The sequence below is a fragment of the Pseudomonas sp. ML96 genome, assembly GCF_000761545.1.
Classification (GTDB): Bacteria; Pseudomonadota; Gammaproteobacteria; order Pseudomonadales; family Pseudomonadaceae; genus Aquipseudomonas.
The window spans coordinates 114,352-169,832 of record NZ_JPMY01000003.1; the positions used below are offsets into that span (position 1 = coordinate 114,352).

Here is a 55,481-nt window from a genome sequence, read left to right on the forward strand (position 1 = left end):
CTGCGGCTCGGCGCCAGCTCTTCCACCAGGCGCTCGAAGGGCATTTCCTGGTTGGACTGGGCCTGTTTCAGGCCGACACGGGCTTGGCTCAGCCAGTCCGCTACCGACTGTTCAGGACGCGGTTCAGCCTTGAGCACCACGGTATTGACGAAGAAACCGACCAGGCGCTCGAAACCCTTGGCACGGCCGGCTACCGGCACGCCGATACGCACTTCGCGCTGGCCAGACAGGCGCGCCAGCTGCAGCTGCAGGGCCGCCAGTAGCACGGTGAATAGGGTTGCGCCATTGGCCTTGGCCAGGTCGCTAAGGCGCGCCACCAAGGTCGGTTCCACCTGTAGCGTGCGATAAGCGGCGCGGCGCGCGGCCTGGGCATTGTGCGGGTAGTCCGGAGTCAGGCTCAGCGGTGGTTGCTCGCCACCCAGGCGTTCACGCCAGAACGCCATCTGCTGGATGCCCGCCTCGCTGTCCAGCCACTCGCGTTGGCCGACGGCATATTCGCTGTACTGCACCGGCTGTGGGGTCATGAACGGCTGACGGTTGTGCAGGCGGGCTCGATAGAACTCGGCCATCTCCTCCACCATCACCCGTACCGACCAGGCGTCGGAGATGATGTGGTGCATACCCACGGCCAAGGCGTGGCTGTTCCCGCCCAGGCGATACAGGGCGCAGCGCACCAGTGGGCCACGGGTAAGGTCGTAGTCGGCTTCGATGAAGTCGCGGGCCTGGGATTCGACCTGCTCGGCGCGACCTTCGAGATCGATGATCTCCAGCGGCATCGAGCCCGTCGGCAGCACGGCTTGCTGGGCCAGACCATCATGCTCACGAAACACGGTACGCAGCGCGGCGTGGCGGGAGTACACCTGATCCAGGCCGTGGCGCAGGCTGTCCATGTCCAGTTGCCCTTCGAAACGCAACACGCCGCCGATGTTGTAGGCGGTGCTGCCGCTTTCCAGGCGACTGAAGAACCACAGCCGTTGCTGGGCAAAGGACAGCGGCGCCCATTCCAGGGCAAGGTTCGACGGGACTTGCGCGTTCATCACAGTACCTCGCAAAGAGTGGCCTAGGCGCCCAGGGGCATGCCGGCCGCCTCGCGCCGCAACAGGCGCGAAGCATGGAATTCGATCAGGGACAGCAGTTCATCTTCTTGGGGGCGCAGGTAGGCGTGATCGCCATCCAGCCATTCCAGGGTGAAGGGGCCGCGGGTCTCGCGGCGCCAGGCGCGCAGGTCGTCCTCGCTCAGGCAGTCGCGTCGTGCGCCGAGCACATGCAGCGCACAGGGCAAGGGCGCGCGGCGCTGGTAGCGGTAGCTCTCGGCCAGGGCGAAGTCACTGCGCAATACCGGCAGCAGCTCGCGGCGGAACAGCGGGTCGGCCAGCAACTCGCGCGGCAGGCGCGCGAAACCATCGAGGCCAGCAAACAACTCACCATCGCTGCGCGAGGTCATGCGCGGCGCCTGCAGGCGGCGAGATGGCGCACGTGAGGCGGAAGCGAACAACGCCAGCGGTGCTTCGTGGCCAGAGGCGATCAACGTTTGAGCCAGCTCGAAGGCCAGCATGGCGCCCAGGCTGTGGCCCCACAGCAGGTACGGGCCATTGCATTCGCGCAACCAGGCCTGCTTGAGGTCGGCCAGCAGTGCCGGCAACTGCTGGCACTGCGGCTCGCCCTCGCGGGCGCCACGGCCTGGCAGCTCCAGCGGGCAGACTTCCAGCCAGCGCGGCAGGCGCTTGCGCCAGCGTGCATAAGGCATGGCGCTGGCACCGGCATGAGCCAGGCAGAACAGCTGCATCAGGCGTCCATGGCTTCGCGCAGGCTGCGCGGGCGCATGTCGGTCCAGACGCTGGCGATATGCGCCAGGCAGGTCGGTTTGTCACCTCGCACGCCCTCCTCGCGCCAGCCCGCCGGCACGGCCTTGTAGGCTGGCCAGATGGCGTACTGTTGCTCGTCGTTGACCACGACCAGGAAGGTGGTTTGCGGGTTGTCCAGGCTCATGGGGTATCCCTCGGGAAAAGTGGCACGCTTTAAAGACGCATAGAGCTGCGAATAATTTTCATTTAATTCGATTGCGCAGACGTGACAGTGCCCAGCCCCCTTTGCAGAGGGCTGGACGGTCGCAATCAGGCTGGAATCGAGCTGCCGATTTCGCGCACCGCATCTTGGGTGGCGCGTTCGCGGGCTTCGCCGGTGAGTTCGAACAGGCGGCCACCATCCATCTTGAGCAAGCGGTCGGCCTGGTCGAAGTAGTGGTCGTCGTGGGTTATGGCCAGTACGGTCTTGCCGGCGGCCTTCAGTTGCGGCAACAGCTCGCGGTAGAACAGGCGACGGAACAGCGGGTCCTGGTCAGCGGCCCATTCGTCGAGGATCAGGATGTCACGCCCCTCGAGCATCGCCAGCATCAGCGCCAGACGCTTGCGCTGGCCCTGGGAGAAACGCGTGCCAGCCAGGCGGCCACCGGCGAACTTGACCTTGTGGCGCAGGCGCAGACGATCCAGCCATTGTCCGACCAGGGACTCCTCCACCTCGACACCAGCCGGGCCGAGCAGGCGGGCGAACAGGTGGAAGTCGGTGTACACGCTGGCGAATAGCTGGCGGTAGGCCTGCCATTCATGGGCTTGCACGGTGCGGCCGTCGAGGCGTATCTCACCGCCGGCCGGGCGATGCAGGCCGGTGAGCAGGCGGGCCAGGGTCGACTTGCCGCTGCCATTGCCGCCGACCAGGAACACCAGCTCGCCACGGCGTAGTTCGAGATCGATGGGGCCGACATCGAAGCCGGCCTCGTCGCCCTCGCCCGGGTAGCGATATTCGACGCTAGACAGCTGCAGACACTGCCAGTCGCCCAGGCCCTGCGGCATGGCGATCTCGGGGGTTTCAGGCGCCAGTTCCAAGGCTTCCAGCTTGTCCAGGGAGATACGCGCGGCCAGCAGGCTGGGCAACGCGGCGACGGTTGCGACCATCGGTGCGCGCAAGAACAGCACGGTCAGGGCGAAGGTGGCGGCTACCTCGCCAGAGGCCCAGCCCAGTCCGCTGGCACAGAAGAACACCAGGCCGATGCTGCCCAGCACCATGGCGTTGGCCCAGTTGCCGGCCAGGCCGTTGAAGATGTCGGCGCGGGTGACGTTGTCGCGGTAGGCACGGGCGTCGCGGTCGAACTCCTCGTCGTAGAGCAGGCGGGCGCGATCACGGTTGAGCGCCAGCTCCTTGCGGCCGTCGATGATCGCCTGGTAGTCCTCATAGAGGCGATCCTCGGCCTCGCGCAGCAGGCGGATATGCAGGTTGACCTTGCCGACGAAGAACCAGCCCACCAGCAGGGTCAGGCCGAGCCAGGCCGCGGTGATGCCGAACAGCGCCGGCGACAGCCAGGCCAGGTAGCTGAAGGCGGCGATGCTGAGGATCAGGCCGTAGGTCAGCTCCGGCATATAGACGAAGGCGATGGTGATGTTGCGGATGTCGCTGGACAGGCTGGCGAGGATGCGCGCACCGCCGATCTGCTCCAGACGCTCGATATCGGTGTCCAGCACGCGCCGCACCAGACTGCGACGCAGCTTATAGACGAAGCGGTGGCCGAGCGTATGCAGCGCCACCTGCCCTGCCCCGGCGCAGACCATCAGCAGCGCCAGCAGGCCGAGGAAGCTGAGCAGCGTGGTTGCCAGCTCACCTTCCAGACGGATCAGTCGCAGATTGATGAAGGCGATCACGCCAACGCTGAGCACCGCGCTGCACAAACTGAGCAGGACGATGCCGGAGAGCGGCAGGCGGTTATCACGGAACAGCAGTTTGAGCAGTTTCATGGCGAGTCCAGAACGGCAGAAGTCAGGCCGCCTCGGGTTCGAGGCGGCTGCGGCAGTGGCTGAGGGCGTCACGCAGAAGGAAATGCACCAGGGTCGGCGAGGCGCTGAGATGGGTCGCCACCTCGCGCTGGCTGTAGCCTTCCAGCTGACTCATGGTGAAGACGGTGCGGGTGCGCTCCGGCAACTCACCGAGAGCGAGTTGCAGGCGTTGCCACTCGAGCTGGCCGATGGCGCGCTGCTCGGGGCCGGATTGCGGCGCGGGCAGTTCGTCGAGCAATTCATCGTCGGCGCTATAGCGGCCTTCTAGCGCGTGGCGGCGCAGGCGGTCGATGGACAGGTTGCGCACCATGCGGAACAGGTAGCGCAGCGGGTCTTCGATGGCGTGGCGGTCGCCGCTCTCCCACAGCTTGAGGAAGGCGTCGTGCACCACATCTTCGGCACGCGCGCGGCAACCGAGCACACCCTGGGCGGCATCGATCAGCACACGGCGGTGGCCGGTGTAGAGGCTCTCCAGCCCATTGTCCTTAACGTCTTGGGACGCGACTAGCGGCGCACCGCCGAAGTCCTCCCAACTGCCCAGCATTCCCATCGCCCGATCCTCGGCTGCAGTCTGCTGCGCATCTTAATGATAATTCTTATCATTTCAATGCTGGCCAATCATCTTTTCTCGATTAAATAAAAACGCCGCCCGAAGGCGGCGTTTAGCCACTATAGCTGCGGTTTACGCATCCAGCGTCATCACCACGCGGCCACCGGACGGACAGGTCTCCATGAACTCGTTGGCGGCGACGAAATCCGTGAAGTTGAAACTCCTGGAAATGCTCGGCTTGAGCAGGCGGTCAGCGGTCATCTGGTTGATCCGCGTCAGCGCTCGCTGCACGGCCGCTTCGTCACGCTGCAGGCCCAGCTCCGGCTGCCCAGTGAAGTCCAGCACGCAGTGGCGGAAGAACTGCAGGTGCTTCTTGAACGCCGCGCAGGCCGGGAAAGCTGCATCGTTGCCGCCGTTGACGCCGTAGATGATCAGCTTGCCGCGAGTTGCTGCGACGTCGCCGAGCAGTTTCATCTGCGGGCCGGCGCATTGGTCCAGCACTACTTCCACGCCCTTGCCGTCGGTGAAGCGCTCGACTTCCAGGACCAGGTCCTGCTCCTCGGTATCGATCACCTTGTCAGCGCCCAGCTCACGCAGATAGGCACGAGTGCTGCCTTCGCTGGTGGCGGCGATGACTTCTGCGCCGAGGGCCTTGGCCATCTGCACGGCCTGAGGTGCCAGACAGTGGGCCGCCTCGGTGATCAGCACGCGCTGCCCGGGCTGCACCTCGGCCAGCTCGACCAGGGCAAAGTAGGCCAGCATGTAAGGCGTGTAGTGCACGGCCGCCTCGCTCGGGCTGAGCACGTCGGGATAACGGGTCAGCGCATTGCGTGGCATCAGCACCAGATCGCCCCAAGCCGGGTACTGGTTGGGGCTGAACGCCGGGAAACTGGCCACGGCCATGCCGGGAGCGAAGTCCGTGACATCGGCGCCAACGGCCTCGACTACACCGGCCAGCTCGAAGCCGACACCGGCCGGCAGCTGGACTGCTTCGTCCGGAGACAGGCTCTGCCGCCACAGCACATCGCGCCAGCCGACGCCGAGTGCCTGGGTACGTACCAGCACCTCATCGGGGCCTGGTTTGGGCGTCGGCATATCCTCCAGGCGCAGCACGCTGGCATCGCCGAACTGGTGGAAACGGATCATGCGGGACATCAAACACCTCGCCTTCATATTGCTATGGCCACGGACTCTATACGGGCTTTTCCAGCAAAACTACCCGCACAGATTGATAGTCACCATAAATATGGATGATCCATAAGCGACGCAGGTTCAGCTTCGGCATGCTCGCGGACTTGACGGCGGCTCTGCGCCGCCGCACCTTTCACAGGTTCCCGAATGGAAGCTGAGCATGAATCGCAACGACCTGCGCCGTGTCGACCTGAACCTGCTGATCGTGTTCGAGACGCTGATGCACGAGCGCAGCGTGACCCGTGCCGCGGAAAAACTCTTCCTCGGCCAACCGGCGATCAGCGCCGCTCTCGCCCGCCTGCGCAGCCTGTTCGATGATCCGCTGTTCGTGCGTACCGGCCGCAGCATGGAGCCGACCGCGCGAGCCAACGAGATTTTCGGCCTGCTCTCGCCGGCGCTGGACTCCATCTCCACCGCCGTCAGCCGCGCCACCGACTTCGACCCGGCCACCAGCAAGGCGGTGTTCCGTATCGGTCTGTCCGACGACGTCGAGTTCGCCCTGCTGCCACCCCTGCTCCGCCGCCTGCGTGCCGAGGCTCCGGGTGTGGTGCTGGTGATTCGCCGCGCCAACTATCTGTTGATGCCCAACCTGCTGGCCTCCGGCGAGATCTCGGTGGGCGTGAGCTACACCGACGAGCTGCCGGCCAACGCCAAACGCAAGGTATTGCGCCGCAGCAAGCCACGCCTGCTGCGCGCCGACAGTGCGCCGGGAAATATCGCCCTCGACGACTTCTGCGCTCGGCCCCATGCGCTGGTGTCGTTCGCCGGCGACCTCAGCGGTTTCATCGATGAGGAACTGGAGAAGCTCGACCGCAAACGCCGTGTAGTGCTCGCCGTGCCACAGTTCAACGGCCTGGGCACGCTGCTGTCCGGCACCGACATCCTGGCCACCGTACCGGACTACACCGCCGCCGCGCTTACCGCCGCCGGCGGCTTGCGCGCCGAGAACCTGCCGCTGGAAACCCGCACCTTCGAGCTGCACATGTGCTGGCGCGGCGCGCAGGACAACGACCCCGCCGAACGCTGGCTGCGTTCGCGCATCCAGATGTTCTGCGGCGACCCGGACAGCCTTGCCTGATCCTGCGCGAGCCCTCTGCCACGGGGGCTGCAGAAACTATTAACGCAAGAGGCTGAATCATCATTACGGATGATGTTCAACTTCGCAGCGTTCGATTCGTCTCATCAAAGCCGCCAAATCAGACTCCGCCCCATTCACAAATCCGACTGGCGGAGTCAAACATGGAACAGTCACGCAACATCCTCTGGGGCCTGCCCCTGGCCATCACCGCAGCCCTCGCGCTGAGTGCCTGCGGTAAGGGCGACGAAGCCAGCCAACAGCAAGCAGCCGCCAAGGTCAGCGTTGCCGAGGTTATCGAACAGCCGATCAACGAGTGGGACGAGTTCACCGGTCGCCTGGAAGCCCCCGAGTCGGTCGATATCCGCCCGCGTGTCTCCGGCTACATCGACCGAGTTGCCTTCGACGAAGGCAGCCTGGTGAAGAAAGGCGACCTGCTGTTCCAGATCGACCCGCGCCCCTTCGAGGCCGAGGTCAAGCGCCTGCAGGCCCAACTGCAACAGGCCCGCGCCGACTACACCCGTACCGCCAACGAAGCTCGCCGCGGTGATCGCCTGCGTCAGAGCAACGCCATCTCCGCGGAACTGGCCGATGCCCGCAGCAGCGCCGCCACGGCCGCCCAGGCGCAGGTCGCGGCAGTGCAGGCACAACTGGACAACGCCCAGCTCAACCTCGGCTTCACCCGCATCACCGCACCGATCGATGGTCGCGTCAGTCGTGCCGAGATCACTTCCGGCAACCTGGTCAACGCCGGCGAGTCGCTGCTGACCTCGGTGGTCTCCACCGACAAGGTCTACGCCTACTTCGACGCCGACGAGCGCGTGTTCCTCAAATACGTCGAGCTGGCGCGCAAGGCCGGTAGCGATGCCCGTGGCGCCAGCCCGGTCTACCTCGGCCTCTCCAGCGAAGCCGGTCACCCGCATCAGGGGCAGCTGGACTTCCTCGACAACCAGGTCAACCCGCGCACCGGCACCATCCGTGGCCGCGCCGTGTTCGACAACAGCAAGGGCGAGTTCACCCCCGGCCTCTACGCCCGCCTCAAACTGGTCGGCAGCAGCACCTACCCGGCTGCGCTGATCAAGGACGACGCGGTCGGCACCGACCTGGGCAAGAAATTCGTCCTGGTCCTCGGCGAGAACAACACCGTGAACTACCGCGCCATCGAGCTCGGCCCGAAGCTGGAAGGCCTGCGCATCGTCCGCACCGGCCTGGCCAAGGGCGAGAAGATCGTGGTCAACGGCCTGCAGCGCGCCATGCCCGGCGCCACTGTCGAGCCGCAAGCGGTACCGATGGCCGACGAGGCCACCCTCGCCCAGCTCGCCAACCTGCGTCAGGCCGTCGATAGCCGCGATGCTCCGCGCGTAGCCGACAAACAAGTCAAATCCAGCAACGCACCGCGCGGCTGAGGTAGAACTTCATGAACTTCTCCCAGTTCTTCATCAAGCGGCCGATCTTTGCGGCCGTGCTGTCCCTGCTGGTGCTGATCGCCGGTGCGATCTCGCTGTTCCAGCTGCCGATCAGCGAATACCCGGAAGTGGTACCGCCCACCGTGGTGGTGCGCGCCAACTTCCCTGGCGCCAACCCCAAGGTGATCGGCGAAACCGTCGCCTCGCCGCTGGAACAGGCCATCGTCGGCGTGGAAGGCATGCTCTACATGTCCTCGCAGTCGACCAACGACGGCAAGCTGACCCTGACCATCACCTTCGCTCTGGGTACCGACCTGGACAACGCCCAGGTGCAGGTACAGAACCGCGTGACCCGCACCATGCCGACCCTGCCCACTGAAGTGCAGCGGCTCGGCGTGACCGTGGACAAGGCCTCTCCGGACCTGACCATGGTGGTGCACCTGACTTCGCCGGATAACCGTTACGACATGCTCTACCTGTCCAACTACGCCGCGCTGAACGTCAAGGACGAGCTGGCGCGCCTGGACGGCGTGGGCGACGTGCAGCTGTTTGGCATGGGCAACTACTCGCTGCGCGTGTGGCTCGACCCGAACAAGGTGGCCTCGCGCAACCTGACCGCCACCGACGTGGTCAACGCCATTCGCGAACAGAACCGCCAGGTCGCCGCCGGTGCCCTCGGCGCGCCGCCCACCGATGCTGGCAACAGCTTCCAGCTGTCGATCAACACCCAGGGCCGTCTGGTCAGCGAGGAAGAGTTCGAGAACATCATCATCCGCGCCGGTGACGATGGCGAAATCACTCGCCTGAAGGACATCGCCCGTGTCGAGCTGGGTTCCAACCAGTACGCCCTGCGCTCGCTGCTGAACAACCAGCCGGCCGTGGCCATTCCGGTGTTCCAGCGTCCCGGCTCCAACGCCATCGAGATCTCCGACTCGGTGCGCGAGCGCATGGCCGAACTGAAGAAGAGTTTCCCCCAGGGCGTGGACTACGAGATCGTCTATGACCCGACCATCTTCGTACGCGGCTCCATCGAGGCAGTGGTACACACCCTGCTCGAAGCCATCGTGCTGGTGGTGCTAGTGGTGATCCTGTTCCTGCAGACCTGGCGCGCTTCGATCATCCCGCTGGCCGCCGTGCCGGTGTCGCTGATCGGTACCTTCGCCGTGATGCACCTGTTCGGCTTCTCGCTCAACGCCCTGTCGCTGTTCGGCCTGGTACTGGCCATCGGCATCGTGGTGGACGACGCCATCGTCGTGGTGGAGAACGTCGAACGGAACATCGGCCTAGGCAAATCACCCATCGAGGCCACCCGCCAAGCCATGAAGGAAGTGACCGGTCCCATCGTAGCCACCGCTCTGGTGCTGTGCGCCGTGTTCGTGCCGACCGCGTTCATCTCCGGCCTCACCGGGCAGTTCTACCAGCAGTTCGCGTTGACCATCGCCATCTCGACCGTGATCTCGGCGTTCAACTCGCTGACCCTGTCGCCGGCCCTGGCCGCCGTGCTGCTGAAGGACCACCACGCGCCGAAGGACCGCTTCTCCCGCGTGCTCGACAAACTGTTCGGCGGCTGGCTGTTCAACCCGTTCAACCGCTTCTTCGACCGCGCCAGCCATGGCTACGTTGGTACCGTGAAGCGCGTGCTGCGCGGCAGCTCCATCGCCCTGTTCGTCTACGCAGGCCTGCTGGCGCTCGGCTACCTGGGCTTCTCCAGCACCCCGACCGGCTTCGTGCCGCAGCAGGATAAGCAGTACCTGGTCGCTTTCGCCCAGCTGCCAGACGCCGCCACCCTCGATCGTACCGAGGACGTGATCAAGCGCATGTCGGAAATCGCCGGCAAGCACCCGGGCGTGGAGAACACCGTGGCCTTCCCGGGCCTGTCGATCAACGGCTTCACCAACAGCCCGAACAGCGGCATCGTGTTCACCCCGCTCAAGCCGTTCGATGAGCGCAAGGATCCCTCGCTCAGCGCCAACGCCATCGCCGCGGAGCTGAATGCCCAGTTCGCCGACATCCAGGATGCCTACATCGCCATCTTCCCGCCGCCTCCCGTGCAGGGTCTCGGCACCATCGGTGGCTTCCGTCTGCAGATCCAGGACCGCGGCAGCCTCGGCTACGAGGAACTGTACAAGCAAACCCAGAACATCCTGGCCAAGGCGCGCGCGCTGCCGGAGCTGAACCCGATGTCGGTGTTCACCAGCTATCAGGTCAACGTGCCGCAGGTGGATGCCGCCATCGACCGCGAGAAGGCCAAGACCCACGGCGTGGCCATCAGCGACATCTTCGACACCATGCAGGTGTACCTGGGTTCGCTGTACGCCAACGACTTCAACCGCTTCGGCCGGACCTACCAGGTCAACGTCCAGGCCGACCAGCAGTTCCGTCTGGAGCCCGAGCAGATCGGCCAGCTCAAGGTGCGCAACAACCGTGGCGAGATGATCCCGCTGTCGACCTTCGTCAAGGTGGAAAACAGCGCCGGTCCGGATCGGGTGATGCACTACAACGGCTTCCTCACCGCCGAGATCAACGGTGCGGCAGCCCCCGGCTACAGCTCCGGCCAGGCCGAGGCGGCGATCGCCAAGCTGCTCAAGGAAGAACTGCCCAACGGCATGACCTACGAGTGGACCGAGCTGACCTATCAGCAGATCCTCGCCGGCAATACCGCGATCTTCATCTTCCCGCTCTGCGTGCTGCTGGCCTTCCTGGTGCTGGCCGCCCAGTACGAAAGCTGGAGCCTGCCGCTGGCGGTGATCCTGATCGTGCCGACCGTGCTGTTTTCCGCCATCACCGGGGTGATCCTGGCCGGCGGTGACAACAACGTGTTCACCCAGATCGGCTTGATCGTGTTGGTGGGCCTGGCGTGCAAGAACGCCATCCTCATCGTCGAGTTCGCCAAGGAGAAACAGGAAGAAGGCCTGGACCGCGTCGCCGCGGTGCTGGAAGCCTGCCGCCTGCGTCTGCGCCCGATCCTGATGACCTCCATCGCCTTCATCATGGGCGTGGTGCCCCTGGTGCTGTCGTCCGGCGCCGGTGCCGAAATGCGCCATGCCATGGGCGTGGCGGTGTTCAGCGGGATGATCGGCGTGACCTTCTTCGGCCTGTTGCTGACCCCGGTGTTCTACGTGCTGATCCGCGCCTTCGTGGAAAAACGTGAAGCACGCAAGGCCAACCAGATCGCTCACGAGGTGCATGCATGAAGCCGTTGATTCCCGCCCTGCTCGCCCTGGCGGTCAGTGCCTGTGCCGTCGGCCCGGACTACAAGGCGCCAGAAACCCAGCCAGCGCAGATCACCGCGCTGGAGGCCGGCGACTATGACCGCACCGATTTCGAATCGGCCTGGTGGAATCAGTTCGACGACCCGACCCTGAGCCAGCTGGTCCAGCAGTCGCTCAAGGAAAACCGCGAGCTGCGCGTGGCCTTCGCCCGCCTGCGCGCCGCCCGCGCCATCCGCGACGACGTCGGCAACGACCAGATGCCGGTGATCACCAGCCGCGCCAGTGGTGAGTTCGGCAAGGCCCAGCAGCCACCGACCAGCGAGGAGCGCATCCGCCAGGAGCGCTACGACCTGGGCCTGGACATGGCCTGGGAGCTCGACCTGTTCGGCCGCATCCAGCGCACCATCGAGGCCAGCGACGCGCAGAGCGAGGCCGCCGAGGCCGAGCTGTATCAGCTGCAGGTCAGCCTGATCGCCGAGCTGGTGGACGCCTATGGCAACCTGCGTGGCGCCCAGCTGCGTGAGCGGATTGCCCGTGACAACCTGAAGAACCAGCAGGAGTCGCGCGGCCTTACCGAGCAGCTGCGTGACGCCGGTGTCGGCAGCGAGCTGGACGTGCTGCGCAGCGACGCACGCCTGGCCGCCACCGAAGCCAGCCTGCCGCAACTGCAGGCCGAGGAAGCGCGGGCCCGTCACCGCATCGCCACCTTGCTAGGCCAGCGCCCGGAGCAGTTGACCGTCGACCTGTCGGCCAAGCCGCTGCCGGTGATCGCCAAGGCCCTGCCGATTGGTGATCCGGCCGAGTTGTTGCGCCGCCGTCCGGATGTGCGCGTGGCCGAACGCCAGCTGGCCGCCGCTACCGCCAACGTCGGCGTGGCCACCGCCGACCTGTTCCCGCGGGTGAGTCTGTCCGGCTTCCTCGGCTTCACCGCCGGGCGTGGCTCGCAACTCGGCGCCGCCGATGCGCGGGCCTGGGGTGTGGCGCCGACCATCAGCTGGGCGGCGTTCGACCTAGGCAGCGTGCGGGCTCGCCTGCGCGGCGCCGAAGCCGACGCCGATGCTGCCCTGGCCAGCTACGAGCAGCAGGTGCTGCTGGCCCTGGAGGAGTCGGAAAACGCCTTCAGCGACTACGCCAAGCGCCAGCAGCGCCTGGTCTCGCTGGTACGCCAGTCCGAGGCCAGCCGCGCGGCGGCGGCCCAGGCCGCGGTGCGCTACCGCGAAGGCACCGAAGACTTCCTCGTGCTGCTCGACGCCGAACGCGAGCGCCTGGCCGCCGAAGACGCCCAGGCCCTGGCCGAGATCGAGCTGTATCGCGGCATCGTCGCCATCTACAAGGCCCTCGGCGGAGGTTGGCAGCCCAACGCCTGATCGAATCCGGCCCGAGTCTGCTCGGGCCACACAGTCCCTCCTGGGTCGACCCTGCCCTTTGTCGACCATTGCGCTCCCCACGGCTGCTCCTGGCCGTGGGGATTTTTTTGCTCTCAGGAAAAGTCGGCGCCAACGAAAACGGCCGGCTAATGCCGGCCGCCTCTATAGGGATTGCCCGATCAGCTGGCGCGGGCGATGTTGCGCAGTGCCTTGATCTGGTCGTGGTTGCGCAGCACGCCGTCGTACTGACGCTGCACCACCTCGCGGACCTTGATCGGCAGGCTGGTTTCCTTCAGTGCCTCGGAGTAGTGCTTCTTGGCCACGTCCTCGCCACGCTCGCACTCGTTGAGAATGGCCTCATCGCTCTTGCCGGTGACCAGCGCCTTGAGATCGACCCAGCGGCGGTGCATATCGCCACCCACGCTGGTGCTGTCTTCCGGTTTGCCACCCAGCTCCAGCACCAGGCCCTGCAGCTCACCGGCCGCAGCGGCGCATTCGCGCGAGCGATTGTTGAACAGCGACTGCAGCTGGGCGTCCTTGACGTCCTTGGCGCAGGTACGGAATCCAGCCTCGCCGTCCTTGCTGGTTTCGATCAGATTATTGAGAACCTTGATGGTGTCTTTGAGGGTATCGCTCATCGTTTTCTTCCTATACCGGCATTGCCGGAGATTGATTGGATGATGACGACAAAGGCACAGAGGTTGTCCGCGTCGCCTGTGGGGTCGACCCGACCGCTTCGATGGGTGTTCCACTTCCCCGATGGGCGGTCAGCCGGTCAACTTCCGAGGCGCAATGGCCTCGGAGCGGCGTGCTAACGGACATCACAGGTTAGAAATGCAGGCGCTCGGCATCGCTGGGCAAGCGTTGCAGCTCCAGAGTGAGCGGGTCGCCTGGCCCCGCGCTCGGCAAGCTCTGCGCCGCGGTGGGGAGTAGATCGCCGCCCTGGAACGGCGACATATAGCGGGCCTGCTGGGGCGCGGCCTCGGGAAGCTCACGCAGGCCGAGAAAGGCCAGCAACGAGCAAGCGATGAGCGGGACTATGAGTCTGGCTCGCATAGCGGCTGTTCTCCTTGATAAAACGTAGCGCCGACAGCCGATAAAAGCAGCGCTCGTCTATTGACCATCTCCTTGTTGTGTTGGGGACGTTAACACCGCTTCGGCGGCTTTAAATAGGGCCATCCAGCCGTTTTCGACATGCGGTGTGAATTCCGCGAGCGACACCGCATAAACAGCCTGCTGTTTGGGGGATTTCCGCCCGAAATTGCAGACCTGACGCGATAGATATTCCTCGAAGTAATAAAAAAAAACTGAACACCTGTTTCAGCATTCTCTCCGAGTAAGGGAGCCCCTGATGGGGCGCTCATTCTGAAGATACTGAAGAGGAATCGGACAATGGCTACACATCGAGGTGGTAAAGGCAACTTCGCGGAAGACCCCCAGCGCGCCTCCGAAGCCGGCAAAAAAGGCGGCCATGTGAGTGGTGGGAACTTCAGAAACGACCCTCAACGCGCCTCCGAAGCCGGGCGCAAAGGCGGTCAGAACAGCCACGGCTCGCGCAGCAACTGAGCCAGACGGTTCGAGGGCGAAGCGCCCGCTTCGCTCTCGTTGCCGGGCTCAGCCGCGAGCCTCGGCCTCTTCACTCCCCTCCGACTCTTCCTCGTCATCGAAGGTGTTGTCCCAGATCAGTCTGGGATCGAAGGTCACTGCGGCCAGCATGGTGAGAATCACCACCGTACAGAACGCCGTAGCGCCCATGCCTGCCTCGATACTCGCCAGATTGCCGAAGTTGACTAGCGCAACCAGGATGGCGATGACGAAGATATCCAGCATCGACCAGCGCCCGATCCACTCAATGAAGCGGTACATGAGAATGCGCTGCCTGGCCGACATCGGCTGGCGGCGCTGCACCGAGTACAGCAGCAGGGCGATCCCGACCAGCTTGAAGGTCGGCACCAGAATACTGGCGACGAACACCACCAGCGCGATGGGCAGCATATCGGCGTGGATCAGCTCGACGACCCCTTCCATGATGGTCGCGGGCGTACCCTTGCCGAGCATGCTGACCGTCATGATCGGCAGCATGTTGGCCGGCAGGTAGAGAATCGCCGCAGTGATCAGCAGCGCCCAGGTCCGCGCAATGCTGTTGGGGCGGCGCTCATGCAGGTGTGCGCCGCACCTTGTGCAGTGCTGCTCCTCGCCTTCACGCAGGTATTCCAGCTTGTGGCATTCGCCGCAGAGCAGGATGCCGGCATCAATTGCGCGCATCTTCACCCTCCTCGCTCAGTGCTTCCCACACCTGGTGCGGCGACATGGTCACCTCCAGCCAGACCTGCGTCATCATCAGCGCAATGAAGCAGGCCATGCCCACGCCCAGGTGCAGCTCGGCCAGGTCGATCAGCTTGACGATGGAAACCAGGATGCCGAACAGGTAGACCTCGAGCATCCCCCACTCACGCAAGTGGTGATAGATGCGATAGAGCCGGCAGGCCAACGGCCGCAGGCTGGCGTAGGGCATGGCGAGCAGCACGAACAGCTGGCAGAGCAGTTTGAGCAGCGGTACCAGCATGCTGCAGAGGAACACCACTGCAGCGACGCCCCGCATGCCCGAATGGTAGAGGCCAATCACCCCGCTCCACACCGTATCCACCGCGTTCTGGCCGAGCAGATCCATGCTCATGATCGGCAGGAAGTTGGCCGGCACGTACAGCAGCAGTGCCGTCAGCACCAAGGCCAGCGCGCGGCGGCGCATGTGCGAGCGGTGCACCACCAGCTCGTAGCCGCAGCGCGGGCAACAGGCCTTCTGCTCCTCGCCCACATGCGGGTGATGCATGAGCAGATCGCACTCATGGCAGGCGATAAGATCCTTGAGCGGGGGCAGATTCCCGGCTGTCAGTTTCTCGGCTTGCTCCATCTACTCCATTCTCCGCAACTGGCCGCGCTCAGGCCCATAGGTTGATATTACCCACTCTGTGCAGCTTTGCCGCAGGGCCGTGCGTGCGACTTCGTGCTAGGGTGCATGCAGCATCCCACAAGAGACTCTCGCATGCGTCTGAAACTGGCTTCGCTTGCCTTGCTCACCCTGCTCAGCAACTCGGCCTTCGCCCATGAATATAGCGTTGGCGACCTGCATATCGACCATCCGTGGTCCCGCGCTCTGCCTCCCACCTCGCCAAACGGCGCCGCCTACTTCGTGGTGCACAACAAGGGCAGCGCAGGTGACCGCCTGCTCGGTGCCAGCACCCCGCGCGCGGCCAAGGCTGAGCTGCACACCCATGTGCATATGGGCGAGATGATGAAAATGCAGAAGGTCGACTCGGTCGGCGTTCCTGCAGGTGGCGAAGCTCGCTTCGAGCCCAGCGGCAACCACGTCATGCTGTTCGGTCTGACCCAGCCCCTGATGGCCGGCGAACGCTTCCCGCTGACGCTGGAGTTCGAGAAGGCCGGCAAGGTCGAGGTGGAAGTCGCCATCGAGGCCGAAGCCCCGCAAGGCGAACACAAGCACTGAGTGCCGATGGCCTGTCAGCTGCGGTCCAGCAAGTGGAACCGCGGCAATGACAGGCTCCAGCGGATCGCCGCCAGCCGGGTCAGCAGCACGGCGAGCATGGCGATCCCGGTGTCCAGCCAGTGCGGCGTCTGCAGCTCGCGCAGGACGATGAATACCAGCGCGCCGAAGATGCAGGCTGTGGCATAGATTTCCTTCTGGAAGATCAACGGGATCTCGTTGCAGATCACGTCACGCATCACCCCGCCGGCCACGCCGGTCATCACGCCCATGATCACCGCCGTGCTGTAAGGCACGTTGTGCTGCAGCGCGACCTCGGTACCGATCACCGTGAATACCGCCAGACCGAAGGCGTCGGCGATCAGCAGGCCGCGTTCGTGGATCGGCTGGGTCAGGCGCACCCAGGCCACGGTGCCGACCGCGGCAATGGACGCGACCAGGATGTAGGTGTCGTTGCGAATCCAGCTGACCGGATGGTTGTCGAGGATCAGGTCGCGCAGCGTCCCGCCGCCCAGGGCGGTGATCACGGCGATCACCAGCACGCCGAACAGGTCCATGGACTTGCGCCCGGCCATCAGTGCACCGGTGATGGCGAAAACGGCGACGCCGAACAGGTCGGCGAGGTAGAAGAGCTGCTGCATGATGTGTCAGCTGTTCACAGGCGTGCGCATGGTGACGAACTCTTCGGCCGCCGTCGGGTGGATGCCCAGCGTCTCGTCGAAGATGCGCTTGGTAGCGCCCGCCTTGAGCGCCACGGCCAGGCCCTGGACGATCTCCCCGGACTCCGGCCCGACCATGTGGCAACCCAGCACCTTGTCGGTCTTGGTGTCCACCACCAGCTTCATGAGGGTTCGTTCCTGGCTCTCGGTGAGGGTCAGTTTCATCGGCCGGAAACGGCTCTCGAACACCTGTACGTCATGCCCCTGCTCGCGCGCCTGTTCCTCGCTCAGCCCTACCGTAGCGATATTCGGCAAACTGAACACGGCGGTGGGGATCAGGTTGTAGTCCAGCGGGCGATACTCCTCCGGTTTGAACAGGCGACGCGCCACCGCCATGCCTTCGGCCAGCGCCACCGGCGTGAGCTGGACGCGGCCGATTACATCACCCAGCGCCAGGATCGATGGCTCGCTGGTTTCGAACTGCTCATTGACCGCGATGAAGCCCTTGTCGTTGAGCTTCACTCCGGTGGTTTCCAGGCCCAGGTTATCCAGCATCGGCCGGCGGCCGGTGGCGTAGAACACGCAGTCGGTTTCCAACTGGCGCCCATCCCTGAGCGTTGCCAGCAAGCTGCCATCGGCCTGGCGCTCAATGCTGGCGATATCGGTGTTGAACTGCAGGTCCAGCCCCTTCTTCTCCAGCTCCTCCTTTAGGTGTTTACGCACCGCACCATCGAAGCCGCGCAGGAACAGGTCCTTTCGGTAGAGCAGCGAGGTCTGCGCTCCCAGGCCATGGAAGATCGAGGCGAATTCGACGGCGATGTAGCCGCCGCCCACCACCAACACGCGCTTGGGCAATTGTTCGAGGAAGAACGCCTCGTTGGAAGTGATCGCCAGCTCCTTGCCGGGAATGTCCGGCACCTGCGGCCAGCCACCGGTGGCGATCAGGATGTGTTTGGCGCTGTGGCGTTGGCCGTTGATCTCAACCTCGTGCGGGCCCAGCAGCTTGGCGTGGCCCTCCAGCAAGGTCACGCCGCTATTCACCAGCAGATTGCGGTAGATGCCGTTGAGGCGCTGAATCTCGCGATTCTTGTTGGCGATCAAGGTCGGCCAGTCGAATGTCGGCTCGCCCGAGCTCCAGCCGAAACCGGAGGCCTGCTCGAAGTCCTCAGCGAAGTGGGCGCCATACACCAGAAACTTCTTCGGCACGCAGCCCACGTTAACGCAGGTGCCGCCCAGGTAACGGCTCTCGGCCACAGCCACCTTGGCACCAAAGCCGGCGGCGAAGCGGGCGGCGCGCACGCCACCGGAGCCGGCGCCAATTACGAACAGGTCGAATTCATAGGACATGGATGCTCTCCTCGCAGGCCCTACAGCATACCGGAGAGCCCAGCAGCCTGCGTGTATGCTGAAGGTAGACAGGCTCGACTGACGTCAGGAGGCAGCGCATGCGCCCTACCCTTACTCATATCGCCTTACATGTACCGGAACTGCAGCCCTGTGTGGATTTCTATCGGGAGTTCTGCGGCATGCAGGTGATTCACGAACGCGCCGGCAAGGGCTCGAAGATCGTCTGGATGGCCGAACCGGGCAAGGAGCACCAGTTCATCTTCGTGATCATGCCCGGCGGCACCGATCGCGACCTGGCCGCTGACGACTACAGCCATTTCGGCTTTGCCGTGGACAGCCGCGAAGCCGTCGATGCGATCGCCCAACGTGCGGCAACAGCCGGTTGTCTGGTGTGGGCATCACGCGACGAGCCTTATCCGGTCGGTTATTACTGCGGCCTGCGCGATCCGGCCGGCAACTACGTCGAGTTCAGCTATGGCCAACCACTGGGGCCAGGCTCTGAAGCAATGCCCATCCCCTGAGTCGAACCGCCTGAAACGACAAAGCCACCCGAAGGTGGCTTTGTTTAACGGAGTACCTGTCAGTAGGCTTTGCCGGTCTTGTACAAATTCTCGAAGCAGAAGTTGGTGGCGTCGATGTAGCCTTCGGCACCGCCGCAGTCGAAACGCTTGCCCTTGAACTTGTAGGCAATCACGCAGCCATCCTGGGCCTGCTTCATCAGCGCGTCGGTGATCTGGATCTCGCCACCTTTGCCCGGCTCGGTCTTCTCGATCAGATCGAAGATGTCCGGAGTCAGGATGTAGCGGCCGATGATCGCCAGGTTGGACGGTGCGTCTTCCGGCTTCGGCTTCTCGACCATGGTGTTCACGCGGTAGATGTCGTCGCGAATCATCTCGCCGGCGATCACACCGTACTTGGAAGTCTCGTCTTTCGGCACTTCCTGGATGGCCACGATGGAGCAGCGGAACTGGTTGTACAGCTTGACCATCTGCTGCAGGACGCCGTCGCCTTCGAGGTTGAAGCACAGGTCGTCAGCAAGAACCACAGCGAACGGCTCGTCACCGATCAGCGGGCGACCACTGAGGATGGCGTGGCCGAGGCCCTTCATCTCGACCTGGCGGGTGTAGGAGAAGCTGCACTCATCGATCAGGCGACGGATGCCGACCAGGTATTTTTCCTTGTCGGTGCCCTGGATCTGGTGCTCCAGCTCGTAGCTGATGTCGAAATGGTCTTCCAGGGCGCGCTTGCCGCGACCGGTAACCATGGCGATCTCGCTCAGGCCGGCCTCGAGAGCTTCCTCGACGCCATACTGGATCAGCGGCTTGTTGACGACCGGCAGCATCTCCTTGGGCATCGCCTTGGTGGCCGGAAGGAAGCGGGTGCCGTAGCCAGCAGCCGGGAACAGACATTTCTTGATCATGACAATCCTTGGTAGTGCAAGGGGCGGAATTGCCGCGCAGTCTAATCAGGCGGCATCGGCCTTACAATGGCTATTCGACGGATCTCGACTAGCAAAATGACAGGCACAAAAAACCCGGCCTAAGCCGGGTTTTCTGCAGAGCACAGGACCAATTACTTGGCCTGGGCTTCCACTTCAGCTTCAACGCGACGGTTAACCGCGCGGCCGGCTTCGGTGGCGTTGTCGGCAACCGGGCGGGATTCGCCGTAGCCAACGGAACCAACGCGGTCAGCGCCTACGCCGTACTGGTTGACCAGTACTTCACGAACGGCATTGGCACGACGCTCGGACAGCTTCTGGTTGTAGGCGTCGGTGCCGACGGAGTCGGTGTGGCCTTCAACGGTGGTGCTGGTCTGCGGGTACTGGTTCATGAAGTCAGCCAGGTTCTTGATGTCACCGTAGCTTTCTTCTTTGACCTTGGACTTGTCGAAGTCGAACTTCACGTCCAGCTCAACGCGTACGGTTTCAGCCGGCTCAGGAGTCGGGGCAACTTCGGCAACCGGCTCAGCTACTGGCTCGGCAACAACCGGGGCCGGCTTGGAGCCGCCACCGAAGTTCAGGCCGATACCGATGCTCGGCGCCCACTCGGTGTCGCCTTGGTCGATGTTGTACTGAGCTTCAACGCCAGCGCGGGCGTAGAAGTTCTCGGTGAAGTACAGCTTGGCACCGCCGCCCAGGTTGGCGAAGGTGGAACCGTTACGACCGCTACGGCCGTTCTGGCCGATGCTCTGGTCAGAGAAGCCAGCGGAAACGTACGGGCGAATGGTGTCGCCAGGAGCGTTGAAGTGGTACAGAGCATCCAGAGCGGTGTTGGAACCGCGGATGTTGCGACCGTCTTCGGCGCGAGCGTTGTGTACTTCGTCGTAACCCAGGCGCAGTTCAACGTCGTCGGTCAGGAAGTAACCGATGGAGCCGCCGAACAGGTTGCCATCGTTCTTGAAGTCGCGAGCTTCGTCGAAGTACTGCTTCTTAACGAAGCCTTCAACTTCTACGGCGCCTTGGCCTTGAGCCAGTACGTTCAGAGAAGTGGCAGCGACCAGCGAGCCGATGACCGCACCCAGAGTGTTTTTCAGTTTCATCCGTAAATCCCCATCTAAAGACGATTTTAGTTGCCTGGCAGAACTGCCCAGGAACAACTTGGCAGCGATTGTAACAAATCTACACACGGCAGTGTGTGCGAGATTTCTCGCGCACTGCGCGTAAGAGGCCGCTTGGCTTATTAAGTTTCAACAGAATTGCCAAATTTTTCGCGGAGTCGATCCAATGCGCGCTTGTAACGCATCTTGGTAGCACTCAGGCCCATGTGCATGATGTCGGCGATTTCCTGGAACTCCAGCTCGGCAACAAAACGCAATACCAGGATTTCCCGGTCTATCGGATTGACGTGTACCAACCAGCGATCGAGCCCGCCTTTCTCTTCAACCTTCGGAGCCTTCTCTTCGGAGGCCTCTTCCAGAGGATCAAGACTCAGAGCATCGAGCAGGCGGCGTTTTCGCCGCTCCTTGCGATACTGGGTAATGCACTCGTTATAAGTGATGCTATATAGCCAGGTCTTGAACTTGGACTTTCCCTCGAAGTTCTTCAGACCATAGAGAACTTTGAGCATCACTTCTTGGCAAACATCGTCGGCGTCGCGTTCATTTCCGAGATAACGGGCGCATACATTGAACAGAGTCCTTTGGTAGCGACGCATCAGTTCTTCGTACGCCCGGGTGACGTGAAACAGCTCGACGTGGGAGCGCTGCACCAGCTCTTCATCCGAGAGCTCGCGTGGGTCATAGCGCGCAGAAAGCGATTGGGCGTTGTTCAAAACGACTCGTGCCGACAGTCAGGTCAGATGGCAGCGCCAGCGCACAAAGGGGTGGCGCTGGACGCATACATTAGCAGGGATTGGCGGATCAGCGGCTGCTGACTCGCTGCTCGAGCAGGGTTCGATTGGCCACCGACACCAGCTCGCCATCCTCGGTGAGGAGAACGGTTTTCACGGTGCCAATTTCCTCGATCTGCCCTTCGACCTCACCGATCCTGACTTGTTGCCCGACCTGATAAAGCTCACGCACATAAATGCCGGCGAGGATCTGGCCGGCAATTTCCCGACTCCCCAGGCCCAGCGCCAGGGCTACAGCCAGACCAACCGAAATCAGCACGATGGCGATGACGTTGTTCAGCAGATCGGTCTTGACCTCAAGCTGGCCGATGGCAACCGAGATGCTGATGATGATCACCAGGCCCTGAGCGATACGGCCAAGGCCTGCCGAGTAGTCCAGGCCGACGCCTTCGGCAGCGCCACGTACCAGGCTGCTCACCAGTTGCGCCAGCAGCACGCCGACCAGCAGCACGAGTGCAGCGCCGAAAACCTTAGGCAGATATAGCGCCAGCACGTCGAGCGTGGCCGACAGACGCGGCAGCCCCAACGATTCGGCGGCGGACACCAGGAAAATCAGCAGCACGAACCAGTAGACGATTTTGCCGATCAGTGTCGAGACCGGGACCTGAATCCCTACCCGGCCGAGCAGCTTGGTCAGGCCCGTGCCGGTCATCAGACGGTCCAGGCCAAGTTTGGCCAGCAGCTTGGACAGCAGAGTGTCGAGCAGCTTGGCCACCACGAAACCGAGCAGCCCGAGAATCAGCGCCACGAACAGGTTCGGGATAAAGCCGGCGATCTTGCTCCAGAGAGTGGTCATGGCCGCAACCAGAGCTTGGGTCCAGGGATCGAGTTCCATATATCAATCAGCCTTGTCTGCATTTCGGGCGTTGGTCCGAGAAACCGGCATTACATGCGCGGATCCATTATTCAGCGCGATCATCAGCGCCTCGAGGCCACGGCCCATGAGGCTGAACAGATCGCCGACGCCGACCTGACGGTTCGCGGTCTTGAGTACGCGGCCGAGGGTCGCGTCATCGTCATGCTCTGCAGGCGACGACTTCAGCAGGTCGCGCAGAGACTCTTCAAAAGGATCGTACATGCGTACCTCGCACGGATTTGTTGCCTAGACGTGGCGATATTGCTGCAGGTCACATCTACAGCCAGCGCCAACGGCGGAACAACCACCACTGCAGCGCGCCGACACTGGCCAGAATCAGGCAGATCAGTAGAAAGCCATACTGACTGTCCGCACCAGGAATGCCGCCGACGTTGATACCGAGCAGGCCGGTGAGAAAACTCATGGGCAGGAAGAACACGGTGGTGACACCCAGCAGGTACATGGCCCGATTCATCTTCTCGTTCATCCGCCGGTGCTCGGACTCCAGCACCAGCCCTACCCGCTCGCGAACCATTTCCAGCTCTTCCAGGTAACGAGTCAGGCGGTTGTTCAGCTCGTTCCACTGGTTGGCGTCGCCGAAACCATTGCGCGTGAGCTGGCCGAATATGTCGCGCTGCGGCGCAAGAAAGCGGCGCAGACCGGCAGAGCGGCGGCGCACATGCAGCACCAGATCATGATCGGGCATGAAACGGTTGTCGCCATCGAGGCGCTCTTCCTGGCCTTCCAGCTGCACCGAAAGGTCCTCGATCAGCCCGTCGACCCGGTCCGTCATGTAAAGCGCCAGTTGCTGCACCAACTCGCCGCTGTCACGCGGGCCCTGGCCTTTTTCCAGCAGGGCGATGAGCTCCTCGGTGGCGCGCAGCGGGCGCAGGCGCAGGGAGATGACCCGACGGGCATCGGCAAAGATGCGTACCGAGACCATATCCTCGGGCTCGGCACCGGGGTTGAGATTGACTCCGCGCAGGAACAGCAGCAGCTCGTGCTCCGGCAGCGTCAGCAGACGTGGCCGGGTGTTCTCCTCCAGCAGCAGATCACAGCTGAATTCACTGAGGCCGCTCTGCTCGCGCAGCCAGGCATGGGTCTGCGGATGACCGCGATCCCAGTGCAACCAGAGGCTTTCCTGCTCGGCCAGGCTCAATCCTTCGAGCTGATCCCACTCCAGGCTGCGTGCGCCGCCAAGGCCATCGAGGACGAAGGCGTGCACCAGTCCCCAGTGCAGATTGTCTTTCTCGTACATCCCTGCTCCCACTGTTGCCGACAGGCCCACCTGCGTGAGCCTTGCGGGCCTTACTCAGGCATCTTCAGCGGCTCGGGGGAAACGATGATGCCGTTGTTGTCGGCATATACATAGTGGCCCGGCTTGAAGGTCACGCCGCCGAAGGTTACGACCACGTTGAGGTCGCCGATGTTGCGCTTGTCGGTCTTCATTGGGTGGCTGGCCAGCGCCTGCACGCCCAGGTCGGTCTGCGCCAGCACGTCAACGTCGCGCACGCAGCCATAGATCACCATGCCTTCCCAGCCGTTCTTCGCCGCTTTCTCGGCGATCATGTCGCCCAGCAGCGCACGGCGCAGGGAGCCGCCGCCATCCACTACCAGCACCTTGCCCTGGCCCGGCCGGTCGGCCTGGGATTTCACCAGCGAGTTGTCCTCATGGCACTTGACGGTAACGATCTCGCCGCCGAAGGAGTCGCGACCACCGAAGTTGGCGAACATCGGCTCGACCACTTGCACCAGTTCCGGGTAGGCGTCGCACAGGTCAGGGGTGACGTATTGCATGGGAAGACTCCTTTGAAGTTGAAACGCTCAGATATCGATACCAACACGATCGCCGTCGTAAGCCAGGCTGAACCGACTCAATGCCGCACACTGGGCATTCAGTGGCCGACCGCTATGCAGGTCGAACGCTATGCCGTGGCGTGCACAGCGCAGCACATGACCATCCAGCGTGGCGTTGTGCAGCGGTGCACCTTGGTGCGGGCAACGATTTTCCAGTAGCAGCGGCTGTTGCTCGACCACCAGCAGCAAAAGATCACGGCCTGCGACCTGAAAGGTGCGGCGGTAACCATCCTGCAGATTGATCAAACGCTCCAGCGCTACGAACATGACGAACCGTGACCGGACCGGCGAAATTCGTCACATCTTAGCCGCATGCCAGAGCGCTTGTAACCTCAATCCTGCTGCTTTTCCGCGGGCAGACTCAGTTCCTGCAGCCAGTGCTGGACCAGCGGCCAGACCTCGGTCTGCGCCTCCTTGCTGACCAGCATCTCGACATGGCCGAAGTCACTGGAATAGCCCTTCTCCTTGCCCAGCAGCAGGAAGCTGCGCGGCGCGGCAATGAACTGATCGAACAGCTTGCGGCAGGCCCAGGCCGGGTCCTGCAGGTCGCCAGCTGCGCTGACCACCAGCAGTGGCACCTGCACATCGGCCATGCCGGCCCACCAGTCGCGTTCGGAATCGCCGAAACGGCCGAACAGCCGATGCCAGCGCAGGCTTTCCAGGGCCAGGCCGATCGGCTCGTCCTCGGGGCCACGCTTGAAGCGGGCGCCGGAGATATGGTGGAAGCCCTTGAGCAACAGACGGCTGCCCCACTCCACCGGCGGCACTTTGAGTGGCCAGTAGACACGGCTGATCTGGGTGCCGAACAAGGCTACCGATGCCGCATCGTCAGCCTCCAGGTAGCCGCCACCTACTGCTGCAGCCAGGGTGGTGCCGCCGAGCGAGTGCCCCACCCAGTGCGGGGTCTGGCCGCTCTGCTCACGGACAAAGGCGGCAATGGCCGGCAGGTCGTAGCGGGCGTAGTCGGCGACGCTGTTGTACTTGTACGCCTGGTTGCGCGGCGAAAGACCGTGGCCGCGCATCTCGGCGATCCACACGTCGAAGCCGGCGCGAGCAAGATAAGGGCCCAGGCCGATACCGCGCGGCGAATACCAGAAACGCCGGTTGGAGAAGCTGCCGTGCAGCAGGATCACCGGCACGCCACGGTTTTCCTGATCGGCCAGGCCCAAGCGGGTCAGCGCCAGCTCGACGGAAAAGTCCGGAGAGTTGCCCGGTTTCAGGCGATAAACATCCTCGCTCAGATCGCCGCGTAACTCGGCGCTGGCCAGGGCAACGGGAAATAGCTCACTACTGCTTTGCATACTGCTTCTTGCACACAAGTTTGTCGGAAGCCCGAAGACTTCCAGCATGGATCACCGCTCACAAAAAAGGCGGGATCGCTCCCGCCCTCTCTGGGATTTCCAACCAATCAGCCCTGCGGCTGGCCCTCGGCGAGGAAGAACCAGGTATCCAGTACCGAGTCTGGGTTGAGCGACACGCTCTCGATACCCTGCTCCATCAGCCACTTGGCCAGGTCCGGATGGTCCGACGGGCCTTGGCCACAGATGCCGATGTACTTGCCGGCCTTGTTGCAGGCGGCAATGGCGTTGGCCAGCAGCTTCTTCACCGCCGGATTACGCTCGTCGAACAGATGCGCCACGATCCCGGAGTCACGGTCCAGGCCCAGGGTCAGCTGGGTCAGGTCGTTGGAGCCGATGGAGAAACCGTCGAAGAACTCGAGGAACTCATCGGCCAGCAGCGCGTTGGACGGCAGCTCGCACATCATGATGACCTTCAGGCCATCCTTGCCGCGCTCCAGACCATTGCTGGCGAGCAGCTCGACCACCTGCGACGCCTCGCCCAGGGTGCGTACGAACGGCACCATGATCTCGACGTTGGTCAGGCCCATCTCGTTGCGCACTTTCTTCAGCGCGCGGCATTCCAGCTCGAAGCAGTCGCGGAAGCTCTCGCTGATGTAGCGCGAGGCGCCACGGAAGCCGAGCATCGGGTTCTCTTCTTCCGGCTCGTACAGCTTGCCGCCGATCAGGTTGGCGTATTCGTTGGACTTGAAGTCCGACAGGCGCACGATGACCTTCTTCGGCCAGAAGGCAGCGGCCAGGGTACTGATGCCCTCGACCAGCTTCTCGACATAGAAGCCGACCGGATCGTCATAGCCGGCGATACGCTTCTCGACGCTGTCCTTGATCTCCGCCGGCAGGCTGGCGAAGTTCAGCAGGGCTTTCGGGTGCACGCCGATCATGCGGTTGATGATGAATTCCAGGCGGGCCAGGCCCACACCCTCGTTGGGCAGCTGGGCGAAGTCGAAGGCGCGGTCCGGGTTGCCGACGTTCATCATGATCTTGAACGGCAGGTCGGGCATGGCATCGACCGAGTTCTTGCGGATGTCGAAGCCCAGTTCACCCTCGAAGATGAAGCCGGTATCGCCCTCGGCGCAGGAAACGGTCACGCCCTGGCCGTCCTGCAGCACCTGGGTGGCGTTGCCGCAACCGACCACAGCTGGAATGCCCAGCTCACGAGCGATGATCGCCGCGTGGCAGGTACGACCGCCGCGGTTGGTGACGATGGCGCTGGCGCGCTTCATCACCGGCTCCCAGTCCGGATCGGTCATGTCGGAAACCAGTACGTCGCCCGGCTGTACCTTGTCCATCTCGGATACGTCGTGGATCACCCGCACCTTGCCGGCGCCAATGCGCTGGCCGATGGCACGGCCTTCCACCAGTACCTTGCCCTTCTCTTTCAGCAGGTAGCGCTCCATCACGGTAGCGCTGGCGCGACTTTTCACGGTTTCCGGACGGGCCTGCACGATGTACAGCTTGCCGTCGTCACCGTCCTTGGCCCACTCGATGTCCATCGGGCGGCCGTAGTGTTTCTCGATGATCAGCGCCTGCTTGGCCAGTTCGCTGACTTCGGCGTCAGTGATGCAGAAACGGGCACGTTCGGCGCGGTCGACGTCGACGGTCTTGACCGAGCGACCGGCCTTGGCTTCTTCGCCGTAGACCATCTTGATCGCCTTGCTGCCCAGGTTGCGACGCAGGATCGCCGGGCGACCGGCTTCCAGGGTCTGCTTGTGCACGTAGAACTCGTCAGGGTTCACCGCGCCCTGCACCACGGTCTCACCGAGGCCGTAGGCGCCGGTGATGAACACCACATCGCGGAAGCCGGACTCGGTATCCAGGGTGAACATCACGCCGGCGGTGCCGGTTTCCGAACGCACCATGCGCTGTACGCCGGCGGACAGGGCGACCAGCTTGTGGTCGAAGCCCTGGTGCACGCGGTAGGCGATGGCGCGGTCGTTGAAGAGGGAGGCGAAGACTTCCTTGGCCGCGCGGATCACGTTGTCCACGCCGCGGATATTGAGGAAGGTCTCCTGCTGGCCGGCGAAGGAGGCGTCCGGCAGGTCTTCGGCGGTGGCGGAAGAACGCACGGCCACGGCCATGTTGTCGTTGCCGGCGGACATCTCGGCGAAGGCCTTGCGGATCTCGGCATCGAGGCGGGTCGGGAACTCGGCGTCCATCACCCACTGGCGGATCTGCGCGCCGGTCTTGGCCAGGGCATTGACGTCGTCCACGTCCAGGGCATCGAGGGCGGCGTGGATGCGATCGTTCAGACCGCTCTGGTCGAGGAAGTCACGGTAGGCCTGGGCGGTAGTGGCGAAACCGCCGGGAACCGAGACGCCAGCACCGGCAAGGTTGCTGATCATCTCGCCGAGGGATGCGTTCTTGCCCCCTACATGCTCCACATCGTGGACGCCGAGCTTATCGAGGGAAACGACGTACTCTACCAAGGTGAACTCTCCACTGTACGTGGCAGAGCCGGTGCAGCGCCGCCGCAGCCTGGCTTTGCCTCAAGGAAATAAGTCACAATGCCGACCAATACGGGCCCGGCAAAGGGGGCCTATGATAGCCAAGAATCGTTCCTGACTTAAGGCCTCCGCCATCAATGAAACGAACCGCATTCTTCATTTCCGACGGCACTGGCATCACCGCGGAAACACTGGGGCAAAGCCTGTTGGCGCAATTCGAAGCCATCAGCTTCACCAAGCTCACCCGCCCCTACATAGACAGCGTCGAGAAAGCGCGGGCCATGGTACAGCAAATCAACCATGCTGCCGAGAAAGACGGGGCTCGCCCGATCATCTTCGACACCGTAGTCAACCATGAGATCCGTGACGTTCTGGCTCAGTCCGACGGTTTCATGATCGACATTTTTTCCACCTTTCTGGCCCCGCTCGAAGCAGAACTCAGCGAACACTCGTCCTACTCGGTCGGCAAATCCCACTCCATCGCCAGTAGCACCAACTACATGGAGCGGATCGAGGCGGTCAATTTCGCCCTGGACAACGACGACGGTGCCCGCACCCACTATTACGACAAGGCCGATTTGATTCTGATCGGTGTTTCTCGCTGCGGTAAGACGCCCACCTGTCTGTACATGGCCATGCAGTTCGGCATTCGTGCCGCCAACTACCCGCTGACCGAAGAAGACATGGAGCGCCTGCAGCTGCCGGCCGCCCTCAAGCCCTACAAGCACAAGCTATTCGGACTGACCATCGACCCCGACCGCCTCACCGCGATCCGCCACGAGCGCAAGCCCAACAGCCGCTATGCCAGCTACGCCCAGTGCGAATTCGAGGTGCGCGAAGTGGAAAACCTGCTGCGTCGCGAAAACATCAACTTCATCAACTCCACGCATTTCTCCGTCGAAGAGATCTCGGCCAAGATCCTGGTGGAGAAAGGCGTCGAGCGCCGGCTCAAGTAGCTTCAACCGCGCTACAACAAGGCCCGCTTGAATGCGGGCCTTGTGTTTTTGGCGTCAGAAGCTGTCACCAGGCACCCGCACCCAGCCTTCCATCAGAATCCGCGCGCTGCGACTCATGATCGCCTTGGTCACGGTCCATTGACCGTCGACCAACTTGGCCTGAGCGCCAACGCGCAAGGTGCCAGACGGATGACCGAAACGCACCGCTTCGCGCTCGCCGCCACCGGCCGCCAGGTTGACCAGGGTGCCGGGAATGGCCGCCGCCGTGCCGATGGCCACCGCGCAGGTGCCCATCATGGCGTGGTGCAGCTTGCCCATGGACAGCGCACGGACCAGCAGATCGACCTCGCTAGCAGACACCTCCTTGCCACTGGACGCCTTGTAGCTCTTGGGCTTGGACACGAAGGCGATCTTCGGCGTGTGCTGGCGGGTGGCCGCCTCCTCTGCCGTCTTGATCAGCCCCATGCGCAGGGCGCCGGCCACGCGAATCTGCTCGAAGCGCGCCAGTTGCTGCGGGTCGCCATTGATCGCCTCGCGCAGCTCGGTGCCCTGGTAACCGATGTCCTCGGCATTGACGAACACCGTGGGAATGCCAGCGGTGATCATGGTCGCCTTGAAGGTACCGACACCCGGCACTTCCAGCTCATCGACCAGGTTGCCGGTGGGGAACATCGAGCCGCCCTCCTCGCCGTCGTCGGACGGATCGAGGAACTCCAGCACGATCTCTGCCGCCGGGAAGGTCACGCCGTCTAGCTCGAAGTCGCCGGTTTCCTGGACCTGGCCATTGCTGACCGGCACGTGGGCGATGATGGTTTTCTGGATGTTGGCCTGCCAGATACGCACCACGCAGGTGCCGTTGTCCGCGATGCGCGCCGGATCGACCAGACCGGCATGCAGGGCGAAGGCGCCGGCGGCGGTCGACAGGTTGCCGCAGTTGCCACTCCAGTCGACGAAGGCCTTGTCGATCGAGACCTGGCCGTAGAGGTAGTCGACGTCGTGATCGGGCTGACTGCTCTTGGACAGGATCACGCACTTGGAGGTCGACGAGGTCGCGCCGCCCATGCCATCGATATGCGCGCCGTACGGATCGGGGCTGCCGATCACGCGCATGAACAGCTTGTCGCGGGCCGCGCCGGGTACCTGGCAACGCTCGGGCAGGTCCTGCAGGCGGAAGAACACGCCCTTGCTGGTACCGCCGCGAATGTAGGTGGCGGGGATCTTCACTTGAGGTACATGGGACATGAGTCAGGTCCTGGCCATTCGATGCAGGGTCGAGCTGACCCGGCCCTGCGAGAAGAGGTCCGCCCCGCCATTGGCGGAGCGGAGTCGTTACATCAGGCTACCGCGCCTTCCAGGAAGTCTTTGGCGAAGCGCTGCAGCACGCCACCAGCCTTGTACACACTGACGTCGGCAGCGGTGTCGAGGCGGCAGGTCACCGGCACTTCGACCACCTCGCCATTGCGGCGATTGACCACCAGGGTCAGGTCGCAGCGCGGCGAGACTTCGCCCTTGATGTCGTAGGTCTCGGTGCCGTCCAGACCCAGGGTCAGGCGGGTGGTGCCCGGCTTGAACTCCACCGGCAGCACGCCCATGCCCACCAGGTTAGTGCGATGGATGCGCTCGAAGCCTTCGGCAACGATCACTTCCACGCCTGCCAAGCGTACGCCCTTGGCCGCCCAGTCGCGGGACGAGCCCTGGCCGTAGTCGGCACCGGCGACGATGATCAGGTTCTGTTTGCGGTTCATGTAGGTTTCGATGGCCTCCCACATGCGCATGACCTGGCCTTGCGGCTCGACGCGGGCCAGCGAACCCTTCTTCACCGCACCATCGACCACGACCATCTCGTTGACCAGCTGCGGGTTGGCGAAGGTTGCGCGCTGGGCAGTCAGGTGGTCGCCGCGGTGGGTGGCGTAGGAGTTAAAGTCCTCCTCCGGCAGGCCCATCTTGTGCAGGTACTCGCCGGCCGCCGAGTCCATCAGGATGGCGTTGGATGGCGACAGATGATCTGTGGTGATGTTGTCCGGCAGGATTGCCAGCGGCAACATGCCCTTGAGCGTGCGCTCGCCAGCCAACGCGCCTTCCCAGTACGGCGGGCGGCGGATATAGGTGGACATCGGGCGCCAGTCGTACAGCGGGCTTTCCGCTTCCTGAACGCTGCCTAGATCGAACATCGGGATGTAGATCTGGCGGAACTGCTCCGGCTTGACGCTGGAGGCGACGATGGCGTCGATTTCCTCGTCGGACGGCCATAGGTCCTTGAGCGTAACCGGGTTGCCGTTCTTGTCGGTGCCCAGCACATCCTGTTCGATATCGAAGCGCACGGTACCGGCGATGGCGTAGGCGACTACCAGCGGCGGCGAAGCCAGGAAGGCCTGTTTGGCGTAGGGGTGGATGCGGCCGTCGAAGTTGCGGTTACCCGAAAGTACGGCGGTGGCGTACAGGTCGCGGTCGATGATCTCTTTCTGGATCACCGGGTCCAGCGCGCCGGACATGCCGTTACAGGTGGTGCAGGCGTAAGCGACGATGCCGAAGCCGAGCTTCTCCAGTTCCGGCAGCAGGCCGGCCTCCTCCAGGTACAGCTTGGCGACTTTCGAACCCGGAGCGAAGGAAGTCTTCACCCACGGCTTTCGCAGCAGGCCCAGGGCGTTAGCCTTCTTCGCCACCAGGCCGGCGGCGACCACGTTACGCGGGTTGGAGGTGTTGGTGCAGCTGGTGATGGCGGCAATGATCACTGCGCCATCGGGCATCAGGCCTTCGGCTTCCTCGGCCTTGCCGGACTGCAGCTTGGCTTCGTCGGCAATGCCACGCTCGGCCAGCGCCGAGGTCGGCAGGCGACGGTGCGGGTTGGACGGGCCGGCCATGTTGCGCACCACGCTGCCCAGATCGAAGCTCAGCACGCGCTCGTATTCGGCGGTCTTCAGCGCATCGCTCCACAGACCGAGGGTCTTCGCGTAGTTTTCCACCAGCGCCACTTGCTCAGGCTCGCGACCGGTGAGCTTGAGGTAGTCGATGGTCTGGCCGTCAATGTAGAACATCGAGGCGGTGGCGCCGTATTCCGGGCACATGTTGGAGATGGTCGCGCGGTCGCCGATGGACAGGCTGTCCGCCCCTTCGCCGAAGAACTCGACGTAGGCGCCGACCACACGCTCCTTGCGCAGGAACTCGGTGATCGCCAGCACGATGTCGGTGGCGGTGATACCGGGTTTGCGCTTGCCGGTCAGCTCCACGCCGACGATGTCGGGCAGGCGCATCATCGACGGGTGGCCGAGCATCACGGTCTCGGCTTCCAGGCCGCCGACGCCGATGGCGATCACACCCAAGGCGTCCACGTGCGGGGTGTGCGAATCGGTGCCGACGCAGGTGTCGGGGAACGCGATGCCGCCGCGCGCCTGGATCACCGGGCTCATTTTCTCCAGGTTGATCTGGTGCATGATGCCGTTGCCGGCCGGGATCACATCGACGTTCTTGAACGCGGTCTTGGTCCACTCGATGAAGTGGAAGCGATCCTCGTTGCGGCGATCCTCGATGGCGCGGTTCTTCTCGAACGCATCCGGATCGAAGCCAGGAGCTTCCACGGCCAGCGAGTGGTCGACGATCAGCTGGGTCGGCACCACCGGATTGACCTTGGACGGGTCGCCGCCTTGCTCGGCGATGGCGTCGCGCAAGCCGGCCAGGTCAACCAGTGCGGTCTGGCCGAGGATGTCGTGGCAAACCACGCGCGCCGGGTACCAGGGGAAGTCCAGGTCGCGCTTGCGGTAGATCAGCTGTTCCAGCGCGGGCGTCAGCAGCTCTGGCTCGCAGCGGCGCACCAGCTGCTCGGCCAGCACGCGCGAGGTGTAGGGCAATTTGGCCCAGGCGCCGGCCTGGATCGCCTCAACCGCCGCAGGGGCGTTGAAGTAGTCCAGATCGGTGCCGGCCAGGCGTTCACGGTAGTTGGTGTTCATTTTATTTACGGTCCTTGAGCGGCACAAACTTCAGGTCCTCGGGACCGGTGTAGTTGGCGCTCGGGCGAATGATCTTGCCGTCGATGCGCTGCTCGATGACGTGGGCGGACCAGCCAGCGGTGCGCGCGATGACGAACAGCGGGGTGAACATCGCGGTGGGCACGCCCATCATGTGGTAGCTCACGGCGCTGAACCAATCGAGGTTGGGGAACATCTTCTTGATATCCCACATGATGGCTTCCAGGCGCTCGGCGATGTCGTACATCTTGGTGTTGGACTGCTCATTGGACAGTTGCAGAGCGACTTCCTTGATCACCTTGTTGCGCGGGTCGGCCACGGTGTAGACCGGATGACCGAAGCCGATCACCACTTCCTTCTTCTCGACACGAGCACGGATATCGGCCTCAGCCTCGTCCGGGTTGTCGTAGCGTTTCTGGATCTCGAAGGCCACCTCGTTGGCGCCGCCATGTTTCGGCCCGCGCAGCGCGCCAATGGCGCCGGCGATGCAGCTGAAGATGTCCGAACCGGTACCGGCGATCACCCGGGAGGTGAAGGTCGAGGCGTTGAATTCGTGCTCGGCGTACAGGTTGAGCGAGGTGTGCATGGCACGCACCCAGGACTCACGCGGCTTCTCGCCATGCAGCAGGTGCAGGAAGTGGCCACCGATGGAGTCGTCGTCGGTCTCGACATCGATGCGCTTGCCGTTGTGGCTGAAGTGGTACCAGTACAGCAGCGCGGAGCCCAGCGAAGCCATCAGCTTGTCGGCGATATCGCGGGCGCCCGGGTGGTTGTGGTCGTCCTTCTCCGGCGACAGGCAGCCGAGCACGGACACGGCGGTGCGCATCACGTCCATCGGGTGGGCCGACGGCGGCAGGGTTTCCAGGGCGGCCTTCACGCCAGCCGGCAGGCCGCGCAGGGCTTTCAGTTTGGCCTTGTAGCCGCCCAGTTCGGCGACGTTGGGCAGCTTGCCGTGGACCAGCAGGTGGGCGATCTCTTCGAATTCGCAGCGATTGGCGAAATCCAGAACGTCATAGCCACGATAGTGCAGGTCGTTGCCGGTGCGGCCGACAGTGCACAGGGCGGTGTTGCCGGCGGCGGTGCCACTCAGGGCCACGGACTTCTTCGGTTTGAAGCCGGTGGTGGTTTCTGCGGTAGCGCTCATCGCGTGTCTCCTCATCAAATCCGGTTGCTTGTTCTTGTTACGCAGGCCTTGAGGCCTGTCGTTCGGTTCGAATGCGGTCGGCAGATACAGCATCTGCCGAGGGCGCCAACGGCGTATGACAGCGATACGTCACTCGCCGGGCAGGGCTGACGGTTACTTCTTGCCGGCAGCGAACAGCGCGTCGAGCTTCTGCTCGAAGGCGTGGTAGCCGATGCGGTCGTACAGCTCGGCACGGGTCTGCATCAGCTCGATCACATCCTTCTGGTGGCCGTTCTGGCGGATCGAGGTGTAGACACTTTCCGCAGCCTTGTTGGCGGCGCGGAAGGCCGACAGCGGGTAGAGCTGAATGGCCACACCGACCGAGGCCAGCTCGTCACGGGTGAACAGCGGGGTCGCGCCGAACTCGGTGATGTTGGCCAGCACCGGCACATTCAGCGCATCGACGAAGCGCTTGTAGGTCGGCAGGTCATAGGCGGCCTCGGCGAAGATGCCATCGGCACCCGCCTCCACGTAGCGCTGGCAGCGCTCGATGGCGGCGTCCACGCCCTCGGCCTGGATGGCGTCGGTGCGGGCAATCAGGAAGAAGTTCGGGTCGGTCTTGGCATCAGCGGCGGCGCGCACGCGGTCGACCATCTCCTCGCAGGAGACGATTTCCTTGCCCGGGCGATGACCGCAACGCTTGGCGCCAACCTGATCCTCGATGTGGGCGGCAGCGGCGCCGGCCTTGATCAGGTTCTTGATGGTGCGTTCGATGTTGAAGGCGCTGGGACCGAAGCCGGTGTCGATATCCACCAGCAGCGGCAGATCGCAGACGTCGGTGATGCGGCGCACGTCGGTGAGCACGTCATCCAGGGTGTTGATGCCCAGGTCCGGCAGACCCAGAGAGCCCGCAGCGACACCGCCACCCGACAGGTAGATGGCCTGGAAGCCGGCACGCTTGGCCAGCAGCGCGTGGTTGGCGTTGATCGCGCCGATCACCTGCAGCGGTTGCTCGGCGGCGATGGCATCGCGAAAGCGCTGGCCGGGGGTTCTTACACTCATGACTCACCTCGTGTTTTGGACGGGTTGGCGAGCGCTTCCTGGTAGTGGCGCTCGATATTGCGCTTGGAGGCACCGATGTGACGGCGCATCAGCAGTTCGGCCAGTTCGCCGTCACGGTCGGCGATGGCATCGAGAATGCGGTGGTGTTCGGCAAAGGCCTGGTGCGGGCGATTCGGCGTCGTGGAGAACTGCAGGCGATACATGCGCACCAGCTGGTACAACTCGCCGCAGAGCATCTGTGTCAGCGTGCGGTTGCCGCTGCCCTGGATGATTCGGTAGTGGAAGTCGAAGTCGCCTTCCTGCTGGTAGTAGCCGACGCCGGCCTTGAACGCGGCGTCCTGCTCGTGCAGTTCCAGCACGCGGCGCAGCTCATCGATTTCAGCCTGGCTCATGCGTTCGGCGGCCAGCCGGCAGGCCATGCCCTCCAGCGACTCCCGAATCTCGTACAGCTCGATCAGCTCGGCATGGCTGAGCGACACCACGCGAGCGCCGACATGCGGTACGCGCACCAGCAGCCGCTGCCCCTCCAGGCGGTGAATCGCCTCGCGCAGCGGGCCACGACTGATGCCGTAGGTGCGCGCCAGCTCGGGCTCGGAAATCTTGCTACCAGGCGGAATCTCGCCCTGCACGATGGCCGCCTGGATACGGCGGAACACGTTCTCGGCAAGGGTCCCCGAGTCGGCCTGATCGCTATCTGATATATCGAGAGCATCTAGCATTATTGTCGACACAATGTGCTTTTGTTGCGGCAAAACTATGCCTGAAGCGCATCGCTGTCAACGCCATAAATCATGATTGTCGACAATCCGTCAGGCGAGAGAAAAGCTACGCAATCGTGCAATCAACCTGCAGAAACGCTCATAAGCGGCTGTCGCAGCAGAAAAACCCCATGTTAGAATGCCGCCCGCATGCACCGGCCCGGAGCCGCCGTCATGCCTGCTAGACTTCACCCGCCGGCAGCCGCGCCCCGCCGCCGCCCCGACGACGCGAATATCAAAGGATTTATGCGACTCAAGCCTTTCGCCCTCCTCCTCAGCTGCGGCCTGCTTCCCGGCATGAGTCTCGCCTCCGAAAAGACCGTGTACGGCCTGAATGAATACGTCAGCCTCGCGGACCTCAAGCTGGAAGTCGCCGCCAAACTCGACACCGGCGCCAAGACGGCCTCGCTCAGCGCCCGCGACATCGAACGCTTCAAACGTGACGGCGAAACCTGGGTGCGCTTCTACCTGGCCATCGACGATGCTCATGAGCACGCAATCGAGCGCCCGCTGGCCCGCATCAGCAAGATCAAGCGCCGCTCCGGCGACTTCGATCCCGAGGAAGGCAAGACCTACACCGCTCGCCCGGTGATCGAACTTGAAGTGTGCATGGGCAAGTCTTTGCACACCATCGAAGTGAACCTGACCGACCGCAGCGCATTCCAATACCCGCTGCTGATTGGCTCCGAGGCGCTCAAGCGCCTGGATGCCGTAGTCGATCCCAGTCTTAAATATGCTGCCGGCAAACCCGGCTGCACCCCTGACGCAAACTCTGCCGAGTAACTCACATGCGCTCTCTTACCCTGCATCTGAAAGTCCTTATCACCCTCCTGGTGACAGTGGGCGTTCTGGTAACGGCCTATCAGATATTCATCCTCGGCATCCCGGTGACCGAAGACGAGACCGATGACCTGTGGAATATCGACGCCAAGGTCGAGTTCCAGGCCAGCCCTCGCGAGCCGGTCAAGGTGCAGATGTTCGTACCGCCACTGAACCAGGACTATGTGAGCCTCAACGAGAGCTTCATCTCCAACAACTACGGCGTGAGCGTCAACCGCATCGACGGCAACCGCAAGCTGACCTGGTCGGCTCGTCGCGCCAACGGCAACCAGACCCTCTACTACCGCCTGGTGCTGACCAAGCGCTACAGCGGCGAGCCGGCCAAGGCCAAGGGCCCGATCTTCCGCGACAGCATCGCGGTAGAAGGCGCCGAGAAGATCGCAGCCGAAGCCCTGCTCGCCCCCATCCGCCAGCACTCGGCCGATGTGCAGACCTTCATCAGCGAGACCATCAAGCGTGTCAACAATGTTGGCGACGACAACGTCAAGCTACTGCTCGGCGGCGACGCGTCCACCGCCAACAAGGCCAAGGTCATCGACCTGCTGCTGTCCATCGCCCACGTGCCGATGGAGCGCGTGCACACCATCCGCCTGATCGCGGACGCGCAGCAGGCCCCGGAACTGTGGCTGCGCAGCTTCAACGGCGAGAACTGGCTGTACTTCAACCCGGAAAGCGGCGAACAAGGCCTACCGACCGACCGCGTGGTCTGGTGGACCGGTGACGAGCCGCTGGTGAGCATCGAAGGCGGCAAGAAGCCGCAAGTCAGCTTCACCCTGAACAACAGCGAGATGAACGCCATCCGCCTGGCCAAGCTGACCGACGAGAACACCGACGTCGACTTCCTCGAATACTCGCTGTACGGCCTGCCGCTGCAGACCCAGCAGACCTATCAGATCATGATCATGATCCCGATCGGCGTGCTGGTGATCCTGATCCTGCGCAACCTGGGCGGCCTGCAGACCCTCGGCACCTTCACCCCGGTACTGATCGCCCTCGCCTTCCGCGAGACCCAGCTGGGCTTCGGCATCGTGCTGTTCACCATCATCACCGCCCTCGGCCTGTCGCTGCGCTCGTATCTGGAGCACCTGAAGCTACAGATGCTGCCGCGACTATCGGTGGTGCTGACCTTCGTGGTGGTGCTGATCGCCGTCATCAGCCTGTTCAGCCACAAGCTCGGCCTGGAACGCGGCCTGTCGGTTGCTCTGTTCCCGATGGTGATCCTGACCATGACCATCGAACGCCTGTCCATCACTTGGGAAGAGCGTGGCGGCGCCCACGCCTTCAAGGTGGCCGTCGGCACCCTGTTCGCCGCAACCCTGGCGCACCTGCTGATGACCATCCCGGAGCTGACCTACTTCATCTTCACCTTCCCTGCGGTGCTGCTGATCATGGTGGGCTTCATGCTGGCGATGGGGCGCTACCGCGGCTACCGCCTGACCGAGCTGTTCCGCTTCAAAGCCTTTCTGAAGGATTGAGCCCATGTTCGGCCTGATCAAGACGTGGAAAGCCCTTGAAGCCAAAGGCATCATGGGCATCAATCGACGCAACGCGGACTACGTGCTGAAGTACAACAAACGGCACCTGTACCCGATCGTCGACGACAAGATCATCACCAAGGAGCGAGCCATCGCCGCCGGCATTCATGTGCCGGAGATGTACGGCATCATTTCCACGGAAAAGGAGATCGAAAAGTTCTCCGAGATCATCGGTGAGCGTACCGACTTCGTCATCAAGCCGGCGCAAGGCGCCGGCGGTGACGGCATCCTGGTGATCGCCGACAAGTTCGAGGGCCGTTACAAGACCGTCTCCGGCAAGATCGTCAGCCAGGAAGACATCGAGCACCAGCTCTCCAGCATCCTCACCGGCCTGTACTCCCTCGGCGGCCACCGCGACCGTGCGCTGATCGAGTACCGCGTGACCCCGGACCCGATCTTCAAGAGCATCAGCTACGAAGGCGTGCCGGACATCCGCATCATCGTGCTGATGGGCTACCCGGTGATGGCCATGCTGCGCCTGCCGACCCGCCAATCCAACGGCAAGGCCAACCTGCACCAGGGCGCCATCGGCGTCGGTGTAGACCTGGCTACCGGCATCACCCTCAAGGGTACCTGGCTGAACAACAAGATCACCAAACACCCCGACACCACCAATGCCGTGGATGGCGTGCAGCTGCCCAACTGGGATGGCTTCATGAAGCTCGCGGCCGGCTGCTACGAACTGTGCGGCCTCGGCTACATCGGCGTGGACATGGTACTGGACGTGGACAAGGGCCCGCTGATCCTCGAACTCAATGCCCGCCCCGGCCTGAACATCCAGATCGCCAACGACTGTGGCCTGACCCATCGCGCCCATGCGGTAGAGGCTCGCCTCGCCGAGCTGGCGAAAAACGATGAGAAGGAAAGCGTGGAAGACCGCGTACGCTTCTCCCAGCAGCTGTTCGGCCACATCAAGCCCAAAGAGGCCTGAGCCAAGCGGTACTGACAAGGCCCGGTAATACCGGGCTTTTTCATTACCCGGTCCGGCTCTTACAATCGCAAGCCAAGCCTTCCCGAATCTGCCGCATGAGCACCTGCCTCGTTCATCCTTTGCCCTACCGGGCCGACCCCGCCGCCTACTTCGGCCTGGTGCGCCAGGCGCCCGGAGCCGTGCTGCTGGATGCCGGACGCCCACAGGCAGAGCGCGGGCGTTTTGATCTGCTCAGCGCCTGGCCGCTGCAGACCGCATCTCCCACCCCAGATGAAGATGGCAATGCCTTCCTTCAGCGCCTACGCCAAAGCCTGGCCGACCTGGGCCACGCCGAAGCCCCCGAAGGCCTGACGCTACCCTTTACTGGCGGGCTGATCGGCTATCTGGCCTACGACTTTAGCCGCCGCCTGGAACAGCTGCCCGCGCAGTGCATCGACGACCTGCAACTGCCTGACGCCCGCTTCGGCCTGTATGATTGGGCGCTGGTCAGCGACCACCAGCTGCAGGCCAGCCAACTGGTCTTTCACCCCAAACTTGCGACCACCGAGCGCGAGCGCCTGATCCAGCTGTTCGAGATCGGCAGCGCGGCGCCCTACGCGCCCTTCTCCCTGCTGCAGCCATTTCGCGCCGATCTCAAGCAGGATGAATATCGCCAGGCCATCGAGCGCATTCAGGCCTATATCCAAGCCGGCGACTGCTACCAGGTCAACTTCGCCCAGCGCTTCCAGGCACCCTGCCAGGGCGATGCCTGGAACGCCTACCTGGCCCTGCGCGCGGCGTGCCCGACGCCGTTTGCCGGCTTCCAGGCACTGGACAACGGCGACGCGATCCTCAGCCTGTCTCCGGAGCGCTTCCTTCAGGTCAGCCAGGGCCACGTCGAGACCCGACCGATCAAGGGCACCCGCCCACGCGGTAGCGACACGACAGAAGACCAGGCCAATGCCGCCGAGCTGCTGGCCAGCGCCAAGGACCGCGCCGAGAACCTGATGATCGTCGACCTGCTGCGCAACGATCTCGGCCGCAGCTGCCGCACAGGCTCGGTGAAGGTGCCGGAGCTGTTCGCCCTGGAGAGCTACCCCAACGTGCACCACCTGGTCAGCGCCGTCACCGGCGAGCTGGACGACGACAGCGACGCGCTGGACCTGATCGCCGGAAGCTTCCCCGGCGGCTCGATCACTGGCGCCCCGAAGATCCGCGCCATGCAGATCATCGACGAGCTCGAGCCAACCCGCCGCGCGCTCTATTGCGGCTCCCTGCTCTACCTGGACGTACGCGGCGAGCTGGACAGCTCCATCGCCATTCGCAGCCTGCTGATCAAGGGCGGCACCGCCAGCTGCTGGGGCGGTGGCGGCATAGTGGCGGACTCGGACTGGCAGGCCGAATACGCAGAATCCATCACCAAGGTGAAAGTGCTGCTACAGACGCTGGAAACGCTCTGAACGCCCATAAAAAAGGCCCGCATCTGCGGGCCTTTTTCATTGCGGCAAGCCTTACAGGCTCAGCTCGCGATTGGACGCCTTGAGGAACTCGCGCTTGAGGTCTTCGTAGGTGTGTACTGCCGGGAACTGCGGGAACTCGCGGATCACGTTGTCCGGCGCATGGAACAGGATGCCGGCATGGGCTTCGCTGAGCATGGTGGTGTCGTTGTACGAGTCGCCGGCGGCGATCACACGATAGTAGAGGCTCTTGAAGGCGATAACGGACTGACGCTTGGGGTCCTTCTGACGCAGCTGGTAACCCACCACGCGATCGGTCTCGTCGGTGATCAGCTTGTGGCACAGCAGGGCCGGGAAGCCCAGTTGGCGCATCAGCGGCTGGGAGAACTCGTAGAAGGTGTCGGAGAGGATCACCACCTGGAAGCGCTCGCGCAGCCAATCGACGAACTCCACCGCACCCTCCAGAGGCTTGAGGGTGGCGATCACTTCCTGGATGTCCTTCAGCTTCAGGCCGTGCTCATCGAGGATGCGCAGACGCTGTTTCATCAGCACGTCGTAGTCTGGGATATCGCGAGTGGTGGCCTTGAGCGCTTCGATACCGGTTTTTTCGGCGAAGGCGATCCAGATTTCCGGAACCAGTACACCTTCGAGGTCGAGGCAGGCGATTTCCACGGGCGACTCCTAACAGACGATGAGAGGGCCGGCACTCTAGCAGCATGGCGAGGCGCTGGTAAACCGGGCGCGCTGGTGGTTGAGCCCGGTTCAGGCTGGTAACATCTTGCCCCTCGAATTGACTGCCCACAGGAATGCTCAGATGACCCTCGATCTGGCCCAAATCAACGCCGAACTCGGGAAAGACGCCGAAAAACTCGTGGAATGGGCCCTGAGCCTGGGCAAGACGGCGATCTGCACCACCAACTTCCGCCCCTTCGAGGCGGTGATCCTGCACATGGTGACCAGCGTCAAGCCGGACACCCAGGTGATCTGGATGGACAACGGTTACAACACCGAGGCGACCTACAAGTTCGCCGATGAGGTTACCAAGCAGCTCAACCTCAACCTGAAGACCTACCTGCCGCTGCGCTCGCGCGCCCATCGCGAAGCCATCGACGGCCCGGTGCCGGCGCTGGACGATCCGCGCCACGCTGCCTTCACCGAGGAGGTGAAGCTGGAGCCCTTTGCCCGCGCTCTGCGCGAGGCCGCTCCGCAGGTATGGTTCACCGCCTTGCGCGCCAGCGACACCGCCGTGCGCGCCCAGATGGACCCGGTGAGCATCAACCCGGACGGCCTGATCAAGGTCGCGCCGCTGCTGCACTGGAGTTCCAAGGAGCTGTACGAGTATCTGGTCAAGCACAGCCTGCCGAACAACTTCGACTACGTGGACCCGACCAAGGGCGAGGAAAACCGCGAGTGCGGTCTGCACCTCAGCCACTAATGCAGTAGAACGAAAAAGGGCGCCGGATGGCGCCCTTTTTCATGCCCGGAAGGCTCAATGCACGGGCAGCTCGACGCCGTCGAACAGCTCGTCCAACTCGGCCTTGGTGTGGCACTGCACGGCCTTGGCCAGCACGTCGCGAGTCAGGTGCGGGGCGAACTTCTCGATGAAATCGCACATGAAGCCACGCAGGAAGGTACCGCGACGGAAACCGATCTTGGTGATACTGGCTTCGAACAGCTCGCTGGCATCGAGGATCACCAGGTCATTGTCGAGTTTGGTATCCACTGCCATGCGCGCCACGATGCCAACACCCAGGCCCAGACGAACATAGGTCTTGATCACGTCGGCGTCGGCCGCGGTAAACACCACCTTGGGCGACAACCCCTTATGGCTGAAAGCTTCATCCAGCTTGGAGCGACCGGTGAAGCCGAACACGTAGGTGACGATGGGGTGCTCGACCAGAGCCTCCAGAGTCAGCTTCGGCAGCTTGGTCAGCGGGTGCCCCTGGGGCACGATCACGCAGCGGTTCCAGCGATAGCACGGCATCATCACCAGATCGTTGAACAACTCCAGACCCTCGGTGGCGATGGCGAAGTCAACAGTGCCGTCGGCCGCCATCTCGGCGATCTGGGTCGGCGAGCCCTGGTGCATGTGCAGGGCCACTTCCGGATACTGCTTGATGAAGCCACTGATCACCGGCGGCAGTGCATAGCGCGCCTGGGTATGAGTGGTAGCGATGGACAGCGTGCCCTTCTTCTCGTTAGAGAACTCCTGGGCGATCTGCTTGATGCTCTCGACCTTGCGCAATATCTCGCCGGCGGTGGTGATGATGCGCTCGCCGGCCGGAGTCACCCGAGTCAGGTGCTTGCCGCTACGGGCGAAGACCTCGACGCCCAGTTCGTCTTCCAGCAGGCGGATCTGCTTGCTGATACCAGGTTGCGAGGTGTAGAGGCTCTGCGCGGTGGCAGAGACGTTGAGGTCATGGTGCGCCACTTCCCAGATGTAGCGCAGTTGCTGCAGCTTCATAGATGTCCCTCAAAGCAGATAGACGCTGCCCGAATTTGCCGACACAGCGATATAACCATATTAACGGTTTAAAGATAAAACTAGACGATTTTTTGAGTTGTGCATGCCGTTCGTCTAACGACTGGCGATAAGAGCCGCTAGCGATGCTGAAGCATTGGCACCAGGTAGACCGGCGTATCCGACAGCTGCAGGAGCCTCGCAGCGGTGCGGCCCAGAGGAATATCCTGCGTCGCCCCATGGCTGTGACTGCCTACGACCAGCAGATCAACCCCGAGTTTCCGCGCCTCCTCAAGGATCACCTGGGCGGGGTCCCCCTGAGCCACCCGCACGCTGCGTACGATACGCATGTCCTGAGCCTCGCCCATCTCGTCACGGAAGCCCTCCATGACACGCTGTTCGATGCTTGCCATCACAGTGGTCAGCCCCTTGCTGCGAAGCTCCTGCAGCGTTTTTTCGTCCAGATAAGTCTGCAGCACCGATTCTGCAAACAGGCCAAGCGGCTCTACCGCGTGAACTACATGCAGCTCAGCGCGAAAGGCCTTGGCAAGGGACAACGCGTGCTGCAGCACGTAGGGGGCATAGAGACCCAGATCGGTGGCGTAGAGAATCGAGCGCAGCATTGGGCCTCCTGAATTACCGCTAGGGCCTATGACAGAGCTTAGCAGCGCTGTATCCGCAGCTCAGATACTCCAGAGAACATCAAGGCAGCTCTTCGGACTCTCGCGCCAACGCCTGCTGCAGCATTGCAGAAAGCCCGCTTTCCTGAAGTGCAGATTGCAAACTGCCAAAAAACTGGCCATCGCGAACCAGAAACAGGCTTGGCAGGTGAAAAACCTCATAGCGCTCGACCAAACCGCCGTTATTCCCGGCATCCACCCAGCACAAGCGATCAACTGGAAGCCTCATACCAGGCAGCTCACGACGCGCCCAGCGGCAGCTGGCACAACCTATGCTGGTAAATATGAGCAGAGAGGTACCGGATAGCTCCAGCAGCTGGCGATCAGCATCGAAGTCCGTCAACTCCAGGCTGGGCACTATACTGTTCACGTGTGATGTCAAATGGATGGCATCCGGAGTAGTCACAATGCGTCGTTTTTTGCGTCACCCAAGCGACATGCCAGTGGAACTGGTCCAGCGCAAGCATGCTTTCCTGCCACGGCAGCGGCTGAACAATATCAGCCTGGGCGGCGTAGCTTGCAATTCCAGCAAGGGATTTCGCAAAGGCACCGCCGTAGAGCTGCGCATTCCTTTGTTGGGGGAGCAGGCTTGTTATCCGGGGGTGGTCGCCTGGTGCCGCAAACAGCAGGCAGACAGCTATCTGGTCGGCATTGCCTTCATCGACGAAGACACCCTGTTCCGCGCCCGGATGGTCGAGCAAGTCTGTCAGATTGAGCACTACCGCCACCAGCGCGAACAGGAGCTGGGCACGTCACTGGAGGTCGAGACGATCGCTCGCGAGTGGATAGCGCTGCACGCCGCCGAGTTCCCCAGCACGCAAATCCACTGATCCCGCCATTGTCTAGGCAGCCTTGAACGCGTTAAGGTTCCTCTCCCCCGCTGCGCCCCATGATTCCGCCTGAAGAGGCGCTCGGCTCCCGTGACCTGACGAGTACCACGATGGCTGATTTACCGATTGACGATCTTAACGTTTCATCCAATGAAACCCTGATCACCCCGGCGCAGCTCAAGCGCGAGATCCCCCTCACCGAAGCCGCCCAGCGCACCGTTGCGCATGGCCGCCAGGTGGTTCGCAATATCCTCGATGGCAAGGATCACCGCCTGTTCGTGGTGGTCGGCCCCTGCTCCATCCACGACATCAAGGCCGCCCATGAATATGCCGAGCGCCTCAAGGTGCTGGCTGCAGAGGTGTCCGACAGCCTATTCCTGGTCATGCGCGTGTACTTCGAGAAGCCGCGCACCACGGTCGGCTGGAAAGGCCTGATCAACGACCCGTACCTGGATGACTCGTTCAAGATCCAGGACGGCCTGCACATCGGCCGCCAGCTCCTGCGCGACCTGGCCGAAATGGGCTTGCCGACTGCCACCGAGGCGCTCGACCCGATTTCCCCGCAGTACCTGCAGGACCTGATCAGCTGGTCGGCCATCGGCGCTCGTACCACAGAATCCCAGACCCACCGCGAGATGGCTTCCGGCCTGTCCTCGGCCGTCGGCTTCAAGAACGGCACCGACGGCGGCCTGACCGTGGCAATCAACGCGCTGCAGTCGGTCTCCAGCCCGCACCGTTTCCTCGGCATCAACCAGGAAGGCGGCGTGTCCATCGTCACCACCAAGGGCAACGCCTATGGTCACGTGGTGCTGCGCGGTGGCAATGGCAAGCCCAACTACGACTCCGTCAGCGTCGCCATCTGCGAGCAGGAACTGGCCAAGGCCAAGATCAGCCCGAACATCATGGTCGACTGCAGCCACGCCAACTCCAACAAGGACCCGGCCCTGCAGCCGCTGGTCATGGAGAACGTGGCCAACCAGATCCTCGAGGGCAACAACTCGATCGTCGGCCTGATGGTGGAGAGCCATCTGGGCTGGGGCAGCCAGTCGATCCCGAAGAACCTGTGCGACCTCAAATACGGCGTATCCATCACAGACGCCTGCATCGACTGGGATACCACCGAGAAGACCTTGCGCAGCATGCACGCGAAACTGAAGGACGTTCTGCCCAAGCGCCAGCGCGGCTGATTCTTGTGCAGAAACGAAAACGCCGGGCATTGCCCGGCGTTTTTCTTTGCGTCTCGACTCAGTGTTTGAGCTGCTGGCGCTGACGGCGCTCCAGATAACGCTCCACATAGGAACAGGATGGAATCACCGTGTACCCCATGGACTCGGCATACTCCAGCGCCTGCTCGGTCAGCGCCGCGGCGATACCACGCCCACGCAGTGGATTCGGCACGAAGGTGCGATAGATGTCGAGCGTCTGCTTGCCCAGATCCATATAGGCCAGATAGGCGCGGTGGCCGTCGATTACGGCCTCGAACTGATGACCCGCCTGGTCATGGTGGATGGACAACCCTTCGCTCATTTCATCTCCTCATTGGGCGCTGCAAAACGCCTCTACCATAGCGATCTTTTCCCGCCAGAGAAACAATTCAGTCGCCTTGCGAGTGGTTAAAGGATGCAAATAGCCATCCACTCCAGCATTCAACTGTAGCTGTATGTCAGCAACGGCGAGCACTTCTCAGCCCGTAGCCAACATCGCCTTATGACGGGCCAATCATCGACCCGGATAAGCTCATCGGGTTCAATTGACGCTCCAAGTAATCCGCAAGACTGAATACCCTGCAGAAACTGAATCTCCTGCCGCATAGTTCTTATCGAACGCCGATAAGTAACACTCACCAGAAAAATGCACTGCCGTACCAACAAAAAGATCAGCAGAGTTTTCCTTGGCAACCCCAAAAACCCAGGGAACTGTATGTTTTTTAAACAAAAAACATTAAAACATAAGCGGATCGTGATTTTTTTTGCATCCCTTGCTTCCGCTCGGTTTACTTACTAAAAGTAATGGGTAGTATGTAGCCCGGCTAATTTCCCACGATCGGGAAATTGCTTTTCATGGAAAGTCCACCTTAAGGGGAACACGATGAACAACGTTCTGAAATTCTCTGCTCTGGCTCTGGCCGCCGTTCTGGCCACCGGTTGCAGCAGCGTATCCAAAGAAACCGAAGCCCGTCTGACCGCTACCGAAGACGCCGCTGCCCGCGCTCAAGCTCGTGCCGACGAAGCCTACCGCAAGGCCGACGAGGCTCTGGCTGCTGCTCAGAAGGCTCAGCAGACCGCTGACGAAGCCAACGAGCGCGCTCTGCGTATGCTGGAAAAAGCCAGCCGCAAGTAATTCTTGCCAAGGCTTTGAAGAAGCCGACCCGGTTCGCCGAGTCGGCTTTTTTAATGCCCGCAATTTATTGCAGGCAACAAAAAGCCCGCCGACATCACTGAAGGCGGGCTTTGCTGAAACGCTGAATCACATCTCCAGCGGCGCAGCCTCATGGTTGGCCACGGCATCCTGAGGAATAGCGATCTCGATCGGCATGCCATCCTCGGACGCCACCACCTCACGCACCATTTCCCAGTCCAAGCGCATGCTGCCGCCCAGCTGTTCGTTCTTCAGCAGGGCGTTGATGACCGCAGTGTGCTTGTCCACCACGGAAGGCTCGCCACTGTCGCTCAACGGCTCATGAGCCTCCAAGTAGACCTTGCCGCCACTCACGCCAAACTTGTACGGCTCATTGATGATGCGCACGGAAGTGCCCACCGGAGCCATCTTCGCCAGCTCCAGCACGTTGTTGTTGAGCATGCGGAAGCAGCCGTGGCTGACGCGCATGCCGATGCCGAACTTCTTGTTGGAACCGTGGATCAGGTAGCCCGGTGTGCCCAGGGTGAACTTGAACGGGCCCAGAGGGTTATCCGGACCTGGCGGTACGTAAGCCGGCAGCGGGTCGCCATCAGCAGCGTGCTCGGCGCGGATGGACGCGGGCGGGGACCAGCCCGGGTTCGGCGTCTTGGCGGTCACGGTGGTGTGCGCAATCGGCGAGCCCCAGCCTTCACGACCGATACCCAGCGGGAAGGTGTGCACGACGTTCTGCCCTTTCGGGAAGTAGTACATGCGGTACTCGGCCAGGTTGATCACGATGCCTTCGCGCGGGCCCGGCGGCAGGATATAGCGGGTCGGCAGGATGATCTCGGCACCCTCGCCAGGCAACCAAGCATCTACGCCCGGGTTGGCGGCCACCATCTCCAGATAGCCCAGGTCATTGGCCGTGGCGAGGTCGGCAAAGGTATCTTCGTACTTGGCCTTGATCACCTGGATCTGACCGACGATATCTTCGCCCGGTGGCGGCAGAGGCAGTTCGAGGGCGGCAACTGGGCCGGCCACGATCAGGCTGGCGAGGCTCAGGGAGCGGGCGAGCGACAACATCCGTAAATCCTTGGCATGAATGGCTGATAGAAAGTTTCGAGATTGTACACCGGCGGCAAGCGTGCCGGGAGGGCTCAGGCGTCGGGCCACAGGGGCCTTTCTCCGCGGCGCGCGGCCTCCAGCGCCTGGCGGCAATGCGAGCATAGCCGCCTATCGCGCAGGTCCAGCCGCTCCACATCACGCATGGCCGGCAAGGCCGGAACCAGACCGCCGCATAGCGTTCGATCGGCAAAACCACCCAGCTCCAGCTGACGCGCGACCAGATGCACCCTCGCCTCACGACACGCGAACAGATCCAACTGCTCGTCGGGGACGATCAGCTGATAAGCGTACAGGGACCAGGCAGGGCGCGGCATTCAGGGCTCCGAGGCGGGGTCGCCACGATAGCCGAAAGCCAGCAGGCGGGGAAGGCTCAGAGCAACGGCTCCAGGCGCGGCCAGACGTTATCCAGCATCTTTGACTGAGCCGCAGCGGCTGGATGGATGCCATCGGGCTGCATCATCCCAGGCACGCCACCAACGCCATCCAGCAGAAAAGGCACCAAAGGCACCTGCCTGTCGGCAGCGAGATCGGCATAGACCTGGGCGAAGGCCTGGGTGTAGCGCTGGCCATAATTGGGCGGCAGACGCATGCCCAGCAACAGCACACTGGCACCCGACGCCTTGGATGCGTCGACCATGCGAGCAAGATTCTGTTGCAATTGCGCAGGAGGCTGTCCACGTAGCCCATCGTTGCCACCCAACTCGATGATCACCAATTGCGGCTTATGCTGCGCAAGCAGCGCCGGCAGCCGCGCCAAGCCACCTGAGCTGGTATCGCCACTGATCGATGCATTGACAACCTGATGCTCAAAACCGCCCTCCTGCAGGCGTTTCTGCAGCAGTGCGACCCAGCCCTGCCGGGTATCCAGTCCCAAAGCGGCGCTGATACTATCCCCGACCACCAGGACGGTGCCGGCCAGTGCGCCCTGGGCCCACAGCAACAGTGTCAGGGCACCGCCAATCCACAACGCACGCATCGGACTCTCCATGAGCGCAAGCATTCTTTCTGCGCGGCACCTTAGCAAAGTGGTTCCCAGCACGGAAGGCGAGCTCGCCATCCTCCACGACCTCTCCCTGGACCTGGCGAAGGGTGACAGCCTGGCCATCGTCGGCAGCTCGGGTTCCGGCAAATCCACCCTCCTCGGCTTGTTGGCCGGGCTGGACCTGCCCAGCGGCGGCGAAGTGGAACTGGCAGGCAACGCCCTGCAAGCGCTGGATGAAGACCGCCGCGCACGAGTGCGCGCCGAACACGTTGGCTTCGTCTTCCAGTCCTTCCAGTTGCTGGACAACCTGAACGCCCTGGAAAACGTCATGCTGCCGCTGGAGCTGGAGGGCCGTAGCGACGCGCGCCAACGTGCTGCCGCACTGCTGGAACGAGTCGGCCTGGGGCAACGCTTCAGCCACTACCCACGGCAACTCTCCGGCGGCGAGCAACAACGCGTGGCTATTGCCCGCGCCTTCGCTGCCGAGCCGGCGATCCTGTTCGCCGACGAACCCACCGGTAACCTCGACAGCCATACCGGCGAGCGCATCAGCGACCTGCTCTTCGAGCTGAACCAGGAGCGCGGCACCACCCTGGTACTGGTTACCCACGACGAGCGCCTGGCACATCGCTGCCGTCGCCTGATCCGCCTGGAAGCCGGGCATCTGGTCGACAGCGTGGAGCCCTGATGGTCACCCGTCTGTTCGTCCTCGCCTGGCGCCAGTTGCTGCGCGATGCCCGCGCCGGTGAGCTGCGCGTGTTGTTCTTCGCCTTGCTGGTGGCCGTCGCCGCCAGCACCGCCATCGGCTATTTCGGTGCCCGCCTCAACGGCGCCATGTTGCTGCGCGCCACCGAATTCCTCGGCGCCGATCTGGTACTGAATGGCAGCGCACCCGCCACACCCGAGCAGATCACGGCAGGCCGCAATAGTGGGCTTGAGCATGCGCAGGTGGTCGAGTTTGCCAGCGTGATCAGCGGCGAGCAGGGCATCCAACTGGCCAGCATCAAGGCCGCTAGCGACAACTATCCCCTGCGCGGCGAGTTGAAGAGCGCGGCGCAGCCCTATGCCGCCGAACAACCCGGCGGCGGCCCGCAGCCAGGTGAAGCCTGGGCCGAGTCCCGCCTGTTCGCCGCTCTGGACCTGAAGATCGGCCAGGACATCGAGGTCGGCAATCGTCAGCTGCGCCTGACTCGCGTGCTGACTTATGAACCTGATCGTGCCGGCGACTTCTACAGCCTCACCCCGCGCGTACTGATCAACCTGGAAGACCTGGCCTCCACCGGCGTGGTGCAACCCGGCAGCCGCGTGCGCTATCGCGAACTGTGGCGCGGCGATGGCGAGGCGCTCGCACGCTATCGCCAGGAAATGGAAAAAGGCCTCGCCGCTCACCAGCAACTGGAGGATGCCCGCGACGGCAACCGCCAGATCGGCGGAGCCTTGGGGCGAGCCGAGCGCTATCTGAATCTCGCTAGCCTGGCCGCAGTGCTGCTGGCCGGCGTTGCCGTAGCCCTGTCCGCCGCCCGCTTCGCCGCACGGCGCTTCGACACCAGCGCCCTGCTCCGCTGCCTTGGCCTGTCGCGCAGCGAAGCCCTGGTCCTGTTCGCGTTGCAGCTGGCCATGCTCGGTCTGATCGCCAGCCTGGCCGGCGCCCTGCTCGGCTGGCTCGGCCAACTGGTACTGTTCAAGCTGCTTCAGGGGCTACTGCCCGCCGGTGTGCCACCGGGCGGCCTGCTACCGGCGCTGGCCGGTATGGCCACGGGTCTGGTCGCACTGGCCGGCTTCGCCCTGCCCCCGCTGGCTGCCCTCGGTCGTGTGCCTCCATTGCGGGTGCTACGCCGCGACCTGTTGCCGGTGCCACCCAGCTCCTGGCTGGTCTATGGCGCCGCACTACTGGCCCTCGGCCTGATCATGTGGCGCCTGAGCCTGGACCTGAAGCTGACCCTGGGCCTGCTCGGTGGCGGACTGCTCGCTACCCTGCTGCTCGGCGGCGTGCTGCTGTTCGGCCTGAATGCCCTGCGTCGAATGCTGGCCCGTGCCTCACTGCCCTGGCGCCTAGGCCTTGGCCAACTGCTGCGTAACCCCCTGGCTGCAGCTGGCCAGTCGCTGGCGTTCGGCCTGATCCTGCTGGCCATGGCACTGATCGCCCTGCTGCGTGGCGAGCTGCTGGACACCTGGCAGAACCAGTTGCCGGAGAATGCACCCAACCATTTTGCCCTCAACGTATTGCCCGACGAACGCGAAGCCTTCGCCGCCAGTCTCGCCCAGCTGTCGGCACATCCGGCGCCGCTCTATCCGATCGTCGCGGGCCGCCTGACGATGATCAACGGCGAGCCGGTCAGGGACATCGTCAGCAAAGACAGCCGTGGCGAACGAGCCATACAGCGCGACCTCAGTCTGACCTGGGCAGCAGACCTGCCGGAAGGCAATCAGCTGCTATCCGGTCAATGGTGGCAGCAGCCGGTGCAGGGCGAACTGCCAGGTGTCTCCGTGGAATCGGAGCTGGCCGAGAGCCTGGAGCTGAAGCTCGGCGACGAGCTGACCTTCAGTGTCGGCGGCATGGAGCGAAAGGCGCGAGTCAGCAGCTTGCGCCAGGTGAAGTGGGACAGCTTCCAGCCGAACTTCTACATGATCTTCGAGCCAGGCACCCTGCAGGACCTGCCCGCCACCTACCTGACCAGCTTCTACCTGCCGCCACACAGCGAGAAGCGCCTGGTGGAGCTATCGCGGCAGTTCCCGGCCGTCACCCTGCTGCAGGTGGACGCACTGCTCGAGCAACTGCGCAGCATCATGGCCCAGGTCAGCGTGGCGATTGAGTACGTGCTGCTATTCGTCCTCGCTGCAGGGCTCACCGTCCTCTTCGCCGGCCTGCAGGCGACCCTCGACGAGCGTCTGCGCCAAGGCGCACTGTTGCGTGCACTTGGCGCCGAACGCCGCCTGCTGCTGCGCGCGCGACGTGCCGAGTTCGGCCTGCTGGGCGCCGGCAGCGGCCTGCTGGCGGCAGTCGGTTGCGAGCTGGCCAGCTTCCTGCTGTATCGCTACGCCCTGGACCTGCAATGGCAGCCGCATCCCTGGCTGCTGCTGTTACCGCTGATCGGCGCGCTGCTGGTCGGGGCGGCAGGTGTATGGGGTACGCGCCGGGCGCTCAATGCCTCGCCCTTGACGGTGCTGCGCGAAGTCTGAGCTTGTTAGAATCGCCCGACCTCAGAACTTCACGAGCACCATGAGCCGTTATCGTCCGCCCCGTACCGCCGGCACCCCGCTGATCACCCCTGAGGGAGAGGCGCGCCTGCGCGCCGAGCTGCATGAGCTGTGGCACGTGCGGCGGCCACAGGTGACCCAGGCTGTCAGCGAGGCTGCAGCCCTTGGTGATCGCTCGGAAAATGCCGAGTACATCTACGGCAAGAAGATGCTGCGCGAGATCGATGGCCGGGTGCGTTTTCTCACCAAACGCCTGGAGAACCTCAAGGTGGTGGACACTCGCCCAAGTGATCCCAACAAGGTCTATTTCGGCGCCTGGGTAACCCTGGAGGACGAAGATGGCAGCGAATCGCGCTACCGCATCGTCGGCCCCGACGAGCTCGACCTGAAGCTGGGGCTGATCAGCATCGACTCTCCGCTGGCTCGCGCCCTGGTAGGCAAGGCGCTGGACGCCGAGGTACGGGTGCAGACGCCTGGCGGCGAACAGGAGTTTTATATCACCGCCATCGACTATCCGGACTTCAGCGCAGGCTGATCAGCCCTTGGCGAGCGACGCGAACCAACTGGCCGATCAGCTCGTCGCTCACCGGCTGGGCCTCGGCGCCGACCACCACCAGGTCGAAGGCATTCGCCGGCAGGCTGGCCAGATCCTCTACCTTGGGGGAGGCAAAGCGAATCAGGAAATTGCGCGACGCCGGCCAGTTCTTCGGCCAGCCTTCGAGGCTCTTGAGCAAGCGGGGTTGGTGGCGACCCACCAGTAGAACGTGCGGATGACGATTCGCCGCGGCGCGCGGCAGAGGGGAAAAATGCAGATGGGTACGCGGGCAACTCATGGATACAGTCTCTGCCTCATAGTCCCGCCGGACTGCGGTGGGAGGCGACACCGGCCAGCGCTTTAGCGGTATTCGCCCAACCGGGCAGCGCCCCGCAAGTTGCTCTTAAATCGGCGCTATGGGGTGCGATCCTAAAAATGCTGCCTCGCGCTGTCAAGGAAAGCCCATGTTGCGACTGTTCTTCGCCCTGCCCTGTCCCGCCGAGATCGCCAGGCAAATCGATGCCTGGCGCCAGCCACTAGACCTGGATGGTCGGCTCATTCCTATCGCCAACCTGCATGTCACGCTGGCCTTCCTCGGTCATCTGCCAGACAGCCAGTTGGCTCCGCTCAGGCAACTACCGCAGCAGCTGCCGCTGCACGAACTGGCTTTCGATCTGCAGCTGGATCGGCTCGATTGCTGGACTGGTGGGCTGCTGCACCTGGCACCCAGTCAGCCACCGGTTGAGCTGCTGGCCCTGGCCGACGGGCTCAAACGGCTATTGAGTGCAGCAGGCATGCCTGGCGAGGAGCGAATCTACCGCCCGCACCTGACCCTGGCTCGCGAGAGCCACCTCCCTGAAACACAGCAGCCCGCCAGCTTTCGCTGGCGCGCCGAAGAAGTGGTGCTGTACCAGTCCGAACAGGGCCGCTATCTGCCACTGGCGCAGTGGCCACTGGGCTGAATTCATCGAGCAGAAATCGCCGTGCTGTTTCCCTCGGTAACAACTCGCTAGCGCAACGGCAACCCTTGCGCCAAGCGGCTTACGCCGCAAACGCCCGTTTAGAGCCGCTGTTCTAAATTCGTCGGAATTGGCATAGATCATGCCGCGATTGTTCGGCTGAAGTACCGCATCCAGGATGGAAACGGGTGGCTGACGCAAGGACGGAATCTTCGCCAATCCACCGTTCGAGAGCACCAGATGAATAATAAGAAGACCCTGCTCGCCCTGTGTGTCGGCAGCACCCTGCTGCTGTCTGCCCAAGCCCATGCCGGCCTGTTCGGCTCTACCGGCTACACCAAGACCAAGTACCCGATCGTCCTCACCCACGGCATGCTCGGCTTCGACAGCATCCTCGGTGTCGACTACTGGTACGGCATTCCCTCCTCGCTGCGCTCCGACGGAGCCAGTGTCTACATCACCGAAGTCAGCCAGCTGAACACCTCCGAACTGCGCGGCGAAGAGCTGCTGGATCAGGTCGAGGAAATCGCCGCCATCAGCGGCAAAGGCAAGGTCAACCTGATCGGCCACAGCCATGGCGGGCCGACCGTGCGTTATGTCGCCGCCATTCGCCCGGACCTGGTCGCCTCGGTCACCAGCGTCGGCGCGCCGCACAAGGGTTCGGACACCGCCGACTTCCTGCGTCAGATCCCTCCGGGTTCGGCCGGTGAGGCGCTGCTCGCGGGCATCGTCAACGGTCTCGGCACGCTGATCAACTTCCTCTCCGGCAGCCCGAGCAACGCACCGCAGAACTCTCTCGGCTCGCTCCAGTCGCTCAACAGCGCCGGCGCCGCGGTGTTCAACGCCAAGTATCCGCAGGGCATCCCGACCAGCGCCTGTGGCGAGGGTGCCTACAAGGTGAATGGCGTCAGCTACTACTCCTGGAGTGGCACCAGCCCCCTGACCAACGTGCTGGATGTCAGCGACCTGCTCACCGGCGCCGCCTCGCTGACCTTCGACGAAGAGAACGATGGCCTGGTCGGCCGTTGCAGCTCGCACCTGGGCAAGGTGATCCGCGACAACTACCGGATGAACCACCTCGACGAGGTCAACCAGGTCTTCGGCCTGACCAGCCTGTTCGAGACCGACCCGGTCACCGTGTACCGCCAGCAGGCCAACCGCCTCAAGCTGGCCGGCCTCTGAGCCCAAAGATTGGGGCCCATCGGGCCCCAATGCTTTCCTCCTGAAGAGTCTCGCCTTGAACAAACCCCTGTTTCTGGCTGTGCCCCTGCTGATCGGAGCCGGCGTCGCCACAACTCTCTATTTCAACCCGCTGGAGCCTCAGCCCAGCCCCGCTGCGCCAGCCCAGGCTACGCTCGAGAGCAATGCTCCCCAGGCGGAGTCGCCAGCGGAAGACCACGTCTACCAGCCGCCTGCCCTGGATAACGGCATCGCCGCCCTGCCGCGCTCGTTCGCCGGCACCGAGGTTGACGGCCAGTTCCGCCTCGACGAGGCCGGTAACCTGATCGTCAGCATGGATATCCGGCGCATCTTCGATTACTTCCTCAGCGCCTATGGCGAAGAGGGCATCAAGTCCAGCATCGAGCGCCTGCAGGCCTATATCCGCAGCCAGCTCGACGAGCCGGCCGAGGGCCAGGCCCTGGCCTTGCTGGAGCAGTACCTGGACTACAAGCGCCAGCTGATCGAGCTGGAGAAGAGCCTGCCGCAGATGGCCAACCTGGATGCCATGCGCCAGCGTGAGCAGGCCGTGCAGGGCTTGCGTGCCAGCATCTTCAG

Annotated in this window: 58 protein-coding genes (2 of these 58 only partly in view); 22 read left to right on the plus strand and 36 right to left on the minus strand. The window is 63.2% G+C overall.

Annotation, left to right across the window (positions count from 1 at the left end; translation table 11 throughout):
• From IP89_RS02245 to IP89_RS02270, 6 genes are all read right to left on the minus strand, one after another.
• Window positions 1-1,037, minus strand: partial view of a non-ribosomal peptide synthetase gene (locus IP89_RS02245; protein ID WP_043307333.1) — the 5' end (the start) only. It extends 9,751 nt beyond the left edge of the window; only the first 1,037 of its 10,788 coding nucleotides appear in the window; it begins with the start codon at window positions 1,035-1,037; its stop codon lies off the left edge, out of view.
• A gap of 23 nt (window positions 1,038-1,060) precedes the next feature.
• Window positions 1,061-1,786, minus strand: a complete 726-nt coding sequence (locus tag IP89_RS02250) for a thioesterase II family protein (RefSeq protein ID WP_043307334.1) — start codon at window positions 1,784-1,786, stop codon at window positions 1,061-1,063.
• On the minus strand, window positions 1,786-1,989 hold the full coding sequence (locus tag IP89_RS02255; protein WP_043307335.1) for an MbtH family NRPS accessory protein: 204 nt from the start codon (window positions 1,987-1,989) through the stop codon (window positions 1,786-1,788). The genes IP89_RS02250 and IP89_RS02255 overlap by 1 nt, the downstream gene beginning before the upstream one ends.
• 125 nt (window positions 1,990-2,114) lie before the next feature.
• Window positions 2,115-3,785, minus strand: a complete 1,671-nt coding sequence (locus IP89_RS02260) for a multidrug ABC transporter permease/ATP-binding protein (RefSeq protein WP_043307336.1) — start codon at window positions 3,783-3,785, stop codon at window positions 2,115-2,117.
• A gap of 22 nt (window positions 3,786-3,807) precedes the next feature.
• Complete coding sequence (locus tag IP89_RS02265) at window positions 3,808-4,374, minus strand: sigma-70 family RNA polymerase sigma factor (RefSeq protein WP_156114971.1); 567 nt, start codon at window positions 4,372-4,374, stop codon at window positions 3,808-3,810.
• Between the two features lie 132 nt (window positions 4,375-4,506).
• Window positions 4,507-5,529 (minus strand): zinc-dependent alcohol dehydrogenase family protein, encoded by a 1,023-nt coding sequence (locus tag IP89_RS02270; RefSeq protein ID WP_043307337.1) that lies wholly within the window; start codon window positions 5,527-5,529, stop codon window positions 4,507-4,509.
• 196 nt (window positions 5,530-5,725) lie between these two features.
• On the opposite strand from IP89_RS02270, the gene IP89_RS02275 reads away from it, so the two are divergent.
• From IP89_RS02275 to IP89_RS02290, 4 genes are all read left to right on the plus strand, one after another.
• Window positions 5,726-6,643, plus strand: a complete 918-nt coding sequence (locus IP89_RS02275; protein ID WP_043307339.1) for a LysR family transcriptional regulator — start codon at window positions 5,726-5,728, stop codon at window positions 6,641-6,643.
• Between the two features lie 161 nt (window positions 6,644-6,804).
• Window positions 6,805-8,046 carry a multidrug efflux RND transporter periplasmic adaptor subunit MexE gene (gene mexE, locus IP89_RS02280; RefSeq protein WP_043307340.1) on the plus strand — a complete coding sequence of 414 codons (1,242 nt, stop codon included), beginning with the start codon at window positions 6,805-6,807 and terminating at the stop codon, window positions 8,044-8,046.
• An 11-nt stretch (window positions 8,047-8,057) separates the two neighbouring features.
• Window positions 8,058-11,240, plus strand: a complete 3,183-nt coding sequence (locus tag IP89_RS02285; protein ID WP_043307341.1) for an efflux RND transporter permease subunit — start codon at window positions 8,058-8,060, stop codon at window positions 11,238-11,240.
• Complete coding sequence (locus tag IP89_RS02290) at window positions 11,237-12,625, plus strand: efflux transporter outer membrane subunit (protein WP_043307342.1); 1,389 nt, start codon at window positions 11,237-11,239, stop codon at window positions 12,623-12,625. The genes IP89_RS02285 and IP89_RS02290 overlap by 4 nt, the downstream gene beginning before the upstream one ends.
• 179 nt (window positions 12,626-12,804) lie before the next feature.
• On the opposite strand, the gene IP89_RS02295 is transcribed toward IP89_RS02290, so the two are convergent.
• Both IP89_RS02295 and IP89_RS02300 read right to left on the minus strand, forming a co-directional pair.
• Window positions 12,805-13,263 carry a PA2169 family four-helix-bundle protein gene (locus tag IP89_RS02295; protein WP_043307343.1) on the minus strand — a complete coding sequence of 153 codons (459 nt, stop codon included), beginning with the start codon at window positions 13,261-13,263 and terminating at the stop codon, window positions 12,805-12,807.
• 190 nt (window positions 13,264-13,453) lie between these two features.
• The gene (locus IP89_RS02300; protein WP_043307344.1) at window positions 13,454-13,681 is read right to left on the minus strand and encodes a hypothetical protein; all 228 of its coding nucleotides are present in this window, start codon (window positions 13,679-13,681) and stop codon (window positions 13,454-13,456) included.
• Between the two features lie 336 nt (window positions 13,682-14,017).
• On the opposite strand from IP89_RS02300, the gene IP89_RS22870 reads away from it, so the two are divergent.
• Complete coding sequence (locus tag IP89_RS22870) at window positions 14,018-14,191, plus strand: general stress protein (protein ID WP_081963143.1); 174 nt, start codon at window positions 14,018-14,020, stop codon at window positions 14,189-14,191.
• A 48-nt stretch (window positions 14,192-14,239) separates the two neighbouring features.
• Here IP89_RS22870 and IP89_RS02305 read toward each other — a convergent pair whose 3' ends face one another.
• Window positions 14,240-14,890, minus strand: coding sequence for a paraquat-inducible protein A (locus IP89_RS02305; RefSeq protein WP_043307345.1), 651 nt, complete (start codon window positions 14,888-14,890; stop codon window positions 14,240-14,242).
• Window positions 14,877-15,536, minus strand: coding sequence for a paraquat-inducible protein A (locus IP89_RS02310; protein ID WP_043307346.1), 660 nt, complete (start codon window positions 15,534-15,536; stop codon window positions 14,877-14,879). The genes IP89_RS02305 and IP89_RS02310 overlap by 14 nt, the downstream gene beginning before the upstream one ends.
• A gap of 132 nt (window positions 15,537-15,668) precedes the next feature.
• Between IP89_RS02310 and IP89_RS02315 the strand changes: the two genes are divergently transcribed.
• On the plus strand, window positions 15,669-16,130 hold the full coding sequence (locus IP89_RS02315) for a copper chaperone PCu(A)C (protein ID WP_043307347.1): 462 nt from the start codon (window positions 15,669-15,671) through the stop codon (window positions 16,128-16,130).
• Window positions 16,131-16,144: 14 nt separating this feature from the next.
• On the opposite strand, the gene IP89_RS02320 is transcribed toward IP89_RS02315, so the two are convergent.
• Both IP89_RS02320 and gorA read right to left on the minus strand, forming a co-directional pair.
• Window positions 16,145-16,768, minus strand: coding sequence for a trimeric intracellular cation channel family protein (locus IP89_RS02320; protein WP_043307348.1), 624 nt, complete (start codon window positions 16,766-16,768; stop codon window positions 16,145-16,147).
• A 6-nt stretch (window positions 16,769-16,774) separates the two neighbouring features.
• Entirely contained in the window at window positions 16,775-18,133 is a 1,359-nt protein-coding gene (gorA, locus tag IP89_RS02325) for a glutathione-disulfide reductase (protein WP_043307349.1), read from the minus strand.
• 98 nt (window positions 18,134-18,231) lie between these two features.
• Between gorA and IP89_RS02330 the strand changes: the two genes are divergently transcribed.
• A complete protein-coding gene (locus tag IP89_RS02330) occupies window positions 18,232-18,654 on the plus strand; it encodes a VOC family protein (protein WP_043307350.1) in 423 nt (140 codons plus the stop codon).
• Between the two features lie 59 nt (window positions 18,655-18,713).
• Here IP89_RS02330 and galU read toward each other — a convergent pair whose 3' ends face one another.
• The 10 genes from galU to ppsA form a co-directional block, all read right to left on the minus strand.
• Complete coding sequence (gene galU / locus IP89_RS02335; protein ID WP_043307351.1) at window positions 18,714-19,553, minus strand: UTP--glucose-1-phosphate uridylyltransferase GalU; 840 nt, start codon at window positions 19,551-19,553, stop codon at window positions 18,714-18,716.
• Window positions 19,554-19,705: 152 nt separating this feature from the next.
• Window positions 19,706-20,671, minus strand: coding sequence for an OmpA family protein (locus IP89_RS02340; protein WP_043307352.1), 966 nt, complete (start codon window positions 20,669-20,671; stop codon window positions 19,706-19,708).
• Between the two features lie 140 nt (window positions 20,672-20,811).
• A complete protein-coding gene (sigX, locus tag IP89_RS02345) occupies window positions 20,812-21,402 on the minus strand; it encodes an RNA polymerase sigma factor SigX (RefSeq protein WP_043307353.1) in 591 nt (196 codons plus the stop codon).
• Window positions 21,403-21,490: 88 nt separating this feature from the next.
• Window positions 21,491-22,315, minus strand: coding sequence for a mechanosensitive ion channel domain-containing protein (locus tag IP89_RS02350; RefSeq protein WP_043307354.1), 825 nt, complete (start codon window positions 22,313-22,315; stop codon window positions 21,491-21,493).
• Window positions 22,316-22,318: 3 nt separating this feature from the next.
• Complete coding sequence (locus IP89_RS02355; protein WP_043307355.1) at window positions 22,319-22,558, minus strand: hypothetical protein; 240 nt, start codon at window positions 22,556-22,558, stop codon at window positions 22,319-22,321.
• Between the two features lie 55 nt (window positions 22,559-22,613).
• Window positions 22,614-23,594 carry a zinc transporter ZntB gene (locus tag IP89_RS02360; RefSeq protein ID WP_043307356.1) on the minus strand — a complete coding sequence of 327 codons (981 nt, stop codon included), beginning with the start codon at window positions 23,592-23,594 and terminating at the stop codon, window positions 22,614-22,616.
• A gap of 50 nt (window positions 23,595-23,644) precedes the next feature.
• Window positions 23,645-24,133 (minus strand): ribonuclease E activity regulator RraA, encoded by a 489-nt coding sequence (rraA, locus tag IP89_RS02365; RefSeq protein ID WP_043307357.1) that lies wholly within the window; start codon window positions 24,131-24,133, stop codon window positions 23,645-23,647.
• 27 nt (window positions 24,134-24,160) lie between these two features.
• Entirely contained in the window at window positions 24,161-24,460 is a 300-nt protein-coding gene (locus tag IP89_RS02370; RefSeq protein WP_043307358.1) for a Rieske 2Fe-2S domain-containing protein, read from the minus strand.
• 65 nt (window positions 24,461-24,525) lie between these two features.
• Window positions 24,526-25,494 carry an alpha/beta fold hydrolase gene (locus IP89_RS02375; protein ID WP_043307360.1) on the minus strand — a complete coding sequence of 323 codons (969 nt, stop codon included), beginning with the start codon at window positions 25,492-25,494 and terminating at the stop codon, window positions 24,526-24,528.
• A 107-nt stretch (window positions 25,495-25,601) separates the two neighbouring features.
• Window positions 25,602-27,977, minus strand: a complete 2,376-nt coding sequence (gene ppsA / locus IP89_RS02380; protein ID WP_043307361.1) for a phosphoenolpyruvate synthase — start codon at window positions 27,975-27,977, stop codon at window positions 25,602-25,604.
• Between the two features lie 155 nt (window positions 27,978-28,132).
• Here ppsA and IP89_RS02385 point away from each other — a divergent pair, with 155 nt between their 5' ends.
• Window positions 28,133-28,951 carry a pyruvate, water dikinase regulatory protein gene (locus IP89_RS02385; RefSeq protein WP_043307362.1) on the plus strand — a complete coding sequence of 273 codons (819 nt, stop codon included), beginning with the start codon at window positions 28,133-28,135 and terminating at the stop codon, window positions 28,949-28,951.
• A gap of 54 nt (window positions 28,952-29,005) precedes the next feature.
• Here IP89_RS02385 and prpF read toward each other — a convergent pair whose 3' ends face one another.
• From prpF to IP89_RS02410, 5 genes are all read right to left on the minus strand, one after another.
• Entirely contained in the window at window positions 29,006-30,193 is a 1,188-nt protein-coding gene (gene prpF, locus IP89_RS02390; RefSeq protein ID WP_043307364.1) for a 2-methylaconitate cis-trans isomerase PrpF, read from the minus strand.
• A 92-nt stretch (window positions 30,194-30,285) separates the two neighbouring features.
• Entirely contained in the window at window positions 30,286-32,895 is a 2,610-nt protein-coding gene (acnD, locus tag IP89_RS02395; RefSeq protein ID WP_043307365.1) for a Fe/S-dependent 2-methylisocitrate dehydratase AcnD, read from the minus strand.
• A 1-nt stretch (window position 32,896) separates the two neighbouring features.
• On the minus strand, window positions 32,897-34,057 hold the full coding sequence (gene prpC, locus IP89_RS02400) for a 2-methylcitrate synthase (protein WP_043307366.1): 1,161 nt from the start codon (window positions 34,055-34,057) through the stop codon (window positions 32,897-32,899).
• Window positions 34,058-34,210: 153 nt separating this feature from the next.
• Window positions 34,211-35,098: a methylisocitrate lyase gene (prpB, locus tag IP89_RS02405; protein ID WP_043307367.1), complete on the minus strand. Its 888-nt coding sequence runs from the start codon at window positions 35,096-35,098 to the stop codon at window positions 34,211-34,213.
• A complete protein-coding gene (locus tag IP89_RS02410; RefSeq protein WP_043307368.1) occupies window positions 35,095-35,817 on the minus strand; it encodes a GntR family transcriptional regulator in 723 nt (240 codons plus the stop codon). The genes prpB and IP89_RS02410 overlap by 4 nt, the downstream gene beginning before the upstream one ends.
• Before the next feature lie 285 nt (window positions 35,818-36,102).
• Here IP89_RS02410 and IP89_RS02415 point away from each other — a divergent pair, with 285 nt between their 5' ends.
• The 4 genes from IP89_RS02415 to pabB all read left to right on the plus strand — a co-directional run bounded on the left by IP89_RS02415 (window position 36,103) and on the right by pabB (window position 40,601).
• A complete protein-coding gene (locus IP89_RS02415; protein WP_043307369.1) occupies window positions 36,103-36,639 on the plus strand; it encodes an ATP-dependent zinc protease in 537 nt (178 codons plus the stop codon).
• A 5-nt stretch (window positions 36,640-36,644) separates the two neighbouring features.
• Complete coding sequence (locus IP89_RS02420; protein ID WP_043307370.1) at window positions 36,645-38,171, plus strand: inactive transglutaminase family protein; 1,527 nt, start codon at window positions 36,645-36,647, stop codon at window positions 38,169-38,171.
• Window positions 38,172-38,175: 4 nt separating this feature from the next.
• Entirely contained in the window at window positions 38,176-39,162 is a 987-nt protein-coding gene (locus IP89_RS02425) for an alpha-L-glutamate ligase-like protein (RefSeq protein ID WP_043307372.1), read from the plus strand.
• A gap of 95 nt (window positions 39,163-39,257) precedes the next feature.
• A complete protein-coding gene (pabB, locus tag IP89_RS02430) occupies window positions 39,258-40,601 on the plus strand; it encodes an aminodeoxychorismate synthase component I (protein ID WP_043307373.1) in 1,344 nt (447 codons plus the stop codon).
• Window positions 40,602-40,652: 51 nt separating this feature from the next.
• On the opposite strand, the gene thrH is transcribed toward pabB, so the two are convergent.
• Entirely contained in the window at window positions 40,653-41,270 is a 618-nt protein-coding gene (thrH, locus tag IP89_RS02435; protein ID WP_043307374.1) for a bifunctional phosphoserine phosphatase/homoserine phosphotransferase ThrH, read from the minus strand.
• A gap of 142 nt (window positions 41,271-41,412) precedes the next feature.
• Between thrH and IP89_RS02440 the strand changes: the two genes are divergently transcribed.
• Window positions 41,413-42,033, plus strand: coding sequence for a phosphoadenosine phosphosulfate reductase family protein (locus IP89_RS02440; RefSeq protein ID WP_043307376.1), 621 nt, complete (start codon window positions 41,413-41,415; stop codon window positions 42,031-42,033).
• A 54-nt stretch (window positions 42,034-42,087) separates the two neighbouring features.
• On the opposite strand, the gene cysB is transcribed toward IP89_RS02440, so the two are convergent.
• From cysB to IP89_RS02455, 3 genes are all read right to left on the minus strand, one after another.
• Complete coding sequence (gene cysB / locus IP89_RS02445; protein ID WP_043307378.1) at window positions 42,088-43,062, minus strand: HTH-type transcriptional regulator CysB; 975 nt, start codon at window positions 43,060-43,062, stop codon at window positions 42,088-42,090.
• Between the two features lie 137 nt (window positions 43,063-43,199).
• Entirely contained in the window at window positions 43,200-43,682 is a 483-nt protein-coding gene (locus IP89_RS02450; protein WP_043307379.1) for a universal stress protein, read from the minus strand.
• Window positions 43,683-43,761: 79 nt separating this feature from the next.
• Window positions 43,762-44,097, minus strand: coding sequence for a co-chaperone YbbN (locus IP89_RS02455; RefSeq protein WP_256203088.1), 336 nt, complete (start codon window positions 44,095-44,097; stop codon window positions 43,762-43,764).
• Window positions 44,098-44,146: 49 nt separating this feature from the next.
• Here IP89_RS02455 and IP89_RS02460 point away from each other — a divergent pair, with 49 nt between their 5' ends.
• Window positions 44,147-44,569: a PilZ domain-containing protein gene (locus IP89_RS02460; RefSeq protein WP_043307381.1), complete on the plus strand. Its 423-nt coding sequence runs from the start codon at window positions 44,147-44,149 to the stop codon at window positions 44,567-44,569.
• 110 nt (window positions 44,570-44,679) lie between these two features.
• Window positions 44,680-45,756: a 3-deoxy-7-phosphoheptulonate synthase gene (locus IP89_RS02465; RefSeq protein WP_043307382.1), complete on the plus strand. Its 1,077-nt coding sequence runs from the start codon at window positions 44,680-44,682 to the stop codon at window positions 45,754-45,756.
• Window positions 45,757-45,814: 58 nt separating this feature from the next.
• On the opposite strand, the gene IP89_RS02470 is transcribed toward IP89_RS02465, so the two are convergent.
• Window positions 45,815-46,096, minus strand: coding sequence for a GNAT family N-acetyltransferase (locus IP89_RS02470; RefSeq protein ID WP_043307384.1), 282 nt, complete (start codon window positions 46,094-46,096; stop codon window positions 45,815-45,817).
• A 561-nt stretch (window positions 46,097-46,657) separates the two neighbouring features.
• Here IP89_RS02470 and oprI point away from each other — a divergent pair.
• Entirely contained in the window at window positions 46,658-46,909 is a 252-nt protein-coding gene (gene oprI / locus IP89_RS02475; RefSeq protein WP_003448337.1) for an outer membrane lipoprotei OprI, read from the plus strand.
• 126 nt (window positions 46,910-47,035) lie between these two features.
• Here oprI and IP89_RS02480 read toward each other — a convergent pair whose 3' ends face one another.
• The 3 genes from IP89_RS02480 to IP89_RS02490 all read right to left on the minus strand — a co-directional run bounded on the left by IP89_RS02480 (window position 47,036) and on the right by IP89_RS02490 (window position 49,007).
• Window positions 47,036-47,989, minus strand: a complete 954-nt coding sequence (locus IP89_RS02480) for a L,D-transpeptidase family protein (protein ID WP_043307385.1) — start codon at window positions 47,987-47,989, stop codon at window positions 47,036-47,038.
• A gap of 74 nt (window positions 47,990-48,063) precedes the next feature.
• Window positions 48,064-48,345 carry a hypothetical protein gene (locus IP89_RS02485; protein WP_043307386.1) on the minus strand — a complete coding sequence of 94 codons (282 nt, stop codon included), beginning with the start codon at window positions 48,343-48,345 and terminating at the stop codon, window positions 48,064-48,066.
• 56 nt (window positions 48,346-48,401) lie between these two features.
• The gene (locus tag IP89_RS02490; protein WP_043307595.1) at window positions 48,402-49,007 is read right to left on the minus strand and encodes an arylesterase; all 606 of its coding nucleotides are present in this window, start codon (window positions 49,005-49,007) and stop codon (window positions 48,402-48,404) included.
• A gap of 10 nt (window positions 49,008-49,017) precedes the next feature.
• Here IP89_RS02490 and IP89_RS02495 point away from each other — a divergent pair, with 10 nt between their 5' ends.
• From IP89_RS02495 to greB, 3 genes are read left to right on the plus strand one after another with little or no spacing between them, the layout of a single operon-like run.
• Window positions 49,018-49,701: an ABC transporter ATP-binding protein gene (locus IP89_RS02495; protein WP_043307387.1), complete on the plus strand. Its 684-nt coding sequence runs from the start codon at window positions 49,018-49,020 to the stop codon at window positions 49,699-49,701.
• The gene (locus IP89_RS02500; RefSeq protein ID WP_043307388.1) at window positions 49,701-52,193 is read left to right on the plus strand and encodes an ABC transporter permease; all 2,493 of its coding nucleotides are present in this window, start codon (window positions 49,701-49,703) and stop codon (window positions 52,191-52,193) included. The genes IP89_RS02495 and IP89_RS02500 overlap by 1 nt, the downstream gene beginning before the upstream one ends.
• Window positions 52,194-52,233: 40 nt before the next feature.
• Complete coding sequence (greB, locus tag IP89_RS02505) at window positions 52,234-52,746, plus strand: transcription elongation factor GreB (RefSeq protein WP_043307389.1); 513 nt, start codon at window positions 52,234-52,236, stop codon at window positions 52,744-52,746.
• Here the strand turns inward: greB and IP89_RS23610 are convergent.
• Window positions 52,733-52,945, minus strand: a complete 213-nt coding sequence (locus IP89_RS23610) for a hypothetical protein (RefSeq protein ID WP_256203089.1) — start codon at window positions 52,943-52,945, stop codon at window positions 52,733-52,735. The two genes, greB and IP89_RS23610, sit on opposite strands and share 14 nt — an antisense overlap.
• A 265-nt stretch (window positions 52,946-53,210) precedes the next feature.
• On the opposite strand from IP89_RS23610, the gene thpR reads away from it, so the two are divergent.
• The 3 genes from thpR to IP89_RS02525 form a co-directional block, all read left to right on the plus strand.
• On the plus strand, window positions 53,211-53,708 hold the full coding sequence (gene thpR / locus IP89_RS02515) for an RNA 2',3'-cyclic phosphodiesterase (RefSeq protein ID WP_043307393.1): 498 nt from the start codon (window positions 53,211-53,213) through the stop codon (window positions 53,706-53,708).
• Window positions 53,709-53,945: 237 nt separating this feature from the next.
• Window positions 53,946-54,887, plus strand: a complete 942-nt coding sequence (locus IP89_RS02520) for a triacylglycerol lipase (RefSeq protein ID WP_043307395.1) — start codon at window positions 53,946-53,948, stop codon at window positions 54,885-54,887.
• A 55-nt stretch (window positions 54,888-54,942) separates the two neighbouring features.
• A protein-coding gene (locus tag IP89_RS02525; protein WP_043307396.1) for a lipase secretion chaperone crosses the window boundary here: on the plus strand, window positions 54,943-55,481 show its 5' portion. 502 nt of this gene lie beyond the right edge of the window; 539 of the gene's 1,041 nt are visible here — the first part of the coding sequence; it begins with the start codon at window positions 54,943-54,945; its stop codon lies off the right edge, out of view.

Bases quoted from the DNA above. Each gene is read 5' to 3' on its own strand.
- IP89_RS02300 (WP_043307344.1), bottom strand. From the start codon at position 13,681: ATGCGAGCCAGACTCATAGTCCCGCTCATCGCTTGCTCGTTGCTGGCC.
- IP89_RS02375 (WP_043307360.1), bottom strand. From the start codon at position 25,494: ATGCAAAGCAGTAGTGAGCTATTTCCCGTTGCCCTGGCCAGCGCCGAG.
- prpC (WP_043307366.1), bottom strand. From the start codon at position 34,057: ATGAGCGCTACCGCAGAAACCACCACCGGCTTCAAACCGAAGAAGTCC.
- IP89_RS02460 (WP_043307381.1), top strand. From the start codon at position 44,147: ATGCGTCGTTTTTTGCGTCACCCAAGCGACATGCCAGTGGAACTGGTC.
- IP89_RS02420 (WP_043307370.1), top strand. From the start codon at position 36,645: ATGCGCTCTCTTACCCTGCATCTGAAAGTCCTTATCACCCTCCTGGTG.
- IP89_RS02340 (WP_043307352.1), bottom strand. From the start codon at position 20,671: ATGAAACTGAAAAACACTCTGGGTGCGGTCATCGGCTCGCTGGTCGCT.
- IP89_RS22870 (WP_081963143.1), top strand. From the start codon at position 14,018: ATGGCTACACATCGAGGTGGTAAAGGCAACTTCGCGGAAGACCCCCAG.
- acnD (WP_043307365.1), bottom strand. From the start codon at position 32,895: ATGAACACCAACTACCGTGAACGCCTGGCCGGCACCGATCTGGACTAC.
- prpF (WP_043307364.1), bottom strand. From the start codon at position 30,193: ATGTCCCATGTACCTCAAGTGAAGATCCCCGCCACCTACATTCGCGGC.
- IP89_RS02250 (WP_043307334.1), bottom strand. From the start codon at position 1,786: ATGCAGCTGTTCTGCCTGGCTCATGCCGGTGCCAGCGCCATGCCTTAT.
- IP89_RS02410 (WP_043307368.1), bottom strand. From the start codon at position 35,817: ATGCTAGATGCTCTCGATATATCAGATAGCGATCAGGCCGACTCGGGG.
- IP89_RS02485 (WP_043307386.1), bottom strand. From the start codon at position 48,345: ATGCCGCGCCCTGCCTGGTCCCTGTACGCTTATCAGCTGATCGTCCCC.
- IP89_RS02360 (WP_043307356.1), bottom strand. From the start codon at position 23,594: ATGTACGAGAAAGACAATCTGCACTGGGGACTGGTGCACGCCTTCGTC.
- IP89_RS02355 (WP_043307355.1), bottom strand. From the start codon at position 22,558: ATGTACGATCCTTTTGAAGAGTCTCTGCGCGACCTGCTGAAGTCGTCG.
- IP89_RS02315 (WP_043307347.1), top strand. From the start codon at position 15,669: ATGCGTCTGAAACTGGCTTCGCTTGCCTTGCTCACCCTGCTCAGCAAC.
- pabB (WP_043307373.1), top strand. From the start codon at position 39,258: ATGAGCACCTGCCTCGTTCATCCTTTGCCCTACCGGGCCGACCCCGCC.
- IP89_RS02370 (WP_043307358.1), bottom strand. From the start codon at position 24,460: ATGTTCGTAGCGCTGGAGCGTTTGATCAATCTGCAGGATGGTTACCGC.
- IP89_RS02385 (WP_043307362.1), top strand. From the start codon at position 28,133: ATGAAACGAACCGCATTCTTCATTTCCGACGGCACTGGCATCACCGCG.
- IP89_RS02270 (WP_043307337.1), bottom strand. From the start codon at position 5,529: ATGTCCCGCATGATCCGTTTCCACCAGTTCGGCGATGCCAGCGTGCTG.
- IP89_RS02295 (WP_043307343.1), bottom strand. From the start codon at position 13,263: ATGAGCGATACCCTCAAAGACACCATCAAGGTTCTCAATAATCTGATC.
- IP89_RS02255 (WP_043307335.1), bottom strand. From the start codon at position 1,989: ATGAGCCTGGACAACCCGCAAACCACCTTCCTGGTCGTGGTCAACGAC.
- IP89_RS02465 (WP_043307382.1), top strand. From the start codon at position 44,680: ATGGCTGATTTACCGATTGACGATCTTAACGTTTCATCCAATGAAACC.
- cysB (WP_043307378.1), bottom strand. From the start codon at position 43,062: ATGAAGCTGCAGCAACTGCGCTACATCTGGGAAGTGGCGCACCATGAC.
- IP89_RS02450 (WP_043307379.1), bottom strand. From the start codon at position 43,682: ATGCTGCGCTCGATTCTCTACGCCACCGATCTGGGTCTCTATGCCCCC.
- oprI (WP_003448337.1), top strand. From the start codon at position 46,658: ATGAACAACGTTCTGAAATTCTCTGCTCTGGCTCTGGCCGCCGTTCTG.
- IP89_RS02480 (WP_043307385.1), bottom strand. From the start codon at position 47,989: ATGTTGTCGCTCGCCCGCTCCCTGAGCCTCGCCAGCCTGATCGTGGCC.
- IP89_RS02520 (WP_043307395.1), top strand. From the start codon at position 53,946: ATGAATAATAAGAAGACCCTGCTCGCCCTGTGTGTCGGCAGCACCCTG.
- greB (WP_043307389.1), top strand. From the start codon at position 52,234: ATGAGCCGTTATCGTCCGCCCCGTACCGCCGGCACCCCGCTGATCACC.
- IP89_RS02320 (WP_043307348.1), bottom strand. From the start codon at position 16,768: ATGCAGCAGCTCTTCTACCTCGCCGACCTGTTCGGCGTCGCCGTTTTC.
- IP89_RS02440 (WP_043307376.1), top strand. From the start codon at position 41,413: ATGACCCTCGATCTGGCCCAAATCAACGCCGAACTCGGGAAAGACGCC.
- IP89_RS02290 (WP_043307342.1), top strand. From the start codon at position 11,237: ATGAAGCCGTTGATTCCCGCCCTGCTCGCCCTGGCGGTCAGTGCCTGT.
- IP89_RS02490 (WP_043307595.1), bottom strand. From the start codon at position 49,007: ATGCGTGCGTTGTGGATTGGCGGTGCCCTGACACTGTTGCTGTGGGCC.
- galU (WP_043307351.1), bottom strand. From the start codon at position 19,553: ATGATCAAGAAATGTCTGTTCCCGGCTGCTGGCTACGGCACCCGCTTC.
- IP89_RS02310 (WP_043307346.1), bottom strand. From the start codon at position 15,536: ATGGAGCAAGCCGAGAAACTGACAGCCGGGAATCTGCCCCCGCTCAAG.
- IP89_RS02285 (WP_043307341.1), top strand. From the start codon at position 8,058: ATGAACTTCTCCCAGTTCTTCATCAAGCGGCCGATCTTTGCGGCCGTG.
- IP89_RS02500 (WP_043307388.1), top strand. From the start codon at position 49,701: ATGGTCACCCGTCTGTTCGTCCTCGCCTGGCGCCAGTTGCTGCGCGAT.
- gorA (WP_043307349.1), bottom strand. From the start codon at position 18,133: ATGTCCTATGAATTCGACCTGTTCGTAATTGGCGCCGGCTCCGGTGGC.
- prpB (WP_043307367.1), bottom strand. From the start codon at position 35,098: ATGAGTGTAAGAACCCCCGGCCAGCGCTTTCGCGATGCCATCGCCGCC.
- rraA (WP_043307357.1), bottom strand. From the start codon at position 24,133: ATGCAATACGTCACCCCTGACCTGTGCGACGCCTACCCGGAACTGGTG.
- IP89_RS02265 (WP_156114971.1), bottom strand. From the start codon at position 4,374: ATGGGAATGCTGGGCAGTTGGGAGGACTTCGGCGGTGCGCCGCTAGTC.
- IP89_RS02350 (WP_043307354.1), bottom strand. From the start codon at position 22,315: ATGGAACTCGATCCCTGGACCCAAGCTCTGGTTGCGGCCATGACCACT.
- IP89_RS02275 (WP_043307339.1), top strand. From the start codon at position 5,726: ATGAATCGCAACGACCTGCGCCGTGTCGACCTGAACCTGCTGATCGTG.
- thpR (WP_043307393.1), top strand. From the start codon at position 53,211: ATGTTGCGACTGTTCTTCGCCCTGCCCTGTCCCGCCGAGATCGCCAGG.
- IP89_RS02425 (WP_043307372.1), top strand. From the start codon at position 38,176: ATGTTCGGCCTGATCAAGACGTGGAAAGCCCTTGAAGCCAAAGGCATC.
- IP89_RS02305 (WP_043307345.1), bottom strand. From the start codon at position 14,890: ATGCGCGCAATTGATGCCGGCATCCTGCTCTGCGGCGAATGCCACAAG.
- IP89_RS02415 (WP_043307369.1), top strand. From the start codon at position 36,103: ATGCGACTCAAGCCTTTCGCCCTCCTCCTCAGCTGCGGCCTGCTTCCC.
- mexE (WP_043307340.1), top strand. From the start codon at position 6,805: ATGGAACAGTCACGCAACATCCTCTGGGGCCTGCCCCTGGCCATCACC.
- IP89_RS02330 (WP_043307350.1), top strand. From the start codon at position 18,232: ATGCGCCCTACCCTTACTCATATCGCCTTACATGTACCGGAACTGCAG.
- IP89_RS02495 (WP_043307387.1), top strand. From the start codon at position 49,018: ATGAGCGCAAGCATTCTTTCTGCGCGGCACCTTAGCAAAGTGGTTCCC.
- IP89_RS02260 (WP_043307336.1), bottom strand. From the start codon at position 3,785: ATGAAACTGCTCAAACTGCTGTTCCGTGATAACCGCCTGCCGCTCTCC.
- IP89_RS02470 (WP_043307384.1), bottom strand. From the start codon at position 46,096: ATGAGCGAAGGGTTGTCCATCCACCATGACCAGGCGGGTCATCAGTTC.